Raw genomic sequence first — 49,977 nt, forward strand, 5'->3', positions numbered from 1 at the left:
TCGAGGGCTTCTGCCTGTCCCTCGGCCTCGACCGGTTCGCCCTGTACGTCTTCGACTTCGGCGCCCCCGTCGGCCTGCGGCTGGCCACCCGGAGGCCGGAGTGGATCACCGGCCTGGTGGTCCAGAACGGCAACGCCTACGAAGAGGGACTTTCGGACCTCGCACGGGAGTTCATCGCCAACCGGCACGGCGTCGAGGGCGCCGCCGAGCGGGCCCGCGCCATCCTCACCCTGGAGGTCACCCGCAGCCAGTACGAGGGCGGCACCGAGGACGCCGAACTGGTCGCCCCCGACGGCTGGACCCTCGACCAGCACTTCCTCGACCTGCCCGGCCGCAAGGACATCCAGGTCGAACTCGCCCTGGACTACCACTCGAACCTTGAGCTCTACCCCGCCTGGCAGGAGTGGCTGCGCACCCACCGGCCGCCCACGCTGATCGTCTGGGGGCGCAACGACGCGTTCTTCACCGAGCCCGGCGCCCGCGCCTTCCTGCGCGACCTGCCGGACGCCGAACTGCACGTCCTCGACACCGGGCACTTCGCGCTGGAGGAGAGGCTGCCGGAGATCGCACCGCTGATCGACGACTTCCTGGCCCGTACCCGGAAGCCGTAGGGCGCGGCCCTCGATTCGCGCCCGGCGGGGATCGTCGGACACGGCCGGGCGGTCCGGATCCGGTGTCAGTCGGGACCAGGACGGACCGTCAGTCGGTGCGGCGCAGCAGGAGGGTGACGAAGCCGAACGTTCCCCGGTAGCCGCGCAGCCACTCGGTGCGGTGGCGGTCGGCGGCCGCGCGGGCGTCCGCCGCGTCCGGGTGCTCCGGGTGGTCCAGCGCCCACGCGGCGAGCGAACCCGTCCAGGAGAACTCGTAGTCGTCCCACTCCTGGGGGCTGCTCACATAGCCGTACACCGGCGTCCAGCCGTCCGCGATCACCTGGTCGGTGGTGGTCGCGAGATCCGCGAAGTCCTCCCGGGCGGCGCCCAGTCCGTCCAGGGCGGGCTGGGACGGCTCGCGCTCCCAGAAGCCCTCGCCGACCAGGACCAGCCCGCCGGGCGCCAGGTGCCGGCGGGCCGCGGCCAGGGTCGGCAACAGGCCGCCGAAAGCGTGCGTCGCGCCGACGTTCAGGACGAGGTCGAAGGGCTCGGCGGCCTTGAACTCCCCGGCGTCCGTGTGGTGCAGACCGATCCGCCGCTCGACCCCGAGGGCCTGCGCGGTCTCCCGGGCCCGGGTCAGCGCCGCCGCGTCCAGATCCACCCCGACGGCCTGCCAGTCCGGGCGCGCGGTCAGCAGGCGGACCAGCCAGGCGCCCTCACCGCAGCCGAGGTCCAGCGCCCGGCCCGTCCCGGTGTGGGCGCTCGCCCGGTCGAGCAGCCGGGCCACCGACTCGTCGGTGATCGGCGCGGCGATCGGATGGTGGACATGGGCGAGCCGGGAGATCGTTTGACGGTCCATTCGAACAGTCTGGACCAACCCGGCTCAGTATGTGCGCCCTTTCCAGGCGGCTCCGCGACCGCGCCAGTGCTGGACCGCCGAGTCCACCGTCATCACCAGGTAGAGCGAGGCCGTGAACGGCAGCAGCAACGCGCCCGGGGCGGGCAGGCGGTAGTAGCGGAGCATCGGCAGGAACGTGCCCGCCATCAGCGCCCAGGCCGCGCCGCCGGCCGCCGCCACCGCCCAGTCGGCGGTGGCCAGCCCCGCCACGGTGGCCGCGGGCGGCACCAGGTACACCAGCACCAGGCCGAGGACCGTCCCGGCCAGCAGCAGCGGCGAATGCCTCAGCTGCGCATACGCGCTGCGCGACACCATCCGCCACAGCTGGGCCAGGCGCGGGTACGGGCGCACGCTGTCCACCTGCTCCGCCAGCCCCAGCCAGATCCGGCCTCCGGTCGACTTCACCGCGCGGGCCAGCGAGACGTCGTCGATCACCGCCCCCCGGATCGCCGCCACCCCGCCCGCCCGTTCCAGCGCCTCGCGCCGCACCAGCGAGCAGCCGCCCGCCGCCGCGGCCGTCCGGCTCCCCGGGCGGTTGCTCCGGCGGAACGGGTAGAGCTGGGCGAAGAAGTAGACGAAGGCCGGCACGATCAGCCGCTCCCAGCCGCTCTCGGTCCGCAGCCGGGCCATCTGGGACACCAGGTCGAGGCCGTTGGTCTCGGCGGCCGCGACCAACTCGGCCAGCGAGTCCGGACCGTGCGCGATGTCGGCGTCGGTCAGCAGCAGGTACTCCGGGTCCGGGCCGGCCAGCTCCACGCCGTGCCGCAGCGCCCACAGCTTGCCCGTCCAGCCGGAGGGCAGCGGGGGAGGGGTGATGACGGTCAGCTCCAGGCCCCCGGGGGAGGCCAGTGCGGCGGCGAGTGCGCCGGTGCCGTCGCCGCTGTGGTCGTCCACCAGGATCACCCGGGCCCGCCCGGGGTACTTCTGCGCGAGCAGGGCGGGCAGGCTGACTGGCAGCACCTCGGCCTCGTCGCGGGCCGGCACCACGATCGCGACCTGCGGCCACCGGGCCGGGGGCCGACGCGCCGGGAGACGGATGTCGGTGCGCCAGAAGAGGCCGTGGCAGCACGCCAGCCAGAGCCAGACCAGCAGGGAGAGCAGGGCGATCCACAGCAGGACGGTCACCTGGGCAGTCTGCCGCACAGGGGGCCCGGAGCGGGGCATCGACTAAAGTCTTGCTCTGTGAAGATCGCACTGATGGACTCCGGAATCGGCCTGCTGGCCGCCGCCGCCGCGCTTCGGAAGCTGCGCCCGGACGCCGACCTGGTGCTCTCCTCCGACCCCGCCTCGATGCCGTGGGGGCCGCGCACGCTCGAGGAGGTGACCGCGCTGGCGCTCGGCTGCGCGCGGGCCGCCGCCGCCCTGGAGCCGGACGCGCTGGTGATCGCCTGCAACACCGCCTCCGTCCACACGCTGGCCGCGGTGCGGGCCGAGCTGGAGCCGGGACTGCCGGTCATCGGCACGGTGCCGGCCGTCAAGCCGGCCGCCGCCCTCGGCGGGCGGGTGGCCATCTGGGCGACCCCGTCGACCACCGGCAGCGCGTACCAGCGCGGGCTGATCCGTGACTTCGGCGGGACCGCCGAGATCACCGAGGTCGCCTGCCCGGGGCTCGCGGACGCGGTCGAGCACGCCGACGACGCAGCCATCGACCGGGCCATCGCCGCCGCCACGGCCCGCACGCCCGCGGGGACGGCGGCCATCGTGCTGGGCTGTACCCACTACGAACTGGTGGCCGACCGCATCCGGGCCGCCGTCGCCCCGCTGGCCGCGCCGGGGCTCACGCTGCACGGCTCCGCGGAGGCGGTCGTCGCCCAGGCGCTGCGCAGGGTCACCGGGCCCGCCCGGCTGGGAGGGGGCACGGTGACCGTGCTGCACGCCGGGCGGCCGGTGGCCCTCTCGCCGGCGGCCGCGCGCTATGCGGAGGGGCGCGCCCTGGTGGGTGCGGCGCCTGCGCCGGCTCCTGCGGGCTGACCGTTGGGAGCGCCGTCGTTCTGATCGGTGAGGTCAGGCGACGGCGTGGTCCGCGGCTGTGTGTTCGGCTGTGTGTTCGGCGGTGGGCTTGTCGGTGGGCTTGTCGGTGGTGAGGTGCTCGACGGTGGGGGCCACCGTGCCGAAGAGGTCGGCGATGGTGGTCAGGCTCGCCGTCTGGAGGGTGGCGGCGGGGACGAGGGTGCCGTCGGGCGCCGTCAGGGAACGGGTCGCGGTCGCCTCGGCGACGACGGTCGGCCGGTAGCCGAGGTAGAAGGCGCCCTGGGCGGTGAAGGTGACGCACATGTGGGTCATGAACCCGGCCAGCACCAGATCCGGTCCGGCCCCCAGATCGCGCAGGGTCTGCTCCAGGTCGGTGCCGTGGAAGGCGTTGGGGACCTGCTTGACCACGACCGGCTCGCCCTCGATCGGCGCCACCTCGGGGCTGATGGCGCCGATCTCGGCGCGGACGTCGTAGGGGGTGCCCTCGCCCCCGTCGTTGAGGACGTGGACGACCCGGGTGCCGGCCGCGCGGGCGGCGGCCAGCAGGCGGGCCCCGGCGGCCAGGGCCGCCTCGGCGCCGTCGAGGGCCATGACGCCGGTGCGGTAGGTGTTCTGGAAGTCGATCATCACCAGGGTGGTCCCGTCGAGGCGGGGCAGCGTGTTGTCGAGGCCGATGACATCGCGCAGGGTGGCGGAGGCGTTCATGGGCAGAGGGTCCTTTCGGATCGGAAATCGGCATGGCGAAGCCGCGGGAGCGGGTGCTCGCAGGCCGATGGGGTCGGGACGTCGAGAGGTTGGGACGTCGAGAGGTTGGGACGTCGAGAGGTTGGGACGTCGAGGCTTGGACGTCGAGGCTTGGACGTCGGTGGCTCGGGTGGGTCAGGAAACCGTGCGGAAGCGGCGGCGGTAGGACGCCGGGGTGGTGCTGATCTGCTTGCGGAAGGCGCGGTGAAGGGTCTCCACCGACCCCATGCCGACGGTCGCCGCGATCCGGTCCAGCGGCTGGTCGGTGGTCTCCAGCAGACGGCGGGCCGCCTCGACCCGGGCGGCCTCCACGTAGGCGGCCGGACTGCTGCCGGTCTCCTGGCGGAAGACCCGGGCGAAGTGGCGCTCGCTCAGGCACATGCGTTCGGCCAGTGCGGGCGCCGACAGGTCCTCGTCGAGGTGCTCGGTGATGAACACCCGCAGCTCGTCGATGTCCCTGCGGGCAGGGGCGGGCCGGCTCAGCGGGACGCTGAACTGGCTCTGGCCGCCCTGCCTCCGGAGGTACATCACCAGCTGCCTCGCCACGGCCAGCGCCAGCTCCTCGCCGTGGTCCTCGGCGACCAGGGCGAGTGCCAGATCCATGCAGGTGCTGATGCCCGCGCCGGTCCACACCCGGCCGGAGCGGACGAAGATCGGGTCGGCGTCGACCCGTACCTCCGGATGCTCGGCCGCGAGCTGCGCCGCGGTCGACCAGTGGGTGGTCGCCCGCCGCCCGTCCAGCAGCCCGGCTGCGGCGAGCAGGTGTGCACCCACGCACACCGACGCGATCCGCCGTGCGTGCGGAGCCGTGGCCCTGACCCACTCGACCACGTTGTCGTCGACCCGGGCGACCGGGCCGTCCGGGCGCAGGTCGACCGCGCCGGGCACCAGCAGTGTGTCCACTGCGGCGCCCACGTCGGCGAAGGCCAGGTCCGCCATCAGCCGCACGCCGGCCGAGGTGACGACCAGACCGCCGTCGGGCCCCGCCAGACGGACCTCATAGGCCGCCCGACCGCCGGCCTCCCGGTTGGCCAGGGCGAAGACCTCGGCCGGGCCGGTGACGTCGAGCAGGTCGACATCAGGGAAGACCGCGATGACAACGCGGTGAGGGGTGGGCATGCACCCATCGTGTCGGCATCGCCCGATGACTGCAATGACGGCGATCTGTCACATTCGGCCATCGGGTGCCGGGAGGTGAAACATGTAGACCGGTCTATGGTTTTGCCCGTTGCCCGTTGCCCGTTGCCCGTTGCCCGTTGCTCGCCAGGCTGCCCCGCCGGCCTGCCCGTCTCGCCGAGTCTGCCGGCCCGCGTGGGTGGGGTGGGGACGTGTCGCGGGACTCGTTGCGCAGGAAGTCGGACCGGCCGACTTCCTGCGCGCTGGCCACGGGGGAATGAATATGTAGACCGGTCTACTGAGTTTTGCCCCGGCCCACGTTGGGCCAGAGTGTGGGGGCGGGGGCATGGCCTAGGAAGTCGGGCCGGCCGACTTTACGTGCGCAGCTTCCAGGGCCACGGATATGTAGACCGGTCTACTGAGTTGCGGTGCCGGTGCCATTGCCAGTGCCGGTGCCAGAGCTGGTGCAGGTGCAACTGGAGCGGGCCGCGGGGCCCCCGGCATGGAAAGTCGGGCGGGCCGACTTCCTGTGTGGTCGCGGCCGCGCGGCAGAGGCAATATCGGTAGACCGGTCTACATATTCGGTCGCCGCGAAGCCCTCGGGGGCGGTGAATATGTAGACCGGTCTACCTACTGGACCGCGAACGCAGCGAACGTGCACGTGCGGCCCGCCAGGCCCGGACGGCCGCCGCCCGGCGAAGCCCCGATCCGGTGCTCCCCCCGGGGCGTTGCCGGTGGGTGGCGCTCTACCAGGGGAAGGGGGTGAGGTCAGGCTCGACCCAGCCGGTCTTCGCCGCCTCGCCGGCGAGGGTCTCCGGGCGGTAGAAGCGGGTCGGCAGGTCCTTGTCGAGCAGGGTGGGGTTGCGGTCGGCGAACGCGGTGAAGTCCTCCTCCCCGTGCTCGGCGGCGTGGTGGCCGATCAGCTCGACCCAGGCCTGGGTGAGGGTCGCGTGGTACTTCTCGGGCTTCCCCGCCTTGCGGGCGGTGCGCTGGATGCCCTCGCTGACCAGGTCGGTCGCTGCCGGTACGCCGAAGCGCCGGATGGCCAGCCAGGTCAGTCGGACGTGCTCCCGGTGGCCGAACCCTCCCGCGGTCGCGATCACTTCGGCGATCAGGGCATCGAAATCGGCGGGTCGGGCGGTCATGAGGACACCTCGGTCAGGGCTTGCAGGGCGGCGCGGAGATGGGTGAGCGTCTCGGTCGGCAGGCCGGCGAGTGCGCGGCGCTCCAGGTCGGTGACGGTCTGGCGGATCGTGGTGGCTGCCGCGCGTCCGGAGGCGGTGAGTTCGACGAGTACGGCGCGGCGGTCGCCTGGGCGGGTGCCGCGGGTGATGTGGCCGCGTCGTTCCAGGCGGTCGAGGATGCTGGTCAGCGTCGTGGGGCGGGTGCCGACGGCTGCGCCGAGTTCGGAGACGGTCCGACCCCGGCCGTCGGCGAGGTTGGCGAGCGCGTTGATCTCGGAGGGGGGCAGGTCCAGATCGGCCAGCTCGGCGGCGAGTACCTGCAGGGTGGCGTGGGTGGCTCGCTGTAGTGCGAGCAGGGGCGACCACTCGGGTGGCGCGGATTCGGATGTCACGGTTTCGGACTATACGATTTCGTATTATCTACCGCAAAGCCGAACCCCCGCAAAGCCGAACCCCCGCGGAGCCGAACTCGCGGAGCCTGACCGCTTGCGCTGTCCGTCAGGCCTTCCGACCCGGCCCACCCAAGATTCACTAGACCGGTCTACATATTTCCAGCCGATGCGCCCCCGCCGCGAAGAGCGCATGAGCGAACCGAGCGCCCGGCCGGGAGTGGGAAGTCGGACCCGCCGACTTCCCACTCCCGCGGAGACCCCGACGCAGAGCCGCTCCCGCGCACGGCTCAGGCTCAGGCGACGGCCTGGCCGCGCCAGCGGCGGTAGGCGGGTTCCAGGCCGGAGAGGATGGTGTCGAAGCGGCGGGAGCTGGTCGTCGAGTCGACCTGGAGGCGGCTGATCTGAAGGGGGTGATCGGGCAGTCGGGGGCCGAGTCGGTGGTCGGAGAGGAAGCCGAGCCGGTAGCCCAGCTCCTGCAGGACGGTTTCCGCACGCGGGTCGTGGCCGCCGTCGGGGTACGCGAATGCCACCGGCGGCTCGCCCAGCCAGCGGGTGAGTGCCTCGTGCGCGCCGGTGATCTCCGCGCGGACGGTGACGTCGTCGCACCGGCCGAGGCACGGGTGCCCCTGGGTGTGGTTGCCGATCGCGACCCCGCCCTCGCGCAGGGCGAGCAGGTCGGCGGGGGTGAGCTGTTCCTGGCGGGGCGGCCGCCGGTCGGCGCTGACCCGCAGCTCCTGCAGACTGCGGCGCCGGTCGGGGTCGGGCATGGCCTTCAGTCGGGGCAGCAGCTGCGACGGGTGCCCGCAGTCCAGCGAGCGGGCGCGCCCGCCGTGCCGGGCGAGGAAGTCCGCCTCGTGCCACCAGAACGGTTTCTCCGTCCCGATCAGTTCGGAGATCACGAACGCGGCGGCCGGGATGCCCCGGTCGTTGAGTGCGGGCAGGGCGTGGGTGAGAACGCTGCGGTCGGCATCGTCGAAGGTGATCAGCACGCTGCGCGCCGGCAGCGGGCGTCGTTCCGCGACGGCCTGCTCGACCGCGGCCAGCGAGATGGGGGTGGCGAGTCTTCGTAGCCGGTCCAGCTGGGCGCCGAAGGAGCTCGGATCGGTCACCCCGTGGTAGGCGAGCACCGCCAGCCGCTGCGCCGCGCGGGCCCGGAACAGCGGCTGGACGGGGGCGAAGCGCAGCCATTCGCCCCGACCGTCCGAGCGGCAGGCGGGCGGCTGCGCGGCGTGCCGCCCGGTGGCCCGCTGGTCGAAGGGGGTCGGCTGGTCGAAGGCGGCCGGCTGGTCGACCGTGCCCGGCCGGGGTGCGAGGGCCTCCGGGGCGGACGGGGTCGCGGGGGCGGGCCGGACCGCCGGAGCCACCGGGGCGACCAGCGCGGTCGGTTCCGTCGGGGCCGGTTGCGGTGCCCGGGCCGGTTGCGGTGCGCGGGTCGGCTGAACCTGGGGCAGATGGGACAAGAGGGACTGCGGCGAATGGGGCGGGTGCGCCGGCATGCGCACCGCGGACAGGCCGGCTCCGGCGGAACTGCCCGCGGTGCCGCCGGGGATGGCGGGCATGGCCCTGGAGGCCGATCCCCTGGCGCGGGCCTTGCCGGCCCTGGCCGGGGTGGTGTCGGCCAGGGCGGCCGTGAAGGTCGACGTCGTGGACTGGGACTGCGGCACGGTTCCCCCTCGGTCGCCGATGCGGCGTGGCGGTACCGTCGGAGGACGGAGCCCGGCCTCCGACACCAGGGGGCGGCGGCTCCGCCCCCTGGGCTCTCCGGTCTGCGGCGGGGACTCCCAACCCGCGCCACGGACGGCTCCTGGATCGCTCAATGTAGTGGAGACCCGCACTCCGCGTAGATGGTTGTACCGGACCGTCAAGGATTTTTCATGAACCTGGAACGGACCTGAATCGGCCCGGGTTTGGGAGGCGATCGGGCGCCCCGGAATGCACCGAATGTGCGTCCGGTGCACGAACGACCGCCTCGGTGCCCGACCGCGTCGGTTGCTCAGCGTGACCATGCTGTCCCGTTCCGGGCAGGCTGCCTCCGGCGCTCCCCGGGGGTACCTTGGGACTCATGGCAGACGCGGAACGTGATCATCTCCACCCGCACGGTGCGACCCGGATGGCGCGCGTGTGGAGCGGCGGCGCCCTGGTCACCCACCAGATCCCGCTGGCGGCGGTAGGCCTGGCCTGTCTCGCGGTCGGCATCGTGGTCGCCGTGGAGGTGCCGGACAGTGGCGGTCCGGCCTGGGCGATGGCGGTCGCCGGCTGCCTCGCGGCGGGCGTGTTGCTGCTCGGCCGGATCGCGTTCGCGCTGCTGCGCTATCGGCGCGGCGCCACGCTCTGACCTCCGGCCGTCCGGAGCCGCCGACACGGCGGCAGCCGCGGTCCCGCCGCCGGCAGGCCACCTTCCCAGCCCGCCCGAAGCGTGCGCCGGGGAGCTCTCGCCCGGTGGTAGGAGAGCGCCGGCGCCACCTGAATAGCCGATCGAGCCCAACCGGTCAGATCGGCCGGTTTTCGGCCCATCTGCTTATCCCTTCTCGCTTCTTTCACAATTCCGGGCCATCAGCCCCACAGTTCCCCCTACTGTGAATCCCGTCCACCGCACCAACTGCGGCGGACGCATGGCCACTTGACGGCGCCGGGGAGGGTGCCGCAGAGGCGGACAGCACAGCCCGAGGGGGAGCGATGAGCGGCACCGCCGTGCCCGCGTCGGCAGACACCGGCGGCGACACCCGAACCGCCGACACCACCAAATCCGCCAACACCACCAAATCCACCGAGACCACCGGCACCAACGGCCCTGCCGACACCAGCGGCGGCATCCGCGCCCAGGTCAAGCGCCGGCTGGCCGCCCGGGTCGGGTCCCGCCCGGGCGAGGGCGCCACCGTCCTGATCTACCACCGCGTCGGCGGCGGCAGCCCGGACGAGCTGGACGTCACCACCGCCGCCTTCACCGCCCAGGCCGACCTGCTCGCCGAGCTGCCGCCCGGCCGGGTGGTCTCCCTGGACGAGGCCGTCGACCGGATCGAGGCCGACCGCCGCACCCCCAGCACCGTGCTCACCTTCGACGACGGCTTCGCGGACGTGTACGAGAACGCCTGGCCCCTGCTGCGCGAGCGCTCCCTCCCGTTCACCGTCTACCTCGCCAGCGGGCACGTCGGCGGCGAGATGCGCTGGGAGGGCTCGACCGCCAAGACCGCGGGCGCCCCGGCGCTCAGCTGGGAGCAGCTGCGCGAGATGACCGACTCCGGCCTCTGCACCGTCGCCAACCACACCCGCAGCCACGCCCGCCCCGAACTGCTCTCCACCGCCGAGCTCGACGCCTGCAACGACGACGTCGAACAACACCTCGGCCTGCGCCCGCGCCACTACGCCTACACCTGGGGCGTGCCCGTCCCGCACATGGAGCCGGCCCTGCGAGCCCGCTTCCGCACCGCCGCCACCGGCGAGGTCGGCCGCAACACGCCCGGATTCGACCCGGTGCGGCTGTGCCGGGTACCGGTCCGCCGCACCGACCCGATCGAGTTCTACCGCGCCAAGCTGTACGGGCGGCTGATCCCCGAACGGGCCTACGCCCGGATCGTCGCCACCGCCAAGGCGGTGGGCGCCCGTGCCTGAAGCCCGCACCCCCGAACCGCGGACGCCGCCGCCGCGGCTGCGCGGCCCCGGCGGCCGCCCGCTGCGCGTCGCCCACCTCACCACGGTCGACATGAGCCTGCAGCTCCTCCTCGCCACCGAGCTCAAGGTCGACCTGGAGGCAGGCTTCGAGACCTACGGCATCAGCGCGCCCGGCCCCTACGTCGACCAGCTCACCGCCATCGGCGTCCGCCACGAACCCCTGCACAACCTCACCCGCGCCTGGCAGCCGCGCGCCGACGCCGCCGCCGCCCGCGAGCTGCTGGCCGTCCTCGACCGGCTGCGCCCCGACGTCCTGCACACCCACAACCCCAAGACCGGTGTGCTCGGCCGCGTGCTCGGCCGCCTCGCCCACGTGCCGGTCGTCGTCAACACCTGCCACGGCCTCTGGGCGCAGGCCCACGACCCGCTCGCCAAGCGGGCGTTCGTCCTCGGCGCCGAGGCCTTCGCGGCCCGCTTCTCGCACGCCGAGCTGTACCAGAACGGCGAGGACCGGCGGACCCTAGCCCGCGCCGTCCCGGCCCGCCGCTCACGGGTCGTCGGCAACGGTGTCGACCTCACCCGCTTCGCCACCGACCCCGGCGACCGTGCCCGTACCCGCGCCCGGCTGCGCGCCGAGATCGGTGTCGGCCCGGAGGAGCTGCTGGTCGGCGGCGTCGGACGGCGGGTCGCAGAGAAGGGCATCGGCGAGTACGCCGAGGCGGCCCGGGCGCTGGCCGGCAAGGCCCGGTTCGTCTGGATCGGCCCGGACGACCCCGACAAGCCCGACGCGCACGGCGCCGAGTCCGGCGTCGAGTTCCTCGGCACCCGGGCCGACATGCCCGCCGTGTACGCGGCCCTCGACGTCTTCGTCCTCCCCTCCTACCGGGAGGGCTTCTCCCGCTCCGGCATGGAGGCCGCCGCCGGCGGCCTCCCGATGGTGCTCAGCGACATCCGGGGCTGCCGGGAGATCGGCACCCACGACGAGCACCTCCTCCTCACCCCGCCCGGTGACGCCCGGGCCCTCACCAGCGCGCTGGACCGGCTTCTCACCGAGCCCGGCCTGCGCGAACGGCTCGGCGCCGCGGCCCGGCACCGTGCCACGGCGCACTTCGACCAGCGCGCCGTCGCCCGGGTCTCGCTGGAGACCTACGCGGCCGTCGCCCGCGCCAAGGGACTGCCCTGGACGGTCGACTGAGCCCACCAGCACCCACCACACCGCATCAGGGGGAAGGACCGTCATGAAGCGAGGGGGGGACCTCGCGGTCACCGTCCTGGCCGGAATCGTCGCGATTCCGCTGGGATTGCTGATCGCCCTGCTGATCCGCTGCACCATGGGCGGACCGGTGCTCTTCCGCCAGACCAGAACCGGTTGGCGCGGCAAGGAGTTCGCGATCCTCAAGTTCCGCACCATGCGGGACAGACGCTTCCCCGAGGAGCCGGACGCACCGCGCATCACCTGGCTCGGCGACCTGCTTCGCAAGACCAGCCTGGACGAGCTGCCGCAGCTGTGGAACGTCGTACGCGGCGAGATGGGCGTGATCGGGCCCCGGCCCACCCTGCCCGAGCAGGTCGTCCACTACTCCCGGCGCCAGCGCGGCCGCCTCGACGTCCGGCCCGGCCTCACCGGCTGGGCCCAGGTCCAGGGGCGCAACTCGATCACCTGGCCCCAGCGCATCGAGCTGGACCTCTGGTACGTCCAGCACCGTTCGCTCCCGCTCGACTTACGGATTCTCGCCCTCACCGTCAAGGTGCTGCTGCGCCCCAGCGGTGTCACCGCCGCCGGCGGGGTCAACCCCGGCTTCCCCGCGCCCACCGAACCGGCCGCCACCACGGCCGCGACCTCGGCCGTCACCACGGATACCGCAGGTGCTGCCGCAGCCGCTACCGCTCCCAGGCCGCGGCAGACCATCAGCCTGCCCCGGCAGGCCACCTCCTCCCGCCTCGCACCGCCCGTCCGCACCGCCGTCGAGGAGGCGTCCTGAACCCGTCGGCCGAGGATCCGACCCGCAGGGGTCTCCAAAGAGGCCGCACCGACCCGACCGGGCGGCTGCGACCGGCTGGGGCAGGATGACCGCCATGACCGCCATGACCGCCATGAGCGACGAACAGCGAGAGCTCTGGATCGCCGGCGCCGGGGGCGTCGGCCGCGAGGCGCTGGACACCGCGCTCGCGGCCGGCGTCCCGGTGGCGGGCTTCCTCGACGACCGGCAGCACGGCGCCACCGTCCGCGGCCTGCCCGTCCGCAGGCCCGACACCCTGCCGCCCGGCGCCCACTACCTGGTGGGCATCGCCGACCCGGCCGTCCGACAGCGGCTCACCAGCCTGCTGGACGGCCTCGGCGCGGTGCCGGCCACCCTGGTCCACCCCCGGGCGATCGTCGCGCCCGAGACCGTGCTCGGCCCCGGCTGCCTGGTGATGGGCGGCGCCTACGTGTCCAGCAGCGTGCGGCTCGGCGCGCACAGCCAGGTCCACTACAACGCCACCGTCGGCCACGACAGCGTGCTCGGGGAGCGGGTGACGGTCTATCCGGGCGGCAACGTCTCCGGCGCGGTCCTGCTCGCCGACGGCGCCACCGTCGGCAGCAACGCCGTCGTGCTCCAGGGCCGCAGGATCGGTGCGGGCGCCTTCGTCGGCGCCGCCGCCGTGGTGACCCGGGACGTGCCGCCGGGCGAGGTGGTCGTCGGCTCGCCGGCCAGGCCGCTGCGCACGGGAGTTCCTGGATAGGCTCGGGGCATGGCCATCCCCCCGTTCCTCGCTGAACTCCGGTCCCTTGTCGGTACCCGCCCCCTCTGGCTCAGCTCCGTCGTCGCCGCCGTCTTCGACGACGAGGGCCGGGTCCTGCTCGCCCAGCGCACCGATGACGGCCGCTGGGCGCTGCCCGGGGGCATCCTCGACCCCGCGGAGCAGCCCGCGGACGGCGTGGTGCGCGAGTGCCTGGAGGAGACCGGCGTCATCGCCGTTCCGGAGCTGCTCGCCTCCGTCGACGTCTCGCCCGAGGTGGTCTACCGCAACGGCGACGTGACGCAGTACCTGAACCTCACCTTCCGCTGCCGTGCGGTGGGGGGTGAGGCCAGGGTCAACGACGAGGAGTCGCTCGCGGTGGGCTGGTACGCCCTGGACGCGCTGCCGCCGATGACGGAGTCCGAGCACCAGCGGCTGCGGCAGGCGCTGGAGTGCCGGGGCCCGGCCGCCTTCGAGTGGGAGGGCAAGGAGCGGCCCTGACCGGCCCCCGTCGCGCGATCGGCCGCCGGACGCGCCGAGCGGCGGCCAAAGTGCACCGAGCGGCCGTCAGAGCGTGCCGAACCACTCCGCGGTCCGCTCCAGCCCCTCGCGCAGCGGCACCGGCCTGACGTCCGGAAACAGCTCGCGCAGGCGGGAGTTGTCCGCCTGGGAGTCCCGGACGTCGCCGGGCCGGGCCTCGGTGTGGGCCACCTCGACGGGGTGGCCGAGCACCGACTCCAGCTCGCCGACCAGCTCCAGGAGCGTGGTGCGGGTCCCGAAGGCGAGGTTCACCGGGTCGGCGTGCACCACCCGGCGCAGCACCGCCTCGGTGATCACCTGGGTGACGGTGCCGATGTAGGTGAAGTCCCGGCTCTGGCCGCCGTCCCCGTGCACGGTCAGCGGGCGGCCGGCCAGCGCGGCGTCGAGGAAGGCAGGCACCACGGCCGCGTAGGCGTGCCCGGCGGGCTGCAGCGGGCCGAACACGTTGAAGAACCGCAGCGGCAGCACGCCCAGGCCGTAGCAGTGGTGGTAGGCCGCCAGATACGCCTCGGTGGCCAGCTTGCTGACGGCGTACGGGCTCATCGGGGCGGTGCGCATCGTCTCGCGCTTGGGCAGCTCGCGGTTGGCGCCGTAGACCGAGGACGAGGAGGCGGCGGCCACGTACGGCCCGCCGGCCCGGCGGGCGGCCTCCAGCACCTCCAGCGTGCCGGTGGCGTTGGCGTGGTGGCTGGCCAGCGGGTCGCTCACCGAGCGCGGGACGGAGGGCAGCGCGGCCAGGTGGACCACCGCGTCGGCACCCGTGAACGCCTCGTCCAGCAGGGCGGGTTCGAGGATGCTGCCCTCGTAGAGCACGGCGTCGGTACCGGCCAGATTGGCCTTGCTGCCGGTGGACAGGTTGTCCACGACCCGGACCTGGGCCACCTCGGGGCGGGCCAGCAGGGCCCGGACCAGGTTGGCCCCGATGAATCCGGCTCCGCCGGTGACGACCACGCGCATGGCTGAGGCTCCCCCCTCCGACCATCCGGCCCGCTCGGCCGGCCCTGTGCCGATGGTAGCCGGACGGTCACCCGCCGTGGGGTGGAACGGTGATACCCGGCCGACCGGCCGCATCGGGCCGGTCCTGACCCGCCGGAACGGGGAGCCGGGGGGACGCGACGGCCCAGACCGGGCCCGGTCAGTCCTTGCGCTGCCGGTAGGCCTCCTCGGCGGCGTCCAGCACCGCCGCGAGGTCGCCGCCGGCCGTCGCGGTGGCGACGGCGGCCACCGCGCCCTCCACGAACGGGGCGTCGGCGAACCGGACGGGGAACGGCAGGCCGTGCTCGTCCGCGGCGGCGAGCAGGGCGCGCACGGTGCCCACCGCGCCGCCCAGGTCCGCCAGCACCACCACCCCGTGGCCCTGGTCGACCCGGCGGGTGGCGGCGGCGACCAGTACCGCGCTGATGCCGGGGCCGGACACCAGGTCGCCACCGGTACCGACGACCGGGGCGGGGGAGTCGGAGCCGACCAGTGCCAGGGCCAGGGCGCGGACGGCGGTGGCGAGGTCCCGGCTGTGCGAGACCAGGACGATCCCGACCCGTCCGTGCGTGGGCGGCCGGCCCGGCGCGGTCCGGGGCTGCGGGGCGCGGCCGGGCGGGGTGCGTGGCGCCGGGGGGTGGGCCGAGGGGGCCTCGGAGATGGGGATGACATCGGCGCGGGTGCCGTCCCGGCGGCTCATCGGCTTCTCCTGGGGGCGATGGGTGGGGGCCTTCCACACTCTGGCAGCTGTCCGCCGCCCAGCGGCGCGGGACACGGCCGGCCCGGCCTCGCTTTGGGACCTGTCCGGCACCGCCGGGCGGCCGACGGGGTCGCAGGACGGGGTCGGAGAGCGGGGCGGACGGCGGGGACCGGTCCCCGGTCGGGGGAGTCCTCGGCAACCCGCTGAACTCGGCGGCGGCGGTGGCTAGGCTGGCGTCCGACAAGCCGTCGGGAGGAGACCGGATAGTGGCAGCCAACATCGGGACTGACGTGGAGACGGCCGGCGCGGCGCAGGAGCTCGCGCCGAGCGGGAAGCCGAGGGTGGACTTCACCGGAGCGACCTGGTTGTGCAGCAGCCAGGGCGTCGGGGACGTCCAGATCGCCTTCGTGGACGGCTACATCGGGATGCGGGACGGTCGCCAGGAGGACGGCCCGGTTCTGGTGTTCACGCCCGGCGAGTGGCGGGCCTTCGTGCTCGGCGCACGGGACGGCGAGTTCGACCTCACCTGAGGCGGGATTCGAGCGGGCCCCTTCGCCGGGGCCCGCTTCCGCACGTCCTGCCCCGTCCGCGCGTCCTGCCTGGGCCCGTGCAGCCCGGGCTCGGGCTGCACGGGCCCCAAGACCTACCCGGTCCTCAAGGCCTGCCCGATCCGGAGGGACCGCCTCCGGACGGGCTTGACGCGCGAATCCCCGACGCCCGGGTTCTTGACGGCTCGGTCCTTGACAGGCAGGTCCTTGACGCGGCCGAGCGGTCTCCCGCACGGCCGCTCCGGCCAGCGCCTTGGGGCAGCGAAGCGACTCCGGTCCTGCCCGTTGGTGCAGACCTGGCGGGCCGCAGAACCCCCGCCAAACCCCCGAACAACGCCCGGCAGGTCACGTTTCCCTACCCGCCAGGTCACAGATCATCGCTTGAGCGTGCCCCGTCATAATTTCTGTTGACTGTTAGACAAACGCAGCTCAGAGTATGAGCACAGGCAGACGCCGTGCCCACCGCCCCCACGCGGCCAGACACGGCGCCTGCTGTGTGGCCCGGCAGCGCTAGCCAGGCCTGCCTCCCAGTCATCCCCTGCGCACCGGGGTGCGTCGGCCGGTCCCGGCCCACAAGGGGCCGGCAGTCGCCGGGAGGCTGGCACCGACGCCGAGAGCGACTCGACGGCGGAACCGGGTGCTCGGGACCCGCACGCCCCCACGCGGCGGCGTCCCGAGCAGATCCGCGGGAGCGACGGGCCGGGGCCCCGCGGACCTTGCTTGTGTGACATGGAACTGTTGGCTTGTGTGCTGTGCTGTGTGCGACGACGAAGCTGGGTGCTCGGCGGATCGGCACGACAATGTGCACAGTGAGGGATACGCGTGTAGGGCCGCGTTGCGACATGCCGTCCCCCCGGAGGGTGAAACCCAGAACGGCTGTCGTGCTGAACCGAACGTAGCCCGGACGGTTGCTCAGAGTCAACATTGGTCTCTGAGCGTCGATCTCCGTCCGGTGCCCCACCCACCCCGCGAACGCGGTGTGCCGGGCACGTACGATGTTCCCATGTCTTTTCTCCGCCGTCGCTCCGGACAGCCCGCCGGCCCGGACTTCGACGTGCTCGCGATGGACCCGGGCGACTGGCCCGGCGACTTCGGTGCGGCCATGATGACCGGCCCGGACGGCTCCTGCCAGGGTATTTTCCTGCGCTACGACCTGTTCGGGGGCAGAGGCCCGGCGATGTTCATCGGCAACCTCCCCGAGGGCTCGCCCGCCAGGGAGACCGGGGACGAGGTGCCCTTCGAGGTCCGGCAGCTGCTCGCGGCGCTGGAGAACGAGGAACCGGTCGAGTTCGTCTCGGTCGAGGACTTCCCCGTGATGCTCGGCGACGACCTGCTGATCGTGAAGAAGGTCAAGGTCAGCGAGGGTCGGGTGTTCTGCTCCCAGTTCGGGCGCAGCGACGGCGTCCAGGTCACCATCGCCTCCTGGGACCGGCCGATTTCGGACGACCTCTACCAGTTGCTCAAGCCGCTCCCGGCGGACATGTTCCAGCAGGGCTGAACCCGGCGGGCCGGTGCGTCGGCCCGGCCGGGCCGGGGCCCGCTCCCCGGGCGCTGCTTGACGGTTTCGATCACCGCTTCGTACAGTCGCGAACATGTCGTGCCGTCTCCCGCTGCTGACCCGCCGCAGCTATCTGGACCTGCGGCGCACCGCCAGCGCGGCGTGTCCGGGCCACTGAGGGGGATTCGTCCCCGAGGCGGTGGGTGGTCGGCCGAGCGGCCGGCGCCGATCCGGGGGCGGATGTTGCGCTGACCTCCGGGGCCGCCAACCGGTACCGCACGCCCGTCCGGCGTGCCGCCCGCAGTTGCCGAGCCCACGCTGCCGCCCGGAGGCACCAGCACCATGACCAGCACCGCGACCACCACCACCGGCGACGAGTCGCCGCTCGCCGCCGCGCTCGCCGGACTGCCCCGGGTCGTCGACCTGCTCGCCGCCCGCGCGGAGGAGCACGACCGCGACGCGACCTTCCCGTACCAGGGCATCGAGGCCGTGCACGAGGCCGGGCTGCTCACCCTGACGGTCGCCCAGCGGTACGGCGGACCGGGTGGCACGCTCGCCGACGTCGTCCGGGTGCTCGCCCAACTCGGGCGCGGGGACGCCTCGGTGGCCGTGGTCACCGCGTTCACCCTGCTTCAGCACGCCGAGCAGGCCCGGACGGCGCCCTGGCCGACGGCCGGCTACCGGCGGCTGCTCACCGAGTCCCGGCGCGGCCCGGCGCTGGTCAACACCCTGCGCGCGGAGCCCGGCGGTCAGGGCGGCGGCGCGCACGGGGCCGGTGGCCCGCCGGCCACGGTGGCCCGGTGGGAGGGCGACGGCTGGCTGCTCAGCGGCCGCAAGACCTACTGTGCCGGTGCCGAGGCGCTGGCCTGGATGGCCGTCACCGCGCGGACCGACGAGCCGGTGCCGCGGATCGGCACCTTCCTGGTGCGGGGCGAGAGCGAGGGCATCGAGGTCGACCCGACCTGGGACCAGCTCGGTCTGCGGGCCAGCGCCTGCCACGACGTGGTGCTGGACGACGTCCGGGTGCCGGCCGACCTCGCGCTCGGCCTGACCGCGCCGAGGGCCTCCGCCTCGCAGAAGGCCGCACCGAACGCCCCGCTGAAGGCCGCGCCGAAGACCTCCGCCGCACCCGGCTCCGGCCCCGGTCGGGCCGCCGCCGCCGAACTCACCCGCGCCTGGCACGACCTGGCGCTCTCCGCCGTCGCCCTCGGGGTCGCCCGCTCCGCCCAGGACTGGCTGGTCCGCTTCCTCAACCAGCGCACTCCGGCCAATCTGACCGAGCCGCTCGGCAGCCTGCCCCGCTACCGCTGCGCCCTGGGTGAGATCGAGGCCCAGTTGATCGGCGCCGAGGAACTGGTCAACGGCCTGGCCCCCCGGGTCGATCTGGCCGAGCCGGACGCCGTGGCCAGGACCGGCCCCGCCCACCTGCTGGCCACCCGCGCCGCGATAGCCGCCGTGCAGCAGGCGGTGTCGCTGACCGGCAACCCGGGGCTGAGCCGGCGTCACCCGTTGGAGCGCTACCTGCGCGACGTGCTCAGCAGCCGGGTGCACCTCGCCCCGGACGAGGCCGTCCTGGACGCCGCCGGGCGGGCCGCCCTGGAACGCGGCGGCCCCCGACCGTAGCCCGGCCCCGGACGCGCGCTCAGCGGCCGCCCCGCGCGCCGGTGTTGTACGCCGGTCTCGCGCGCCGGCGCGCAACACCGGACCGGGCTCGGGGCCTGGTGTCAGGCCCCGGCCTCAGCGGGCGCGGACCTCAGCGGGTGCCGACCGCGGCCCGGACGGCCCGGCGGGCCAGCGCGGCGTCGTCGTACAGCCGGCGGATCATGATCCGCTGCTCCTCGCCGGCGCCCGGCACGTCGTACAGCCGGATCTCCCGCATCAGCACCAGCACCAGGTTGACCAGGAACGCGTCCCGGGCCAGCGTGCCGCCGCTCTGGGCGAGTTGGCTGATCTGGCGGCGGGCCGCGGTGTCCCCGGAGAGCACGCTCCACAGCACCGCGAGGTCGTAGCCCGGCAGGTACCAGCCGGCCTGTTCCCAGTCCACCAGCACCGGCCCGGAGGGCGCCAGCAGCATGTTGCTGAGCAGCGCGTCGCCGTGGCAGAGCTGGAGCGGGGTGTGGCTCAGGCCGTGCAGCAGACCGCGCAGGTCGCCGGCGTCCCGGTCGGTGAGCTGGCCCACCGAGTGGTACCGGGCCACCTCCAACTGGTAGTCCAGCCGTGGCTGGAACACGTCGGTCGGCGGCCGCCACAGGTTGAGCGTGCGGACGGCGGTGAGCAGCGCCCGGACCTCGCCCGGGGTGGGCGAGTTGACGGGGTGGCGCTCGCGGGCGGCGGGCCGGCCGGGCACCCGCTCCATGACGAGTACGCAGCGGTCGTGGTCGGCCGCGACCAGCCGGGGCAGCCGGACCGGCGGACGGTGCCGGACGAAGGCCCGGTAGACCGCGACCTCGTGGTGGAAGTCCGCCACCAGCTGTTCGAAGTGCTCACCTCGGACCGCCTGTGGGGAAAGGCACTTGGCGACCACCGGGGCACGCCCGATGGTGCCCGCCACCAGGATGTGGCGGCTCCCCTCCCGCAGCACCTGGCGCGGGGTGAACGCGGGACATATCCGCGCGACGCTCGCGAGGGCGGCCCGCACCGTCGGGGTCTGCAGGGCGGCCGGGTCGATCCGCTCGGGACCGCCGGGCTGGCCCGGGCGGTGCGGCGGACGCAGCGCCCGGCCGTCGCCGGGACGGGCGAAGGGGGGCCGGGGAGCGGTGGCCGGGGAGGCCTCGGGGGTGCGCAGTCCCAGCGCCGCACGGCCGGCCTGGCCCCGCGCGTCCGTGGACCGGCCGTCGGCACCGCGCGGGGCCGCGGGGCGGCTCGGCGGCACCTGCTTCGGGCCGGGACGGCCGGTGGCTGCGGTGGGGGGGCGCAGCGCGGTGCGGGTCGCGGTCGGCGTGGGGGTGGTCGCTGAGGAGTACATGGGGTGAGGGTGGTCCCTTCCTGTCCGTCGGCGGGTGGGCCCCGCGGTGCGGGGAGGCCGGTGCCTTGTGCTTCCTGGCGTGGCGGCGGCCCTTGCCCGGTGCGATGGGTGGAGCGCGGGCGCCGGGCACGGACGCGGGGCCGAAGCCCCTGCGGCAGTGGACCGGCCGCCCGCACCCTGGGGAATGCGGTCGACCGGTGCTGCCGTGGCCGTGCCCGGCGCCCCCGCGCCACCCGGCCGCGCCACCCCCTCGGGTGAGGACCGGGGACGCCCTGTGACACGGACGGGGGAGGACCCCGGACCCGGCCTTGGGCGCCTCCGACCCGAGGGGCGAGGTGGCGCACCTCTACATGACACCCGGACGGCACTGGTTGGTAATGTGGCGGACCCTGGCGAAGCCTGGCGAATGCTCGCCTGGCACATGACGGAGCCTCTAGCCTCGAACCAGCCGAGGAACCTGGGGGCTTCACGTGAGCAGGGGACCCAACACCCGACTCGCCGATCTGTTCGTCCTGGCCGGATGGTCCAAGGGCGAGCTCGCGCGGCTGGTCAACCGTCGGGGTGCCGCGATGGGACAGCAGCAGCTGTCCACCGACACCTCGAGGGTGCGACGTTGGATCGAGCAGGGGGAGATCCCGCGCGATCCGGTGCCGAGGGTGTTGGCAGCCGTGTTCACGGAGCGGCTCGGCCGTGTCGTCACCACTGAGGACCTCGGTCTGGAACGACACCGGCCCACCAGGTCCGGAGCGGCGCAGTCCGCAGCAGTGCCATGGGAGCCGGATCGAACGGCCGCGGTCCTCACCGAGTTCACGGGAATGGACCTCATGCTCAACCGACGTGGATTGGTGGGCGCGGGCGCCGCGCTCACGGCCGGGGCGGTCATCGCCGACTCCCTGAAGGGCTGGTTGGGAGGGGACGCGGTCGCGTACGCGGCCGAGGTCCCCGGCCCCCGGCAGGTCGTCACCCAGGGCGGTGCGCGGCCGGTGGTGGATGTGTACGACGCGGGCCCGGTCGGGCTCGACGAGGTGGAGGCGCTGGAGCGCTCCGTCCAGGTCTTCCGGGCCTGGGACGCGGCGCGCGGCGGCGGACTGCAGCGCAAGGCGGTGGTCGGTCAGCTCAACGAGGTGGGCGGGTTGTTGACGCACCGCCACAACCAGGTGGTGGAGCAGAGGTTGTGGCTGGTCGCCGCCAACCTGGCGGTGCTGGCCGGCTGGATGTCGCACGACGTGGGCCTGGAGTCGACGGCGCAGAAGTACTTCATGATCGCCGCGGAGTCGGCCAAGGAGGCCGGCGACCGACCGCGGGCCGGCGAGGCGATCTCCCGGGCCGCCCGGCAGATGGTCCACCTCGGCCGGGCCGACGACGCGCTCGACCTGATGTCCGCGGCCAGGGCCGGCGGCGGCCGGGTGCTGCCCAGGACGCGGGCGATGCTGAACACCGTGGAGGCCTGGGCGCACGCCTCGATCGGGCACTCGCAGGACACCTACCGGCTGCTCGGCGAGGCCGAGGACCTCTTCGCCGAGGACGTGACCGAGCCGCCGCCGTCCTGGATGCAGCTGTTCGACGAGGCCGAGCTGCGCGGGATGCAGGCGCTGGTGCTGCGCACGCTCTCCGAGCACGACCCGTCGGCGGCCCCGCAGGCCCGTCGGCACGCCGAGCGGGTGATCAAGCTGCGCGAGGGCACGGGGCAGCTGCGTTCGGCGCTGTTCGACCGGCTCACGCTGGCCTCGCTGCACTGGATCACCGGTGAGCCGGACGCGGCGGAGTTCCAGGCCAAGATGGTGATGAACCTGATCGGGCAGAACTCCTCGCACCGCACGTGGGACCGGTTGCGGGAGATGTACCGGTTGACCGCCCGCTACCGCGGCCTGCCGGTGGTGGACGAGCTCCGGGCCGAGCTGGGCCGGGAGCTGCGGACGGCGGACGCCAAGAACCGGCCGAAGCCGGCCTGATCCCCGGCCGGGGTTCGGGCCGGTGGTGTTCGGGCAGGGGCTGGGCCGCGTTCGGGTCGGGCTTCGGCGGGCCTTCGGCGGGTCGGGCGTCGAGTCGGCGTTGAGCCGGGATCGAGCGGGCCCGGCCTCGGGCGGGCCGGCTTCGGTCAGGCCGGGCGGAGCATCATCCGCAGGGCGGTGACGGTGCCGTCCACGCCGATCACCGGCTCGCCCGCGCACTCGACCGCGCCGTGCCCGCCGCCGGGCCGGCGGACCAGGACGGTGCCGACCGCGCAGCGTCCGTGCACCAGGGCGTCGGTCATCATCCGGCGCAGCAGCGGCCGGTCGGCCTCGTCGAGCCGGTCGGGCAGCCGGTCGAGGCTGAGCGGGGCCTGCCCGGGGTCGCACCCGAGCAGTCGGAACGTCTCCGCCGACCACCGGATGTCGTCGGTCAGGAGGTTCCACTCGGCCGAGCCGACGCCGGGCCCGGGCGGCGTCTGTGCGGTGCCGTCCATCGTGCTGCCCACGCTGCCGTCCGTCGCGTCGTCCGCCGGTCCCGTCGCCGAGGCGGTCGGACCGCCTGCCGCTTCGTCCGCGGGGCTGTCCGCCGGGCCTTCCGCCATGGCGGTGCCCGGCGGACGGGCGGCGGGGCTGGAGGGGCTCATAGCAGATCCATCGGGCCGGGGGCAGGGCGGGGTGGTGGAACGACTGTCGCACAGCCGCGTCCCCCCGGTGAGGGATTTGCCGAGATCCCGGCAAAATTCCTGCGGCATATGCCAGTGCGGTGCAAGGGTCCATCGCCCTGTGTGCGGCGGGGCGTCCCAGGCGGTAACCTTCGGTGATTCCGGCGCCCGGGCGCCCACCGCAGTACCGACCAGAGCCCCCGGCGACGGAAATCCCGTTGCCACTACGACCGCCGCAACGGATGCTGACCTCATGTTCGAGCCAGTGATAGCACCTAGTGCCAGCCTCCTCGGCCTCCTTCAGCGAGGCCGCGGTGACGGGCAGCTCCATGCGCTGGCCGCCGACCGCACCGAAGCCATTGCCGCGCTGCAGGAGTGCGTCACCAGGGATCCGCGAGCCGACTGGCAGGTCGAGAACCGCTCCCTCTACTACGCACGCCTCTACATGGAGCTGGAGGCGCCGCTCGGCGGCATCGAGGACCACCTGCACGACCCGGAGGACCTCCTCGACGACGACGAGGGCCGGACGGGCCTCGCGCTGTCGGTCCTGGGCCACCTCGCCGCGTACGGCCGGCGCGACGCGCTGCTGATGCTGCGCGAGTACGCCGCCACCGGCACCAACTGGGCCTGGGCCCTGGACGAGCTGGCGCTGCGCGACGACGACCGCGGCCTGCTGCTGCTCGGCACCGCGGTGCTGGACCGGTTCGCGCCCGGCCCCGAGGGCGACGCCGAGCTGCGCGAGGTCATCCGCGGCGCGTACGAGCCGAGGCCCTGGCGGCTCTGGGCCGCCTACCACCCGAGGGTCGCCGCCGCGAGCGAGCAGTCCCCCTTCGACGTCTGGCAGCGCCAGCTGAACCGCAGCGGTGCCACCCCCGGCTGGTCCACCGCCGACGTGCTGGTCTGGGCCGACCAGGGCGACCTCGGCGGACTGACCGCCGGCGCCTTCACCCGGCAGCCCGACCGCCCCGAGTCGGCCCGGGGGTCCGACGGCGATCCGTCCGGCCCCGACGCCGGCGACCGCCGGGCGGCCGCGGCCGCCCGCTGCCTGGCCGCCGTGGTGCGCCCCGAGGACCGTCCCGCCGTGCTGGAGGCCGCCAGTGGCGGTCTGCCCGGCGCCCGGCGGGCCGCCCTGCGCTACCTGGTCGACCAACAGGACCCGGCCGCCGCCATCCTGATCGAGGCCGCCGCCGCCGATGTCGACGACCGGATCGTGCGCACCGCCCTGGAACTGCTCGGCCGGATGCGCGGCCCGGAGGCCCTCGCCCACGCCCGCCGCTGGGCCGACCCGGCCACCGGCGGCGCCGACAGCGCCCTCGGGGAGGCCGCCGTCCAGCTGCTGGCCGATGCCGGCGAGGCCTGTGACGCGCCCCTGGTGGTCGACGGGCTGCGCCGCTGGGTCTCGGTGCGCGGGGTCTCCGGTACCGGGCTCGGGTCGCTGGTCGACGGCGCGGGGCGGCTGGCCGCCGCCGGAGCCGTCCCCGTCCTGCGCCACATCTACGGCGAGGCCGCCTCGTCCGAGCTGCGCGGCCGTGCGGCCCGCGCGCTCGCCGTGACCGACGTGCACTTCCCCGAGGGCCCGGCCGTCGAGTGCCTCTGGGACTGCGAGGAGGCCACCCGGGAGCTCGCCGCCCGGCATGTCGCCACCACCGGCGACGCCCGCGTGCTGGAGCGCCTGCGCCGCCTCGCCGCCGACCCTGCCGAGGAGGCCGAGGTGCACGCCGCCGTCCGCGGCCGCCTGACCGCCGCCCGGGAGCGCGGGCGCTAGATTCCCCTTGGGCCGGTGGCCGGATACGACGAACGGCCCGGGGGCTTCTGCTCCCGGGCCGTTCGCTTGCCGTGCCGTGCCGTGCCGTGCTGTGCTGTGCGGTGCCGTGTCCTGCCGGCCGCTTCCGCTTCCGCTTCCGCTTCCGCTTCCGCCTCCGTCGCGGCGCCGGACCGGCGCCGCCGTGCTGCGGATCGGGGCCGGCGTTCTGCAATGCCGTTCTAGTTCTTGCGCTACTTGACCACGCCGGCGTCGGGGCTGAGCGTGCCGACGCTCACCAGGACGATGATCAGAATGCCGAGCAGCACGCGGTAGACCACGAACGGCATGAAGCTGTTGTTCGAGATGTACTTCAGGAACCAGGCGATCGCGGCGTAGCCGACCACGAAGGCGATCAGGGTGGCCAGGATGGTCGGACCCCAGGCGGGCGCCGGGCCCTCGCCGATCTTGAAGAGCTCCAGCAGGCCCGAGGCCAGCACCGCCGGGATGGCGAGCAGGAACGAGTAGCGGGCCGCCGCCTCGCGGCTGTAGCCGAGCAGCAGGCCCGCGCTGATGGTGCCGCCGGAGCGCGAAACGCCGGGGATGAGCGCCAGTGCCTGGGCGAGGCCGTATCCGGCCGCGTGCGGCAGGGTCAGGTCGCTGATCGGCTTGGCGTGCCGGACGGCCCGGGTGCGGTCGGCCACCGCGAGGATCAGGCCGAAGACGATCAGGGTGGTGCCGATGATCCGCAGGTCGCGGAGGTTGGTCTCGATGGTGTCCTGGAACAGCTTGCCCAGGATGCCGATCGGCAGGGTGCCGATGATCACGAACCAGCCCATCCGGGCGTCCTGGTGCGAGCGCAGCGCCGGACGGAACAGCGAGAGCGTCCAGGTCTTCACGATCGAGGCGATGTCGCGGCGGAAGTAGATCAGCACCGCGGACTCGGTGCCGAGCTGGGTCACGGCGGTGAACGCCGCGCCCGGGTCGTCCCAGCCCAGCAGGGCCGAGAAGACCCGCAGGTGGGCGCTGGAGGAGATCGGCAGGAACTCGGTGAGACCCTGGATCAGGCCGAGGACGGCCCCGTGGAACCAGTCGATCACCGGACACCCGCCCAGGGTATCCGTCGCTCGATGCGCATCAGTGGTCCTTGCTGGTCGGTGCGGGAGCATGCCGACGGCATGCCTGTGTCACATGCCGATGGCATGCGAACCGCCGGTCCCGCCCGGCGCTCGGGCCGCGCGCAGGCCCGGCGCGCGCGCCATGGTACGCGGTGAAGGTGACGACTCTCCGCGCCGCCCCCACCGCCCCGCAGTGCGGCCGCCCGGTGGTCAGCCCGTCGCGAGTGCGCGGACCCAGGTGCGGTCCTCCGTCAGATACGCGTCCACGGCCAGCCCGGCATCCGCCAGGGCCTGCTCGAACTGGGCCGTGTCGAGCGGCCGGGAGCGGAAGGTGTGGGTCCAGCGCGCGTCCGGGAACTCGTACTCGATCAGGACAGCGCGCAGGCCCGGCTCCACCGGGGTGTCCGACACCACGCGGGCCACGCCGTCCGGGCTGAGCCGGCGCTCGCGTGGCACGTTGTCGTGGTAGTCCGCGCCCTCGCGCTGGATCAGCACACAGCCGCCGTCGGCGAGGTGTCGGCGGCAGGTGTCCAGGAGGCCCTGGCGGACGGCCGGGTCGCCCGCGTGCACCAGGAAGGACCCGAGCAGGACGACGTCGAAGCGCTCGCCGAGGTCCAGGTGTTCGATCGGGCTGCGGACCGTCCGGGTGCCGCGGACCCGGGCCAGCATCTCGGCCGACTCGTCCACCGCCGTGACCTGGAACCCGCGCTCCGTCAGGGGGTGGGTCACCCGGCCCACCCCGCAGCCGAGTTCGAGGATGCGCGCGCCGGCGGGCACCGCCCGGGCGATCACCTCCGGTTCGTCGCCGACCAGCAGTCGTTCCCAGAGCTCGACGGCGCAGCCGTCCGGGGTGATCGCCCCCGGGCCGGTCCCGTCGTAGCCCTTGCGTCGCTCAAGGCTCATGCGGTCCATCGGAACACGGACGGGCGTCTTCGGGAAGAGGGCCCGGGGGCGGGGAGGCCGGGCTCGGGAGGGGGCGCGGCGGGCGGGGTGTGATTCGGGGGCGGCCAAAGGTGGCCTGGATACCCCCAGGGGGTATATGGTGGGCATCGAAGCACCGAGGGAACCGGCGCCGGAGAGCACGCGGAGGACGACATGGCACAGCCCGCGCACCACGAGCACCTGCAGCACGAGAACCACCCGGGCGAGCACGCCGGGCATGCCGGGCACGGTGGCCACCACGGTCACGGCGACCACGGTCACGGCGTTCAGCGCGGTCACGGCCGCCACGGTCACGGCGACCGCCAGGGGAGCGCGGCCGCGGCGAGCTGGCGGACCGCCGCGCAGGCCACCCTGCACTGCCTCACCGGCTGCGCCATCGGTGAGATCCTCGGGATGGTCCTCGGTACCGCCTTCGGCCTGCACAACGGTGCGACCGTGGCGCTCTCGGTCCTGCTGGCCTTCGTCTTCGGCTACGCGCTGACGATGCGCGGCGTCCTGCGGGCAGGCCTGGACGTCCGCGCGGCGGTCAAGGTGGCGCTGGCCGCGGACACCGTCTCGATCCTGGTCATGGAACTGATCGACAACACCGTGATGGTCACCGTCCCGGGCGCGATGGACGCCGGTCTCGGCGACGTGCTGTTCTGGTTCGCGCTGGCGGGTTCGCTCGCCCTCGCCTTCCTCCTGACCGTCCCGGTCAACCGGTGGATGATCGCCCGCGGTCGCGGCCACGCGGTCGTCCACGCCCACCACCAGCACTGAGCGCCCTGCGCCGGGTGCGCCTCCTCGCGGCCGCGGCCCGTGCCGACCGGATCAACGGTCGGCACGGGCCGCGGCTGTTTTCGGATTGGGTGGGGCGGCTGCCGGGCGTCGCGGCCTACTGCTGCGGGGTCTCCAGGTCGGCCAGGGTCTCGCGCAGCCAGGCCAGTTCGGTGTCGGTGGTCGCCCGGGCGATCAACAGCATGCCGCGGCGGAACGGGTCCGCGAACTCCTCCGCGCCGACCGGCCGGTCGCCGTCGTAGAAGAAGCTGGCCGGCTCGGCGAGGAAGGCGAGCCGGCGGCGCAGGACGGCGGCCTGCTCGGCGGGGTCGGACAGGTGGCGCAGGAAGCTGAGCACGGTGAACCAGCGGTTCTCGTCGCTGATGTCCAGGGGTTCCGGTGCGCGCAGGCGGTCGAGGAGTGCCGCCTGGCCCGCCTCGGTGAGGTGGAGGGTGTGCCGCGGTGCCGCCGCCGTCCCCGGTTCGGTCTCGCGCACCAGCAGGCCCGCGGCCTCGAGTCGCTTGATCGCCGGGTAGAGCGTGCCGTCGCTGATCGGTCGGACGTGGCCGGTGAGCGCGGCGAGGTGTCGGCGCAGCTCGTAGCCGTGCAGCGGCCGGTCGTGGAGGAACCCGAGGATCGCGAGTTTCAGCATGGGGCCACTCTCTCAGACGTGCTTCGGTATATCGATACCGCTATACCTCGACACCGATGTATGGTCTCACTCGAACGCCCCGGGTTCACCGAGGGGCGTTCGTCGTCGAGCGTTTCCCCACCGCGTTCCCGCGTTCCCGCGTCCCAGCAAGGAGCAATGCCATGCGAGAAGCCCCCGTCACCCCGAACGGCGACCGGATCCGCTGGGTGGAGATCCCCGGGTCCGGTCCGGCCCGGCTCTACCTGCACGGCCTCGGTGCCAGCTCGCCCGTCTACTTCGCCGCCGCCGCCGTCCACCCGCTGCTCGCCGGTCGCCGCTCGCTCCTGCTCGACCTGCTGGGCTTCGGCATCAGCGACCGGCCTGCCGACTTCTCGTACACCCTGGAGGCCCATGCCGATGCGGTGGCGACCGCCCTGGACGCCGCCGGTGTGACGGGCGCCGAGGTGGTCGCGCACAGCATGGGCGGCGCGGTCGCGATCGTGCTGGCCTACCGGCATCCGCACCTGGTCTCGCGGCTCGTCCTGGTGGACTCCAACCTCGACCCGATCACCCCCACCCGCCGTCCGGGCAGCAGCGGGATCGCCACCTTCACCGAGGAGGCGTTCCTGAACGGGGGACTGCAGGAGGTACAGCAGTGGGTCGGACCGTTCTGGTGGTCCACCATGCGGCTGGCCGGCCCCGAGGCGCTCCACCGCACCGCCGTCCACGGGACCCGTGGCACCGTCCCGACGATGCGCGAGATACTGCTCGAGCTGGACATCCCGCGTGCGTTCCTCTATCCCGAGGCCGACGGCGAACTCCTCGGTGAGGAGCGCCTACGAGAGGCCGGCGTGGTCGTGACGGCGATTCCGGACTCCGGCCACAACATCATGTTCGACAACCCGGACGACTTTGCAAAGGCTGCCGCCGAGACGCTGGGCGGCCGCTGACACGACGTGCCGCAGTGGCGTGTCGTGCTGGAGCGGCGCTCTGTGCCGGTCCGGCGTGGCGTGCCACTCGGGCGCGATGTGCCACCCCCGGCGCGCCCCGGGTGGGCGGCGTCGATCCGGCACGTCGTGCCAGGGTGGCATGGTGTGGCACGGCAGGCGCGGCCGGCACGTTGTGCAGGTGACCGCCGCGCAGGTGGCAGGTCGTGCCACCTCGGCGCACCGTGCCCAACCGGCACGGACTGCCATTCGTCTGGGCCCGCCCGTCGGCACGTCGTGCCACCCTGGCGCGACGTGCCGCATCCGCGGGCCCGGCTCGTACCCGCACGACGTGCCGCCCTCTCCGAGGCACCCGTCGAGCCCCGCCCCACCAGCAGGAGCCACCCGCCCATGACGAACGCCGCCTCCGCCGCCGTCCCCGGCCGCGCAGCGATGCCCGCCCGCGCCGCGACTCCTGAAGGAGCCTCCGGGCAGACCCTCGCGCCGCCCCCGGTCCCGAAAGCCCTGGCGGCTTCGCTGGCGGACTCCCGCGGCGAGGCCGGCCGGGCCTGGGTGGCCGGCCTCCCGCTGCTCGCCGAGGAGCTGATGGAGCGCTGGGCACTGCGCCCGGACGGTCCGCCCGCCCACGGCATGGTCGCGCTGGTACTCCCCGTGCTGCGCACGGACGGCACGCCCGCCGTCCTCAAGCTCCAGCCGGTGGACGGGGAGACGGTGGGGGAGCCCGCCGCCCTGCGAGTCTGGGCCGGCCGGAGCGCCGTTCGACTGCTGGACCAGGACCAGGCCTCCGGTGCGATGCTGCTCGAACGCCTGGACCAGGGCCGCTCGCTGCTCGCCGTGCCGGACGACACCGCCGCGCTGCGCACCCTCGCCGAACTGCTGGCCGACCTGACCACCCACCCGGCGCCGCCCGGGCTGCGCCGGCTGTCCGATGTCGCCGACGCACTGCTGGCCGATACCCCGGAGGGGCTTACGGGGCTCGTCGACCCGGCCGACCGCCGCCTGCTCGCCGACTGCGCGGCCGCCCTGCGCGAGGTGCGGGGCGAGCCCGGCGACCGCCTCCTGCACTGGGACCTGCACTACGGCAACGTGCTCGCCGCGCTCGGCCCCGACCCCCGCGCCCCCTGGCTCGCCATCGACCCGAAGCCGCTCGCCGGGGATCCGGCCTTCGAGCTCCTCCCGGCCCTCCGAAACCGCTGGAGCGACCTCGCCGCCGGCGGCGACGTCCCGCGGGCGCTGCACCGCCGCTTCGACCTGATGACCGACGTCCTCGCCCTCGACCGTTCCCGCGCCGCCGCCTGGACCCTCGCCCGGATCCTGCAGAACGCCCTGTGGGACATCGAGGACGGCTCACCCGCCATCGAACCGGCCCAACGCATCCTCGCCGAGGCCCTGTTGACCCGCTGAGCCGGCCGTCCCCCGCGCCCCGGTACCCGCCCGCCAGGCGCCCGCGACCGGACCCGTCCGCCGTAAAATCCGCCCCATCGGGTGTCGAGGCAAAGGGGCGGGAAATGGCCGACGAGCGGTGCGAGCGCTGCGACATGTTCTGGTGCGACTGCCCGGCCGACGGTTCCGTCCCCCGGGCCGACCACCGCCGGAACGCCCTCGGCGCGTCCTGGGCGGGCTGGCCGGAGGGGGCGGCGGTCATCATCTCGAACACCGGCTTCGCCCACCGCCGGGGCTGCTTCCACCTCACGGCGAGCACGTTGACGGCGCCTCAGTTCGGCTGGGTGGCCGTGCCGGTCTCCGGTCACCACATCACGGACGAGCAGCCGCTGCGCGCCACCGCGGGCAACACCGCCCGGGTGGCGACCAAGCCCTGTCCGACCTGCTTCGAGTAGCGGCGTGCCCTCGGCCCGCCGAACGGCGAGGCCCGGGTCGGCCCAGAACCCCTGAGTGCCGGTCCGCCCCGGAAGCCCCCGGAGCGCCAGGCGCTCACCCCGGGAGCAGGACGAACCGGACCGGGGTGCCCGGGCGGGCCTGGGCGGCGCCGGCCAGGTCGGCCGGGGGGACGACGCCGACCACGGGGTAGCCGCCGGTGGTGGGGTGGTCGGCGAGGAAGACCACCGGCCGACCGTCCGGGGGGATCTGGACGGCGCCCAGCACCATGCCCTCGCTCGGGAGTTCGCCGCCCCGGGCCCGGGTGACGGCCGGGCCGTCCGTCCTGAGCGCGATCCGGTTGCTGGCCGGGGCGACCCGGTAGTGCTCGCGGGCCAGCCAGGCGACCGACCGCGGTTCGAACCAGTCCGCGCGCGGGCCGAGCCTCAGGCGCAGCACCAGTTCGGCCGGGGGAGCGGGCAGCGGCACCTGGTCGGGCAGCGGCCGGTACGAGGGGGGCGGTCCGACCGGCAGCCGGTCGCCGGCGGCCAGCGGGACGGGCCCGAGTCCGGAGAGCAGGTCGGCCGAGCGGCTGCCGAGCACCGGCGGGACGGCGATCCCGCCCGCCACCGCCAGGTAGCCGCGCACTCCGTGGGTGGCGGCCCCGACCTCGACCACCGCGCCGGCCGGGACGGCGACGGCCGCGCCCCAGGCCGCGGGGCGACCGTCCACCAGGACCGGGGCCGGCGCGCCGGTGACGGCGACCAGGACCGGGCCGAGCGCGTGCAGGGCGACCCCGCCGAGGGTGGTCTCCAGCCCGGCCGCGTCCGCGTCGTTGCCCACCAGCCGGTTGGCGGCGCGCATCGCGGGCTCGTCGAGCGCGCCCGCCCGGGGCACCCCGAGGTGGGCGACACCGCGTCGGCCGAGGTCCTGAACGGTCGTCAACGGGCCTGGCCGGACGACCTCCAGTTCGGTCACCACCCTCACCGGCCTCCCTCGCCGCGCCTGCTCGACGAGCCCCCGGCTCGGCCGCGGTCGCCACCCTCGGCCGTGGCGCGCACGGCCGTGAACCGTACCCGCACGCCCGGCGCGAGCAGCGCGGCCGGGTCGCGCCCGGCGTCCCAGAGCGCCAGCGGCGTCCTCCCGAGCAGCTGCCAGCCACCGGGTGAGGAGCGCGGGTACACCCCGGTGTACGGGCCGGCCAGCGCGACCGAGCCGGTCGGGACGGAGCTGCGCGGGGTGTCCCGGCGCGGCACCCAGTACCGCTCGGGGAGACCGGTGAGGTAGCCGAAACCGGGGGCGAAGCCGCAGAACGCGACCTCGTATGCGGCCTCGGTGTGGATCCGGACCGCCGCCTCGGCGGAGACGCCCCACCGGGCCGCCACCTCGGCGAGGTCGGCGCCGTCGTAGACGGTGGGGACCTCGAGCAGTGGCCCTTGGGCACTGGTCGACGCGGTGGGCCGGGGGGCTCGCAACAGGGCGGTCAGCGCGGGGAGGTCGGCGACGCCGTCCAGCAGCACGCTCCGCGCGGCGGGGACGATCTCCTCGACCTCCGGCAGGGCGCCCGCCGCCTGCTGCTCCCGGAGCCAGCCGTACAGGGCGCTCACCTCGGCCGTGCCGCCGACCTCGACCAGCAGCGCCCGACCGCCGACGCGCCGGATCCCGGGGGGCTCCGGCTGCTCCGGCACCTGCGGCCGGCCGCCCGATGCCCCGCCAAGACCGCCAACAGCAGCCGCCCCGCCCGGACCTGCCCCGTCCGGTGCCGCCCCGCCCGGACCTGCCCCGTCCGGTGCTGCCCCGTCCGGTGCTGCCCCGCCCGGTGCTGCCCCGCCCGTTGCTGCCCCGCCCGTTGCTGCCCCGTCCGGTGCCGCCCCGCCCGACGCCGCCCCGCCCGGAGCCGTCACGTGAAGGCCTCCACCCGCACCCCCGCCGAGGCGAGCGCGCCGCGCACCCGCCAGGCGAGCTGGGCGGCGCCGGGGGTGTCGCCGTGCACGCACAGGGACCGCGCCTCGACGGCGATCGACTCGCCGCCGACGGCCTCCACCACGCCGTCCCGGGCGATGCCGACCGCGCGGGTGATCACCGCCTCCGGGTCCTGCACCACCGCGCCCGGTTCACGGCGGGGCACCAGGGTGCCGGCCCAGGTGTAGGCACGGTCGGCGAAGGCCTCGGCGACCACCGGCAGCCCGACGCCGTCGGCGACGGCCAGCAGGCGCGAGCCGGGCAGGCCGAGCACCGGCAGCGGGCCGTCGCAGACCGCCCCGGCCCGCAGCACGCCCGCGACCACCGCCTCGGCCTGGTCGGAGTCGGCCACCACGCGGTTGTAGAGGGCGCCGTGCGGTTTGACGTAGGAGACCCGGGAGCCGGCCGCGCGGGCGAAGACCTGGAGGGCGCCGATCTGGTAGGCGATCTCGTCGGCCAGCTCATCCGGCGGGACGTCCATCGCGCGCCGGCCGAAGCCGGCCAGGTCGCGGTAGGAGACCTGGGCGCCGATCCGGACCCCGCGCTCGGCGGCGAGTGCGCAGACCCGGCGCATCGTCGAAGGGTCCCCGGCGTGGAAGCCGCAGGCGACGTTGGCGCTGGTCACCACGGAGAGCAGGGCCTCGTCGTCGGTCAGCGTCCACCGCCCGAACCCCTCGCCGAGGTCCGCATTGAGATCGATCACCGCATCGGCCACGCCCGTCCGCCTCCCAGCAGCTGTTGAGCCAGATGGTAGGGCCTGCGTGTGAAGGCCGGTGTTCGTGACCCGGGCCCTGGGCGCCCCGGCGCCGGTACGGCCGCAGACGCTCCCCCGCTCGGCCCAGCCGTGCCGCCGCGCGACGCGATCGGCAGTGGTACCGCGCCGGCGACCTCGAACGACATGTCGACGAATCGCCAGTACGACAGGGGAGGCCCTGGCGCAGTCCGCAGACCAGGTCCATCCTGCGGGCTCCGGGCCGGGCCGGGGAGGAGAAACGGCGGTGGCCGGACACCAGAGGTGTCCGGCCGCCGCCGTTCGCGGTACGGGCCCCGTGGGCGCCCGCTACGAGGTGTACGTGTACCGGTCGGCCGTGCTCGTCGCGCTGGTCCCGCCGGCCGTGGCCACGGTCACGTCGACCACGCCGGTGCCCGCCGGGGCGGTCGCCGAGCAGAGCGACGCCCCGCAGGAGTAGCGGGTGGCGGGGACCCCGCCGAAGAACACCGCGCCGTTGGCCAGGTTGCCGCCCTGAACGTAGATCTGGGTGCCGCCGGCCGCCGGGCCGGTGCTGGTGGTCAGGCCGGTGACCGCAGGTGCGGGCGGCGCCGGGGGAGCCGCACCGGTGTAGTCGAACGGGGTGGACGAGGTCGCCGAGCCGCCGGGGGTGACCACGGTGACCGGCGTGCTGCCCGCACCGCCGGGGGTGGTCACGGTGCAGGCGGTGGCGGTGCAGCCGCCGACCGCGACCGAGTCGCCGAACAGCACGAAGCCGTTGTCCAGGTTGGTACCGGTCACGGTGACGGCGGTACCGCCGGTGCCCGCGCCGGACGTCGTGCCGATCCCGGTCACCGTGGGGGCGGCCTGGGCGGCGGGCGCCTGCGGGCCGCTGCCGAGCAGGTAGGTCGACACGTTGTCGGACGGGTCCGCGTCGTTCCGGTTCGCGGCCGTCACCTTGATCGTCCCGGCCGGTCTGGTGCCATGGGAGGCCACGAAGACCTTCATGAACTCGCTGCGCCCCGGGGCGCGGTTGCCGGTGAAGAAGGCGTCCAGGCGGCGGCCGTCGGGCGAGATCGCCTGGGTGAACGTGTAGTCCTGGAAGGAGGTGATCATGGCGCCGCTGGTGGTCAGGCCGGGCGGCAGCTCGACGGTGAGGTGGGTGACCCCGGTCAGGTCGGCGGTGCCCGAGGACTTCCAGGTCACCGAGAAGTTGGTGTAGTCGGTCGGGAAGATCGGATAGTTCCCGGCCTGGGTGACGGCCACGTTCTGGCCGGTGACGGCCGCCGTGGCGACGGCCTTGGCGGCGCCGGAGGCGGTCCCGGAGGTGGCCCCGGCGGTGGTCGCGGCAGTGGAGACGGCGGTGCCGGCGGCGAGGGCGGCCACGGCGAGGGCGGCGGCGAGGCCGCCTCGTACCAGTCGGATGATCATATGAGGAATCATGGCGGCGGAGGCCGAGTCGCGGGGGCATTTTCTCGAAAGCCAGTTCTATCGCCCACGCCTCGACCCCGGCGGTCCGGCCCCCGTCCGGCCCCCCGCCCGCCCTTTCACCCACCGCGCCCCACCCCCGCTCCCGCCCGCCCATAAGGTCCGTTTCGGTCGTTGTCGGTGCGTACCTCTAATCTTGTCCACCGTGACCGCCATCGCTGACCCGCCCATCGAGCACGGGCCCCGGCCGCCCGCCGGGCCCGCCGCAGCCGCCGTGCGGCCCGCGCCCGGCCCCGCCGCCGACGAGGGCCTCGCCCGCCGGCTCAAGGCGCTGGCCTGCACCGCCCCGCTGCACGACCTGGACAGCCGCAAGGTGATGCTGGCCGGCGAGTACGGCGGCTACGCGATGGCCGAGGTCGGTCTCGCCGCGATCGACCTGGTCACCCTGCACATGGACTTCGACACCGGGGCCGACCGCGACATAGTGCTGGCCCGGCTGTTGCCCCGGGTCGCCGCCCAGGCCGCCACCCGGCCCACCGCCGAGCACGAGCGGGTCGCCCGCTGGGTGCTGGAGTCGCTGATCAACGTCGGCAGCGTCGACCGCGGCTTCCGCGCCGTCTACGGCACCTTCGGCCAGGACGGCGCGTACGTCCGCCGCGACTACGACTTCAAGCTGATCGAGGAGGTGCCGGGCCCCGACGGCGGCGTCTACCTGCGCACCACCGACGAGGCCGTCAACGTCCTGGTCGGCGCGCTCGACACCGATGTCACCTCCGCCCAGATCGCCGCCGAGGTCAAGCTCGAGGTGCTGATCCGCCGCGGCCGCCTCGCCGACGCCCAGCTCGCCGCCGAGCAGGCCCGCTACCGCACCGTCCAGTACGCCGAGACGCTGCGCCGCGCCCTCGACGCGACCAGGCGCAACGTGCGCGCCGTCGACTGGATGCAGGCCATCCCCGATCTGATCGACGAGGCCCTCGACCACATCGCGGACCGCTACCGGCACGAGAACGCGATTCTCACCAACATCCGCAAGGCCCGCGACGAGGCCGAGGAGCCCGAGCACAAGCGCCGCGCCGCGGAGCTGGTCGACATCGTCAAGGACTGCATCCGCCGCCACACCCAGCTGCAGACCCGCCTGCTGGAGGCCGGCCCGCTGTTCCGCGCCGAGCAGGACCGGCAGGCATTCGCCGCGCCCGCCGCCCGCAGCGGCATCGACCTCTACGGGCAGCTCCTCGCGCCCGTCCTGCGGCTGCCGGTGGAGCAGGCCGTCCGGCCCACCGGAGCGTTCTTCGCCCGCGGCGCCGGCCTGCGGACGCCCGTCTCCGTCCGGGTCGCCGACCTGGTCGACCTGCTGCTCACCCCGCCGGTCGAGCGCGAGCACCTGGGCGCCGAGCTGCCCGACCCGGACCTCGTCGCCACCCCGGACGACAGCCGCTTCTCCGAGGACCAGCTGGAGGCGGCCCTGCTCCTGCTCGACCTGCTCCCCGACGCCCCGCGCCGGCTCTCCGGACTGCTCGCCGAGGCGCGCGGGCAGGACCGGGACCTGCCCTACCTGGTCGCCCTGCTGGCGGTCCACGCGGCCAGCCCGCCGGTCGGCACCGCCTACCGCCAGGGCGAGGAGCGGCTGCTCTTCGCCGTCGACGACGGCACCCCGCTGCAGGACCCGGAGTTCGGCGGCGCCGACCTCATCGTCGGCAGCGCCCTGCTCGACGCGGCCGGTATGGCCGCCGACCGCAAGGACGCCAGTTGACGGCCCGCCACCCCGCCCCGGCCCGCGAGCCGCGCCGACCGCATCAGCGCCGACCGCATCAGCGCGGACCCCGCGACGGCGCCGCCCGGCCCGCCCGCACCACAGCCACCACCACCCTCACCAGCACGACCGGCACCACCGGCACCGCCCGCATCAGCCCCGAGGAGCACCGCCCGTGACGACCCACCACGACACGTCCTGGGCGCCCGAGACCGAGCCCGCGGCCCCCGCCGCGATCACCCCGGCCGACGTCGCCGACGCCGCCCGGCTGGTCTCCTTCGGCCTCCAGGCCAAGCTGCTCCCCGCCCGCGACGCCGAGTACGCCGAACTCGTCCGCCGCCACCGCGAGGACCCGGCCTTCGCCCGCCTCGCCGACGCCGTCGCCACCGGCATGGGCCTGATCGTCCTGGAGGTCTCGCCGCGCGCCGGCATGGCAGTCTCCGCCGCCGAGGACTCCGTCTTCGCCGTCCGGATGGGCGACTACTCCCGCCGCGCCGCCTCCGAGTCCACCGACCGCTTCCTGCACGGCCTGGCCCACCTCGCCGTCGCCGCGATGGCCTTCCCCCGCCCCGAGGACCTCGCCGACGACGGCTACCTCGGCCGGATCACCGTCAACGGCGTCGACGCCTTCGTCCGCCAGGCCTGCCGCCGCCTGGAGGAGCAGGCCGACGCCGAGGGCGCCAACACCGACCCGCAGAGCGACGCCCCCGGCCTGGAGGCCGCCTGGCGGGTCTGGGCCCGGCGCACCGCCACCGGAGCCACCAAGGACGCCCGCCGGCTCTCCGGCTCCACCATCGGCATCGTCGCCAAGGCCGTGATGTTCCTGGTCGACTCCGGCTTCCTGCAGAAGACCTCGGACGACGCCGGCGGCACCTACCGCACCACCGCCCGCTACCAGCTCCAGGTCCGTGACCTGGCCGGCAGCGCCGCCATGGCCGAACTGCTCGACCTCGGCATCGTCCCGGTCTCCGACGGCACCGCCAGCCTGCTGCCCCCGGACACCGGGGACGAACTGGTCGCCGACGCGGGCCTCCCCTTCCACTCGCTCTGAGCCCGCACCAACCGCACCACCCAGAGCAGCCCAGTCCGCGCCCCCACCCACGCCCCAACCCGAGCCCCACCCCAGATCCAGACCCCTGCACATCCTGGAGAACCGCCGCACATGTACGAGCTCAACCGGGTCCGCCTCTACTCGATCGGACCGGCCGGCGCGCGCTACGCCGACACGGTGCTCGACCTGCGCGGCGTCGGCGAGCCCGTCTCCGATCCGGCCCCCCAGCAGATCGGCCTCTTCGGCGAGGACCTCGACGGACCGGTCCGCCGCCCGGCACCGGCCGGCGTGCTCTTCCTGGAGAACGGCGGCGGCAAGTCCGTCCTGCTCAAGCTGATCTTCTCGGTGATGCTCCCCGGCCACCGCAACACCCTCGGCGGCGCCAGCTCCGGCGTGCTGCGCAAGTTCCTGCTCGCCGACGACTGCGGCCACGTCGCCCTGGAGTGGCAGCACACCGTCACCGGTGAGCTGATCGTGGTCGGCAAGGTCAGCGAGTGGCGCGGCCGCCAGGTCTCCTCCGACCCGCGCAAGTTCGCCGAGACCTGGTACTCCTTCCGCCCCGGCGCCGGCCTCACCCTCGACTCGCTGCCCGTCGCCGAGCGGGTCAGCCTGGCCGGTGACCAGAAGGCCCGCGGCCGCCGCCGCACCATGAAGGGCTTCCGCGACGCCCTCACCGAGGCCGGCAAGGCCCACTCCCACCTCGACCTGGTCTTCGAGGACGGCCACGACCGCTGGACGGAGCACCTCGGCGAGCTCGGCCTCGACCCCGAACTCTTCCGCTACCAGCGCGAGATGAACGCCGACGAGGGCGAGGCCGCCGGCCTCTTCGCGGTCAAGCACGACAGCGACTTCACCGACCTCCTGCTGCGCGCCGTCACCGACACCCGGGACACCGACGGCCTCGCCGACCTGGTCCACGGCTTCGCCGCCAAGCTCGGCCGACGCGCCGAGCTCACCGCCGAACGGGACTTCACCGCCGGCTCGCTCGACCTGCTGGAGCGCATCGCCGAGTCCACCCTCGCCCGCGAGGGCGTCCGCGAGGCCCACCGCACCGCCGAGCGCCGCACCCGCCGCCTCGCCCACGCCCTCACCTCCCGCGCCGCCGCCGAGCGCGACCGCGCCCAGGACCTCGCCATCGAGGTCGCCGCCGCGGCGAGCGCCGTCACCGCCGCCGAGGCCGACCGCACCCGGCACACCCTGATCACCGCCGAGCTCACCCACCGCCACGCCACCCTGGGCCTGGCCGCCGCGACCGCCGAGGCCGCCGCACTGCGCCGCGAGCTCATCGAGGCCCGCACCCTGCACTCCGCCTGGCAGGCCGCCGAGGCCGTGCTGCGCCAGCGCGCCGCCGCCGACCGGGTCACCCGGGTCGCCGCCGCGATCCGCGAGGCCGAGCTCGACGCCGCCCCCGCCCTGGCCGCCCGCGCCCGCGCCGCCACCGCCCTCGCCCGCGCCCTGGAGAGCGCCGCCGCGGCCGCCGAGACCCGCGCCGACACCGAGGAGGAGCGCGCCGGAGAGCTCCAGTCCGACGGCTCCAAGGCCCAGTCCGACGCCACCGAGGCCGCCACCGCCGCCCAGAAGGCCCGCAGCGAGGCCGACCACCTGCGCCAGCGCCTCGCCGAGGTCGAGCAGGAGACCGCGGCCGCCGTCGAGTCCGGCTGGATCGACGCCGACTCCGACGAACCGGACCCGGCCCGCGCCGCCCTGCACGCCGCCGACGTCGAGAAGGCCGCCAGCGCCGCGCTCGCCAGGGCCCGCACGGCCGCCGAGGGCGCCGCCGCCCGGCTGCGTGAGGCCGCCGCCGCCGCGGGCCGCGCCGAACTCGCCGCCGCCCGCGCCCACGACGCCCGCAAGTCCGCCGCCCAGGCCCTCGCCGCCGAGCAGCGCACCGCCGCCCTGCTCGCCACCGAGCCGCGCCTCGCCGACCTGCTCTCCCTGACGCCCTACCAGGACAGCGCCGACGAGGACGCCGGCTTCCTCACCCCCGCCGTCCTGGACCGCTCCGCCGAGGCGCTGCGCGAACTGCTCGACGAGGCCATCGCCACCGCCGAGCGCACCCTGTTCGACCTGCGCACCGCCGCCGCCGACGACTCCCGCATCCTCGCCGCGCTCGGTGACGGCGGCCTGCTGCCGCCCGGCCCCGACGTGCTCGCCACCGTCGAGTACCTCGCCGAGCACGGCATCCCCGCCCTGCCCGGCTGGCGCTACCTCGCCCAGTCCGTCGACCCGACCGACCACGAGGCGATCCTCGCCGCCCGCCCCGAACTGGTCGACGGCGTGGTGATCACCGACCCCAACTCGCTCGACCGGGCCCGCGAGGTGCTGCAGTCCGCCGCCCTGCTGCCCCGCTCCACCGTCGCCGTCGGCGCCGCCGCCGCGCTGATCGCCCCGATCACCGACGAGCCCGCCTTCTTCCTCGTCCCGCCGAACCCGGCCATGCACGACGAGAGCGCCGCCGACGGCGAGCGCCGCGAACTGCGCGCCCGTGCCACCGCCCGCGAGGAGCACATCCGCGAACTGGCCGCCCGCCTCGGCGGCGACCGGGCGCTCGCCGCCCGCCTCGCCTCCTGGCACGCCAGCTGCCCGCCCGGCACCCTCGCCGAGCTGGCGGCCGCCGCCGAGGCCGCCCGCGAGCACGCCGAGCAGGCCGCCGCCGGCCTCGGCACCCTGCGCGCCGACCACGACGAGGCCGAGGTCGACCACGCCACCGCGGCCGCGGCCCACGAGGAGCACCGCGAGGCCGCCCAGCAGGCCCGCCGCCGCGCCGACGCCCTCTCCGGCCTTGCCTTCCGCCTGCGCGAGCGCGCCGGCTGGGTCCGCTCGCTGCGCGAACTCGCCGAGGACGCCGTCGAGTGCGACCGCCGCCAGGCCCAGTGCGCCGAACGGGCCCGCACCTGCGACGAGGACCGCCGCGCCGCCCAGCGCGCCGCCGACGACGCCCGCCGCACCGCGCGCACCCTGCGCGCCGAGCGCGCCGAGATCCCCGCCGCCGAGCAGACCGACGACCCGGCCGACACCGCCCCCGCCGCGCTGCCCGCCCTGCGCGAGGCCTACCGCGCCGCCTCCCAGCTCTACGAGAAGGTCGGCGTCGGCGCCGACCTGCGCGCCGAACAGGCCCGCGCCGAGGGCGACGAGGCCGCCGCCGCGACCGAACTCGACCGCCTCACCAACAAGGTCCGCACCCGCGCCGAGGAGCTGCTCGGCAGCCCCGACGGCGCCGACGGTCCCGCCCGCCAGGCCGCCGCCGCCCGCGCCGAGGAGCTGGTCGCCACCATCGAGGCCCGCTCCGCCGTCGCCAGCGAGCAGCTCGGCCGCCTGCGCGGCGAGGCCGAACGCTCCGCCCCCGCCGACGGCGAGGCCCACACCGAGCTGCCCGAGGACCTCGTCCCCACCGACCCCGAGCACGCCCAGGCGCTGCTGCGCACCGCCACCACCCGGCTCGCCGAGCGCCGCGAGAGCGTCGACGCGGCCCGCACCGCCCACGCCGACCTGCAGCGCACCTTCGACGCCGCCCAGGCCGCCGCCGCCGACTTCGACGAGCACGCGGGGCAGCTGCGCGACGGCTTGCGCGAGCACCAGGACGAGGACGGCCAGCCGGTCGAGCCCTACCTCGGCGCACTCGCCGAAGCCCGCGCGGCCGCGGCCGACGCCCGCCGGGCGCTGCGCACCGCCGCCGGTGAGCTGTCCTCCGCCGAACTGGCTGTCCGGGACGCCTCCGACGCGCTCGTCCGGCACGCCAACGCGGCCCGCTACGAGGCCGTCCGCACCCCGGCCCGCCAGCAGATCCGCGAACTGCCCGCGGCCGCGCTGCCCGACCACGCGGCCGCCTGGGCCACCGCCTTCGCACCCCGGCTGCGCGTGCTCACCGACGAACTCGCCCAGCTGGAGCGCAACCGCGGCTCGATCGTCGACCGGCTGCGCGGACTGGTCGAGTCCTCGCTCACCACCCTGCGCGCCGCCCAGCGCCTCTCCCGCCTCCCCGAGGGCCTGGGGGAGTGGTCCGGCCAGGAGTTCCTGCGGATCCGCTTCGAGGACCCGGACCACGCCACCCTGGTCGAGCGCCTCGGCGAGGTCATCGACGAGGCCACCCGCGCCGCCGTCCGGAAGAACAGCGACCTGCGCCGCGACGGCATGTCCCTGCTGCTGCGCGGCGTCGCCGCCGCGATCGGCCCGCGCGGCGTCAGCGTCGAGATCCTCAAGCCTGACGCCGTACTGCGCGCCGAGCGGGTCGGTGTCGGCCAGATGTCCGACGTCTTCTCCGGCGGCCAGCTGCTCACCGCGGCCATCGCGCTCTACTGCACGATGGCCGCCCTGCGGGCCAACGACCGCGGCCAGTCCCAGCTGCGGCACGCCGGCACGCTCTTCCTGGACAACCCGATCGGCCGCGCCAACGCCACCTACCTGCTGGAGCTCCAGCGGGCCGTGGCCGACGCGCTCGGCGTCCAGCTGATCTACACCACCGGCCTGTTCGACACCACCGCGCTCGCCGAGTTCCCGCTCGTCATCCGGCTGCGCAACGACGCCGACCTGCGGGCCGGCCTCAAGTACATCTCGGTGGAGGAGCACCTGCGCCCCGGCCTGCCCGCCCCGCAGGACCCGGACGGCCCGGCCGTCCACGGCGAGATCACCGCCACCCGGATGTTCAAGCGGCCCGCGGAGGTACCCGCCGCGCCCTGACCGGGCTAGCGTGACGGCCATGCTGACGATCGCCCACTTCAGTGACATCCACATCGGCCAGGACCACCGCGGGGACGGCGGCGCCCGGGCGTACCGGCGCGCCGGGCAGGTGATGGCGTACCTCAACGCCCTGCCCGGCCCGCTGGACGCCGTGCTGGTGACGGGGGACATCGCCGACCACGGCCTGCCCGCCGAGTACGAGCAGGCCGCCAAGGTGCTGACCTCCCGTCACCCGCTGTTCGACTGCCCCGGCAACCACGACCGGCGCGCGCCCTACCGCGAGGGCCTGCTCGGCGAGGCACCCGCCGACGGCCCGGTCAACCGCCTGCACCGGCTGCCCGGTGCGGACGTGCTGATGATCGACTCGTCGATACCGGGCCGCGACGACGGCCTGCTGGACGAGGAGACCCTCGGCTGGCTGGACGCCCGGCTCGCCGACGGCCGCCAGGACGTACCGGCGCTGGTGGCCTTCCACCACCCGCCGGTGGAGCTCCACCTGCCGTACGTCGACCCGATCCGGCAGTTCGGCGAGCAGCGGCTCGCCGAGGTGCTGGCCCGCCACCCCCGGGTGGCGGCCCTGCTCTGCGGCCACTCGCACACCGGCGCCGCCACCACCTTCGCCGGGCTGCCGGTCCGGGTGGCGCCCGGCGTGGTCTCCACCGTCACGCTGCCCTGCGAGGGCGCTCCCGACATCACCTTCGACCAGCCGCCGATGCTCGTCTTCCACGTCCTGGACGACGAGGGCCGGCTGACCTCCCACTACCGGGCCGTCACCCCGGAATGACCCACCGCCCCCTGCGAGGAGCCGCCATGAGCGCCCTGTTCGAGCCGATCACCCTGAGGTCGCTGACCGCCCGCAACCGGGTCTGGATGGCACCGATGTGCACGTACTCGGCGGCCTCGCAGGGGGACGCGGCCGGGGTGGCCACCGACTTCCACCTCGCCCACTACGGCTCCCGGGCGGCCGGCGGCGCCGGCGCGGTGGTCCTGGAGGCCACCGCGGTCAGTCCCGAGGGCCGGATCTCCCCGTTCGACCTGGGCCTGTGGAACGACCGCCAGCGCGACCGGCTGGCCCGGGTGGCCGCGCTGATCGCCGCGCACGGCGCGATACCCGCGGTCCAGCTGGCCCACGCCGGGCGCAAGGGGTCCGGCAACCGCCCCTGGCAGGGCGGCGGTTCGGCCCCCGAGGGGCTCGACTGGCCGACGGTCGGGCCGTCCGCCGTCGCGTTCGGCACCCGGCCGGCGCCGTCCGAGCTGACGGTCGGGCAGATCGGCGAGATCGTCGAGGACTTCGCCCAGGCCGCCCGTCGGGCACTGGCGGCCGGCTTCCGGACGGTCGAGATCCACGGCGCGCACGGCTACCTGGTGCACGCCTTCCTCTCCCCGGCCGCCAACCACCGCACCGACGCCTACGGCGGGGACTTCGCCGGGCGCAGCCGCTTCGCCCTGGAGGTCGCCGCGGCGGTGCGCGCCGTCTGGCCGGACACCCTGCCGCTGCTCTTCCGCGTCTCGGCCACCGACTGGCTGGACGGGCGGCCCGGCTGGACCGTCGAGGAGACGGTGCTGCTCGCGAAGGAGCTGCGGACCATCGGCATCGACCTGGTCGACGTCTCCAGCGGCGGCACCTCGCCGGACGCGGTGATCCCGGTCGGCCCGGGCTACCAGGTGCCGTTCGCCGAGGAGATCCGTACCGCCTCCGGGCTGGCCACCGGCGCGGTCGGTCTGATCACCGAGCCCGCGCAGGCCGAGCGGATCGTCGCGGACGGGCGGGCGGACGTCGTGCTGCTCGGCCGCGAGCTGCTCCGGGACCCGTACTGGCCGCTGCACGCGGCCCGTGAGCTCGGCGCCGGGCGGGACTGGCCCGAGCAGTACGGCTACGCGGTCGGCACCCGCGGCTGACGCGGCACCGGGCCGGCCGGCGGCGGCGCCGGCTGGGGGAACGGCCGGGGCCTGCCCGGCTCCCGGCTGCCCGCCATCGGCGTGGCCTGGCCCGGCCCGCGCATCCGCTGGGCGGCGACCTGGCGCGAGATCATGATCTCCAGCAGGCACCACATGGTGCCGAACACCCCGAGGCCCATCGCCATCAGGGCCGGTGTCATCAGCCAGCTGTCCGCGTACGAGGCCAGCGTCGCGAGCAGTAGGCCGACCAGCGTGAAGGCCAGGCAGAGCACCGCCCGGACGACGGCGGCCCGCACCTCGTCCGGCAGACGGCGGCGACGGCGTGCGGATGACATCGGGCGACCCCCAGGCGCGGTCACGGCGGCGGGACGGGCGCACCCGAGCGCGCCCCTGCGCAACACTCTGCCCCGTCGTACCCGGACTATGCGTCCGAATCCACTGAACTGCCGTCAAATCGTGTGATCTGCCCAGGAAAGCGCCGCAAACCCCCGCGCCGCCCGGTCCGACCGCACGCCCGGCCGGGGCGGCTCACCCGAGCTGCTGGTCGAGCTCCTCCAGCGCGCCCGTCACGATCGTCCGCATCGCCTGCTCCGCCTGTGCGGCGTCCCCCGCGCAGATCGCCTCCGCGACCTCGCGGTGCAGCCGGATCGCGTAGGGCTCCGGCTGATGGGGCATCAGATGGTACTCGGTGCGGCCGGTCAGCACCGCCCCGACGGTGTCCCCGAGGTGGGCGAACATCTCGTTGCCGGACGCCTTCAGGACGGTCGCATGGAAGGCGATGTCGTGCCGGAGGAAGGTCTCCAGGTCGGCGGCCCGCGCCGTCATCGTCAACTCCACGGCCAGCGCGCTCAGTTCGCGGCGCTCGTCGTCGGTGGCGTGCCGCGCCGCGAGCGCGGCCGCGGCCGGCTCCACCGCCACCCGCAGCGAGCCGAGCGAGCGCAGCTGCGCCGGCCGGTCGGCACCGGCCAGCCGCCAGCGGATCACCAGCGGGTCGAAGACGTCCCAGGCGGACTTCGGCTGCACGGTGCTGCCGACCCGCCGCCGGGACGCGACCAGGCCCATCCCCTCCAGGATCCGGACCGCCTCGCGGACCACCGTCCGCGACACCCCGTACCGCTGTTCCAGCTCCTCGGCGCGCAGCACCGCCCCCTCGGGGACCTCCCCGGAGGCGATGGCCGGACCGAGGTCGGCAAGCAGTCGGCCGGGCAGCCCCTGGATCTCCATCCGCCCAGCCTATGGCCTCTCTCCGGCCGGCCCACACGGGCCGATAAAGTATGACGATTTGGTTTCCGTCACTTGAATACGTCATATCTTTGGAGCGATAGTGGCGGCCTGGCAACGAAGGAGCACCACCCATGGCTCTCAGCGTCGAGAACCACGACACCCCCGCGTCGCCCCTCACCCTCGTGGTGATGGGCGTCTCCGGTGTCGGCAAGACCACCGTGGCCCGCCTCCTGGCCGACCGCCTCGGCCTCCCCTACGCGGAGGCGGACGACTTCCACCCGCCCGCCAACATCGCCAAGATGTCGGCCGGCACCCCGCTGGACGACGCGGACCGCGCCCCCTGGCTGCGCGCCCTCGGCGGCTGGCTGGGGGAGCGGGCCGAGGCCGGCACCGGCGGCGTGGTCACCTGCTCGGCGCTGAAGCACCGCTACCGCGACATCCTGCGCGCGGCCTGCCCGGGTGCCTTCTTCCTGCACCTCAGCGGTGGCCCCGAGCTGGTCGAGGACCGGCTCGCAAACCGCACCGGCCACTTCATGCCGCCGTCGCTGCTCGACTCGCAGTACGCCGCCCTGGAACCCCTGGCGGCGGACGAGCGCGGCGCCGTCCTGGACGTCGGACCGTCCCCCGAAGAACTCGTCGAGATGGCCGTATCCCTGCTGCGGCCCGTCAATGGAGACCTCGCGTGATCCCCTCCCTGCTCGCGGCGGCCGCCCCACCGGCCCTGCCGCACACCGACAGCGACGCCCGGCTGCTGCTCGCGGTGCTGCTCAGCATCGGCGCCATCGTGGTGCTGATCACCCGGCTGAAGCTGCACCCGTTCCTCGCCCTCACCCTCGGGTCGGGCCTGCTGGCCGCCGTCGCCGGCGCCCCCTTCGACAAGCTGCTGGGCAGCTTCTCCACGGGTTTCGGCGCGACCGTCGCGGGCGTCGGCCTGCTGATCGGGCTCGGCGCGATGCTCGGCAAGCTGCTCGCCGACTCCGGCGGGGCGAACATCATCGCGGACACCGTGCTGTCGCGCTCCGGGCCCCGGGCCCTTCCCTGGGCGATGGCGCTGATCGCGGCCGTCCTCGGCCTGCCGCTGTTCTTCGAGGTCGGGGTCGTCCTGCTGATCCCGATCGTGCTGCTGGTGGCCCGCCGCGGGAACGTCCCGCTGATGCGGATCGGCATCCCCGCGCTGGCCGGGCTCTCCGTGCTGCACGGCCTCGTCCCGCCGCACCCGGGCCCGCTGGTGGCCGTGGACGCGCTGAAGGCGGACCTCGGCATCACCCTGGCGCTCGGTCTGCTGATCGCCGTGCCGACGCTGGTCATCGCCGGCCCGCTGTTCGCCCGGCTGGCCGAGCGCTGGGTCGGCCCGCTGGAGATCCCGCAGGCCACCGCGCCCGTGGAGACGGAGAAGCCCGAGCACACCCCGGGCTTCGGCGCGGTCCTGGCCACCATCCTGCTGCCCGTCGTGCTGATGCTCGGCAAGGCGCTGGCCGACGTCGTCATCGACGACCCCAAGGCGCTGCCGCAGCGGGTGTTCGACTTCATCGGCTCCCCGCTGATCGCCCTGCTGGCCGCGACCCTGCTCGGCATGCTGACCCTCGGCCGGGCGGCGGGCTTCACCAAGGAGCGGATCTCCGACACCGTCGGCCGCTCGCTCGGCCCGATCGCGGGCATCGTCTTCATCGTCGGCGCGGGCGGCGGCTTCAAGCAGACGCTGATCGACGTCGGCGTGGGCAACGCCGTCAGCGAGTGGTCGAGCCGGTGGCACATCTCCGCGCTGCTGCTCGGTTGGCTGATCGCCGTGCTCATCCGGCTGGCCACCGGCTCCGCGACGGTCGCCACCATCACCGCCGCCGGCATCGTGGCTCCGCTGGCCGCGGACATGTCCTCGACGCACGCGGCCCTGTTGGTGCTGGCCATCGGCGCGGGTTCGCTGTTCTTCTCGCACGTCAACGACGCCGGTTTCTGGCTGGTGAAGGAGTACTTCGGGATGAGCGTCGGCCAGACCATCAAGTCCTGGTCGGTGATGGAGACGGTGATATCGGTGGTCGCGATCGCCCTGATCATGCCGCTCAGCCTGATCGTCTAGCCTTCCCGGCCCGTCCGGCCCGGACAGGGCCCAGCAGTACCGAGACGCCGAACGGGCGGGCGCTCCCCATGGAGCGCCCGCCCGTTCGGCGTTCACGTTCACCGTGCGGCGGCGTGCTCGTGACGCCCAGCCCGCGCACGACCGCGGCGCTGCCGTCCGACCGTGCCGCCGTCCGACCGTGCCACCGTCCGACCGTGCCGCCGTCCGGACGTGCCGGAGGGCGGACGCCCCCAGCCCTGGGGTGCCCGCCCTCCGGAGTCCCGCGCCTCGCGAGGCGGTGCCGTTACCCGGCTCCACGCCTCGCGAGGCGGTGTCCTACGTGCCTACTTGTTTCCGCGCTTCGCGAGGCTGTGCTCCTACTTGTTTCCGCGCTTCGCGAGGAAGGCCTCGACCTCGGCCCGGATCTCCGGCGTGTCCAGCCCGCGCACCGTCATCGTGGTGCGGCGGCGCAGCACGTCGTCCGCGGTGTACGCCCACTCGCTGTCGGCGGCGTACGCGACCTGCGCCCACACGTCCGGCCCGTCGGCGTGGATCGGCGCGCCGAGCTCGGGGTTCTCGTCGATCATGCGGGCGATCTCGAAGGAGAGCGTGCCGTAGTGGCTGGCCAGGTGCTTGGCGACCAGCGGCTCCATCCGGGAGCCGGGCTCGCGGTCGATCAGCAGGCGGTGCGCCACGGCGTTCGGCGCGCCGACGCCCGGCAGCGGAACGGTCCTGGCGATCGTCGACATGTCCTCGCCGAGGCTGGTGCCGGGCACGTGGGCCAGCTTCTCCAGCACGGTGCGGCCGATGTGCCGGTAGGTGGTCCACTTGCCGCCGGCGACCGACAGCATGCCGCCCTTGCCCTCGGTGACGACCGTCTCGCGCTTGGCGGCGGCGGTGTCGCCGGGGCCGCCGGGCAGCACCCGCAGGCCGGCGAAGGCGTAGGTGATCAGGTCGCGGTCGAGGTGCTCGTCGCGGATCGCGTGGCCGGCCTCGCCCATGATCTGGTCGATGTCGGCGTCGGTGGCCCGGACGTCCTTCGGGTCGCCGGTGTACTCCTCGTCCGTGGTGCCGAGCAGGACGTGGTCCTCCCACGGGATGGCGAAGGACACGCGGTACTTGTCGATCGGGATGGTCAGGGCCGCACGCCACGGGGCGCGGCGCTTGACGACGACGTGCGCGCCCTTGGAGAGGCGGATCGACGGCGCGGCGCCGGCGTCCTCCATCGCGCGCAGGTGGTCGACCCAGGGGCCGGTGGCGTTGAGCACCAGGCGGGCGTTGACGCCGAACTCGGTGCCGTCCAGGCGGTCCTTGAGCTCGGCACCGGTGACCCGGCTGCCGGTGAAGCGCAGGCCGGTGACCTCGGCGTGGTTGAGCACCACGGCGCCGGCCTCGACGGCGGCGCGTACCGTCATCACGGCGACGCGCGAGTCGTTCATCTGGTGGTCGCCGTACACGGCCACCGAGCGCAGGCCCTCGGTGCGCAGCGCGGGCACCTGCTGGGCGGCGTGCGCGGCGGTGGAGACCCGGCCCATGCCGTCGCGGAAGGCGGAGAGCGCAGAGTAGAGGAAGACGCCGGCGCCGAGCTTGGGCGCGCTGTGCGGGCCGCCCTTGTAGACCGGCACGAAGAAGGTCAGCGGGTTGACCAGGTGCGGGGCGACGTCGGTGGCGAGCGCGCGGCGCTCCTTGTGGTTCTCGGCGACCAGCTTGACCGCGCCGGTCTGCAGGTAGCGCAGACCGCCGTGGACGAGCTTGGAGGAGGCGCTGGAGGTGGCACCGGCGAAGTCGCCGCCGTCGACCATCGCGACCTTGAGGCCGGCCTGGGAGGCGGTCCAGGCGACGGCCGTGCCGAGGATGCCGCCCCCGATCACCAGCAGGTCGTAGGTGGCCTTGCCCAGCAGCTCGCGGGTCTCGGCGCGGGAGGCGGTGTGGCCGGCGGTGCGCTCGGCGCCCAGGGTCGGGATGGTTGCCATGGTGTGTGTTACGGCGACGCGGGTCGGGCGGCGCCGTTACTCCTCTCGGTGTGCGGTGCGGCCCCTGCTGAGAGGCCGGTCGGCCCGGTGCGGCGGGCCGGTGGAACGGGAGCGAGCCGGGGGGGGGCGGGGGGCCCCCCCCCGGGGGCGGGGGGGGGGGGGGGGGCGCCCCCCCCCCCCCCCCCCGGCCCCCCCCCGCCCGGGGCCCCCCCCCGTGCACGCCCCCCCCGCGGGGC

46 protein-coding genes (1 of these 46 only partly in view) are annotated in these 49,977 nt (G+C 74.7%); 25 read left to right on the top strand and 21 right to left on the bottom strand.

The features are described from left to right. Positions 1-611, top strand: the 3' portion of a protein-coding gene (locus ACIGZJ_RS28845) for an alpha/beta fold hydrolase (RefSeq protein WP_396459996.1). Its footprint begins 268 nt before the window's first position; the window shows 611 of its 879 coding nt (coding positions 269-879); the start codon falls outside the window, past its left edge; the stop codon is at positions 609-611. A gap of 88 nt (positions 612-699) precedes the next feature. Here the strand turns inward: ACIGZJ_RS28845 and ACIGZJ_RS28850 are convergent, their stop codons facing one another. Together ACIGZJ_RS28850 and ACIGZJ_RS28855 are read right to left on the bottom strand one after the other, a co-directional pair. After that, a complete protein-coding gene (locus ACIGZJ_RS28850) occupies positions 700-1,449 on the bottom strand; it encodes an SAM-dependent methyltransferase (RefSeq protein ID WP_396459997.1) in 750 nt (249 codons plus the stop codon). 24 nt (positions 1,450-1,473) lie between these two features. Further along, positions 1,474-2,652 carry a glycosyltransferase gene (locus ACIGZJ_RS28855; RefSeq protein ID WP_396459998.1) on the bottom strand — a complete coding sequence of 393 codons (1,179 nt, stop codon included), beginning with the start codon at positions 2,650-2,652 and terminating at the stop codon, positions 1,474-1,476. 18 nt (positions 2,653-2,670) lie between these two features. On the opposite strand from ACIGZJ_RS28855, the gene ACIGZJ_RS28860 reads away from it, so the two are divergent. Then, positions 2,671-3,459, top strand: a complete 789-nt coding sequence (locus ACIGZJ_RS28860) for a glutamate racemase (protein WP_396459999.1) — start codon at positions 2,671-2,673, stop codon at positions 3,457-3,459. 33 nt (positions 3,460-3,492) lie between these two features. On the opposite strand, the gene ACIGZJ_RS28865 is transcribed toward ACIGZJ_RS28860, so the two are convergent. From ACIGZJ_RS28865 to ACIGZJ_RS28885, 5 genes are all read right to left on the bottom strand, one after another. Next, a complete protein-coding gene (locus tag ACIGZJ_RS28865) occupies positions 3,493-4,164 on the bottom strand; it encodes an isochorismatase family protein (RefSeq protein ID WP_396460000.1) in 672 nt (223 codons plus the stop codon). Between the two features lie 174 nt (positions 4,165-4,338). Continuing rightward, positions 4,339-5,322: a GlxA family transcriptional regulator gene (locus ACIGZJ_RS28870; RefSeq protein WP_396460001.1), complete on the bottom strand. Its 984-nt coding sequence runs from the start codon at positions 5,320-5,322 to the stop codon at positions 4,339-4,341. A gap of 743 nt (positions 5,323-6,065) precedes the next feature. Next, a complete protein-coding gene (locus ACIGZJ_RS28875) occupies positions 6,066-6,464 on the bottom strand; it encodes a hypothetical protein (RefSeq protein WP_396460002.1) in 399 nt (132 codons plus the stop codon). After that, positions 6,461-6,895, bottom strand: a complete 435-nt coding sequence (locus ACIGZJ_RS28880) for a MarR family winged helix-turn-helix transcriptional regulator (RefSeq protein WP_396460003.1) — start codon at positions 6,893-6,895, stop codon at positions 6,461-6,463. Before ACIGZJ_RS28880 ends, ACIGZJ_RS28875 begins: the two co-directional genes overlap by 4 nt. Positions 6,896-7,188: 293 nt before the next feature. Next, complete coding sequence (locus ACIGZJ_RS28885) at positions 7,189-8,559, bottom strand: polysaccharide deacetylase family protein (protein WP_396460004.1); 1,371 nt, start codon at positions 8,557-8,559, stop codon at positions 7,189-7,191. A gap of 398 nt (positions 8,560-8,957) precedes the next feature. On the opposite strand from ACIGZJ_RS28885, the gene ACIGZJ_RS28890 reads away from it, so the two are divergent. From ACIGZJ_RS28890 to ACIGZJ_RS28915, 6 genes are all read left to right on the top strand, one after another. Continuing rightward, a complete protein-coding gene (locus tag ACIGZJ_RS28890; protein WP_396460005.1) occupies positions 8,958-9,230 on the top strand; it encodes a hypothetical protein in 273 nt (90 codons plus the stop codon). A gap of 341 nt (positions 9,231-9,571) precedes the next feature. Beyond that, positions 9,572-10,504 (top strand): polysaccharide deacetylase family protein, encoded by a 933-nt coding sequence (locus ACIGZJ_RS28895; RefSeq protein WP_396460006.1) that lies wholly within the window; start codon positions 9,572-9,574, stop codon positions 10,502-10,504. Further along, positions 10,497-11,699 (top strand): glycosyltransferase, encoded by a 1,203-nt coding sequence (locus tag ACIGZJ_RS28900; protein ID WP_396460007.1) that lies wholly within the window; start codon positions 10,497-10,499, stop codon positions 11,697-11,699. Before ACIGZJ_RS28895 ends, ACIGZJ_RS28900 begins: the two co-directional genes overlap by 8 nt. Before the next feature lie 43 nt (positions 11,700-11,742). Further along, positions 11,743-12,486 (top strand): sugar transferase, encoded by a 744-nt coding sequence (locus ACIGZJ_RS28905; RefSeq protein WP_396460008.1) that lies wholly within the window; start codon positions 11,743-11,745, stop codon positions 12,484-12,486. Positions 12,487-12,580: 94 nt separating this feature from the next. Then, positions 12,581-13,228, top strand: a complete 648-nt coding sequence (locus ACIGZJ_RS28910; protein ID WP_396460009.1) for a NeuD/PglB/VioB family sugar acetyltransferase — start codon at positions 12,581-12,583, stop codon at positions 13,226-13,228. A gap of 9 nt (positions 13,229-13,237) precedes the next feature. Beyond that, complete coding sequence (locus ACIGZJ_RS28915; protein ID WP_396460010.1) at positions 13,238-13,726, top strand: NUDIX hydrolase; 489 nt, start codon at positions 13,238-13,240, stop codon at positions 13,724-13,726. Between the two features lie 66 nt (positions 13,727-13,792). On the opposite strand, the gene ACIGZJ_RS28920 is transcribed toward ACIGZJ_RS28915, so the two are convergent. Continuing rightward, entirely contained in the window at positions 13,793-14,722 is a 930-nt protein-coding gene (locus tag ACIGZJ_RS28920; protein WP_396460011.1) for an NAD-dependent epimerase/dehydratase family protein, read from the bottom strand. 178 nt (positions 14,723-14,900) lie between these two features. Then, entirely contained in the window at positions 14,901-15,440 is a 540-nt protein-coding gene (locus tag ACIGZJ_RS28925) for a PTS-dependent dihydroxyacetone kinase phosphotransferase subunit DhaM (RefSeq protein WP_396460012.1), read from the bottom strand. Positions 15,441-15,730: 290 nt separating this feature from the next. Here ACIGZJ_RS28925 and ACIGZJ_RS28930 point away from each other — a divergent pair, with 290 nt between their 5' ends. The 3 genes from ACIGZJ_RS28930 to ACIGZJ_RS28940 all read left to right on the top strand — a co-directional run bounded on the left by ACIGZJ_RS28930 (position 15,731) and on the right by ACIGZJ_RS28940 (position 19,109). Beyond that, a complete protein-coding gene (locus ACIGZJ_RS28930; RefSeq protein ID WP_392941302.1) occupies positions 15,731-15,970 on the top strand; it encodes a DUF397 domain-containing protein in 240 nt (79 codons plus the stop codon). A gap of 1,021 nt (positions 15,971-16,991) precedes the next feature. Beyond that, on the top strand, positions 16,992-17,486 hold the full coding sequence (locus tag ACIGZJ_RS28935) for a hypothetical protein (protein ID WP_387951031.1): 495 nt from the start codon (positions 16,992-16,994) through the stop codon (positions 17,484-17,486). Positions 17,487-17,828: 342 nt separating this feature from the next. Further along, complete coding sequence (locus ACIGZJ_RS28940) at positions 17,829-19,109, top strand: acyl-CoA dehydrogenase family protein (RefSeq protein ID WP_396460013.1); 1,281 nt, start codon at positions 17,829-17,831, stop codon at positions 19,107-19,109. A gap of 130 nt (positions 19,110-19,239) precedes the next feature. On the opposite strand, the gene ACIGZJ_RS28945 is transcribed toward ACIGZJ_RS28940, so the two are convergent. After that, positions 19,240-20,451: a phosphotransferase gene (locus tag ACIGZJ_RS28945; protein ID WP_392941903.1), complete on the bottom strand. Its 1,212-nt coding sequence runs from the start codon at positions 20,449-20,451 to the stop codon at positions 19,240-19,242. A gap of 470 nt (positions 20,452-20,921) precedes the next feature. Here ACIGZJ_RS28945 and ACIGZJ_RS28950 point away from each other — a divergent pair, with 470 nt between their 5' ends. Beyond that, positions 20,922-22,403, top strand: a complete 1,482-nt coding sequence (locus tag ACIGZJ_RS28950; RefSeq protein WP_396460014.1) for a hypothetical protein — start codon at positions 20,922-20,924, stop codon at positions 22,401-22,403. 146 nt (positions 22,404-22,549) lie between these two features. On the opposite strand, the gene ACIGZJ_RS28955 is transcribed toward ACIGZJ_RS28950, so the two are convergent. After that, on the bottom strand, positions 22,550-23,047 hold the full coding sequence (locus ACIGZJ_RS28955; protein ID WP_396460015.1) for a hypothetical protein: 498 nt from the start codon (positions 23,045-23,047) through the stop codon (positions 22,550-22,552). Positions 23,048-23,318: 271 nt separating this feature from the next. Here ACIGZJ_RS28955 and ACIGZJ_RS28960 point away from each other — a divergent pair, with 271 nt between their 5' ends. Further along, complete coding sequence (locus ACIGZJ_RS28960; RefSeq protein WP_396460016.1) at positions 23,319-24,830, top strand: HEAT repeat domain-containing protein; 1,512 nt, start codon at positions 23,319-23,321, stop codon at positions 24,828-24,830. Positions 24,831-25,060: 230 nt separating this feature from the next. Here ACIGZJ_RS28960 and ACIGZJ_RS28965 read toward each other — a convergent pair whose 3' ends face one another. Next, entirely contained in the window at positions 25,061-25,903 is an 843-nt protein-coding gene (locus ACIGZJ_RS28965; RefSeq protein WP_392941916.1) for an undecaprenyl-diphosphate phosphatase, read from the bottom strand. Positions 25,904-26,134: 231 nt separating this feature from the next. Next, entirely contained in the window at positions 26,135-26,827 is a 693-nt protein-coding gene (locus ACIGZJ_RS28970) for a class I SAM-dependent methyltransferase (RefSeq protein WP_396460017.1), read from the bottom strand. A gap of 219 nt (positions 26,828-27,046) precedes the next feature. Between ACIGZJ_RS28970 and ACIGZJ_RS28975 the strand changes: the two genes are divergently transcribed. After that, positions 27,047-27,625, top strand: coding sequence for a DUF4396 domain-containing protein (locus ACIGZJ_RS28975; protein WP_396460039.1), 579 nt, complete (start codon positions 27,047-27,049; stop codon positions 27,623-27,625). 115 nt (positions 27,626-27,740) lie between these two features. On the opposite strand, the gene ACIGZJ_RS28980 is transcribed toward ACIGZJ_RS28975, so the two are convergent. Continuing rightward, the gene (locus ACIGZJ_RS28980; RefSeq protein WP_396460018.1) at positions 27,741-28,274 is read right to left on the bottom strand and encodes a PadR family transcriptional regulator; all 534 of its coding nucleotides are present in this window, start codon (positions 28,272-28,274) and stop codon (positions 27,741-27,743) included. Positions 28,275-28,435: 161 nt separating this feature from the next. On the opposite strand from ACIGZJ_RS28980, the gene ACIGZJ_RS28985 reads away from it, so the two are divergent. From ACIGZJ_RS28985 to ACIGZJ_RS28995, 3 genes are all read left to right on the top strand, one after another. Then, positions 28,436-29,203, top strand: a complete 768-nt coding sequence (locus ACIGZJ_RS28985) for an alpha/beta fold hydrolase (RefSeq protein WP_396460019.1) — start codon at positions 28,436-28,438, stop codon at positions 29,201-29,203. 429 nt (positions 29,204-29,632) lie between these two features. Then, the gene (locus ACIGZJ_RS28990; RefSeq protein WP_396460040.1) at positions 29,633-30,604 is read left to right on the top strand and encodes an aminoglycoside phosphotransferase family protein; all 972 of its coding nucleotides are present in this window, start codon (positions 29,633-29,635) and stop codon (positions 30,602-30,604) included. Between the two features lie 104 nt (positions 30,605-30,708). Then, the gene (locus tag ACIGZJ_RS28995) at positions 30,709-31,038 is read left to right on the top strand and encodes a hypothetical protein (protein ID WP_396460020.1); all 330 of its coding nucleotides are present in this window, start codon (positions 30,709-30,711) and stop codon (positions 31,036-31,038) included. Positions 31,039-31,132: 94 nt separating this feature from the next. Here ACIGZJ_RS28995 and ACIGZJ_RS29000 read toward each other — a convergent pair whose 3' ends face one another. The 4 genes from ACIGZJ_RS29000 to ACIGZJ_RS29015 all read right to left on the bottom strand — a co-directional run bounded on the left by ACIGZJ_RS29000 (position 31,133) and on the right by ACIGZJ_RS29015 (position 35,117). Next, positions 31,133-31,996, bottom strand: coding sequence for a biotin-dependent carboxyltransferase family protein (locus ACIGZJ_RS29000; protein ID WP_396460021.1), 864 nt, complete (start codon positions 31,994-31,996; stop codon positions 31,133-31,135). A 2-nt stretch (positions 31,997-31,998) separates the two neighbouring features. Beyond that, positions 31,999-32,703, bottom strand: a complete 705-nt coding sequence (locus ACIGZJ_RS29005) for an allophanate hydrolase subunit 1 (RefSeq protein ID WP_396460022.1) — start codon at positions 32,701-32,703, stop codon at positions 31,999-32,001. 212 nt (positions 32,704-32,915) lie between these two features. Beyond that, complete coding sequence (locus ACIGZJ_RS29010; RefSeq protein ID WP_396460023.1) at positions 32,916-33,692, bottom strand: LamB/YcsF family protein; 777 nt, start codon at positions 33,690-33,692, stop codon at positions 32,916-32,918. Positions 33,693-34,037: 345 nt separating this feature from the next. Further along, the gene (locus ACIGZJ_RS29015) at positions 34,038-35,117 is read right to left on the bottom strand and encodes an IPT/TIG domain-containing protein (protein WP_396460024.1); all 1,080 of its coding nucleotides are present in this window, start codon (positions 35,115-35,117) and stop codon (positions 34,038-34,040) included. A gap of 211 nt (positions 35,118-35,328) precedes the next feature. Between ACIGZJ_RS29015 and ACIGZJ_RS29020 the strand changes: the two genes are divergently transcribed. The 6 genes from ACIGZJ_RS29020 (at position 35,329) to ACIGZJ_RS29045 (ending at position 44,491) form a co-directional block, all read left to right on the top strand. Next, on the top strand, positions 35,329-36,864 hold the full coding sequence (locus tag ACIGZJ_RS29020; RefSeq protein ID WP_396460041.1) for a hypothetical protein: 1,536 nt from the start codon (positions 35,329-35,331) through the stop codon (positions 36,862-36,864). Then, a complete protein-coding gene (locus ACIGZJ_RS29025) occupies positions 36,861-37,043 on the top strand; it encodes a hypothetical protein (RefSeq protein WP_396460025.1) in 183 nt (60 codons plus the stop codon). Before ACIGZJ_RS29020 ends, ACIGZJ_RS29025 begins: the two co-directional genes overlap by 4 nt. After that, positions 37,040-37,915, top strand: coding sequence for a hypothetical protein (locus tag ACIGZJ_RS29030; RefSeq protein WP_392941865.1), 876 nt, complete (start codon positions 37,040-37,042; stop codon positions 37,913-37,915). The genes ACIGZJ_RS29025 and ACIGZJ_RS29030 overlap by 4 nt, the downstream gene beginning before the upstream one ends. Positions 37,916-38,026: 111 nt before the next feature. Beyond that, positions 38,027-42,592 carry a hypothetical protein gene (locus ACIGZJ_RS29035; RefSeq protein WP_396460026.1) on the top strand — a complete coding sequence of 1,522 codons (4,566 nt, stop codon included), beginning with the start codon at positions 38,027-38,029 and terminating at the stop codon, positions 42,590-42,592. Positions 42,593-42,611: 19 nt separating this feature from the next. Further along, entirely contained in the window at positions 42,612-43,376 is a 765-nt protein-coding gene (locus ACIGZJ_RS29040; protein WP_396460027.1) for a metallophosphoesterase, read from the top strand. Positions 43,377-43,402: 26 nt separating this feature from the next. After that, a complete protein-coding gene (locus ACIGZJ_RS29045; RefSeq protein WP_396460028.1) occupies positions 43,403-44,491 on the top strand; it encodes an NADH:flavin oxidoreductase/NADH oxidase in 1,089 nt (362 codons plus the stop codon). Here ACIGZJ_RS29045 and ACIGZJ_RS29050 read toward each other — a convergent pair. Both ACIGZJ_RS29050 and ACIGZJ_RS29055 read right to left on the bottom strand, forming a co-directional pair. Further along, a complete protein-coding gene (locus ACIGZJ_RS29050) occupies positions 44,467-44,826 on the bottom strand; it encodes a hypothetical protein (protein WP_396460029.1) in 360 nt (119 codons plus the stop codon). The genes ACIGZJ_RS29045 and ACIGZJ_RS29050 overlap by 25 nt on opposite strands. Positions 44,827-45,019: 193 nt before the next feature. Beyond that, complete coding sequence (locus ACIGZJ_RS29055) at positions 45,020-45,715, bottom strand: FadR/GntR family transcriptional regulator (protein ID WP_396460030.1); 696 nt, start codon at positions 45,713-45,715, stop codon at positions 45,020-45,022. A gap of 131 nt (positions 45,716-45,846) precedes the next feature. Here ACIGZJ_RS29055 and ACIGZJ_RS29060 point away from each other — a divergent pair, with 131 nt between their 5' ends. Both ACIGZJ_RS29060 and ACIGZJ_RS29065 read left to right on the top strand, forming a co-directional pair. After that, on the top strand, positions 45,847-46,401 hold the full coding sequence (locus tag ACIGZJ_RS29060) for a gluconokinase (RefSeq protein WP_396460031.1): 555 nt from the start codon (positions 45,847-45,849) through the stop codon (positions 46,399-46,401). After that, positions 46,398-47,789 (top strand): GntP family permease, encoded by a 1,392-nt coding sequence (locus tag ACIGZJ_RS29065; RefSeq protein WP_396460032.1) that lies wholly within the window; start codon positions 46,398-46,400, stop codon positions 47,787-47,789. The genes ACIGZJ_RS29060 and ACIGZJ_RS29065 overlap by 4 nt, the downstream gene beginning before the upstream one ends. A 356-nt stretch (positions 47,790-48,145) precedes the next feature. Here ACIGZJ_RS29065 and ACIGZJ_RS29070 read toward each other — a convergent pair whose 3' ends face one another. Further along, the gene (locus ACIGZJ_RS29070) at positions 48,146-49,741 is read right to left on the bottom strand and encodes an FAD-dependent oxidoreductase (protein WP_392941844.1); all 1,596 of its coding nucleotides are present in this window, start codon (positions 49,739-49,741) and stop codon (positions 48,146-48,148) included. Between the last annotated feature and the right edge of the window lie 236 nt (positions 49,742-49,977).

It is taken from the genome of Kitasatospora sp. NPDC052868 (genome assembly GCF_044547105.1).
Classification (GTDB): Bacteria; Actinomycetota; Actinomycetes; order Streptomycetales; family Streptomycetaceae; genus Kitasatospora.

Bases quoted from the DNA above. Each gene is read 5' to 3' on its own strand.
- ACIGZJ_RS28850 (WP_396459997.1), bottom strand. From the start codon at position 1,449: ATGGACCGTCAAACGATCTCCCGGCTCGCCCATGTCCACCATCCGATC.
- ACIGZJ_RS28855 (WP_396459998.1), bottom strand. From the start codon at position 2,652: ATGCCCCGCTCCGGGCCCCCTGTGCGGCAGACTGCCCAGGTGACCGTC.
- ACIGZJ_RS28865 (WP_396460000.1), bottom strand. From the start codon at position 4,164: ATGAACGCCTCCGCCACCCTGCGCGATGTCATCGGCCTCGACAACACG.
- ACIGZJ_RS28870 (WP_396460001.1), bottom strand. From the start codon at position 5,322: ATGCCCACCCCTCACCGCGTTGTCATCGCGGTCTTCCCTGATGTCGAC.
- ACIGZJ_RS28875 (WP_396460002.1), bottom strand. From the start codon at position 6,464: ATGACCGCCCGACCCGCCGATTTCGATGCCCTGATCGCCGAAGTGATC.
- ACIGZJ_RS28890 (WP_396460005.1), top strand. From the start codon at position 8,958: ATGGCAGACGCGGAACGTGATCATCTCCACCCGCACGGTGCGACCCGG.
- ACIGZJ_RS28895 (WP_396460006.1), top strand. From the start codon at position 9,572: ATGAGCGGCACCGCCGTGCCCGCGTCGGCAGACACCGGCGGCGACACC.
- ACIGZJ_RS28905 (WP_396460008.1), top strand. From the start codon at position 11,743: ATGAAGCGAGGGGGGGACCTCGCGGTCACCGTCCTGGCCGGAATCGTC.
- ACIGZJ_RS28910 (WP_396460009.1), top strand. From the start codon at position 12,581: ATGACCGCCATGACCGCCATGAGCGACGAACAGCGAGAGCTCTGGATC.
- ACIGZJ_RS28915 (WP_396460010.1), top strand. From the start codon at position 13,238: ATGGCCATCCCCCCGTTCCTCGCTGAACTCCGGTCCCTTGTCGGTACC.
- ACIGZJ_RS28920 (WP_396460011.1), bottom strand. From the start codon at position 14,722: ATGCGCGTGGTCGTCACCGGCGGAGCCGGATTCATCGGGGCCAACCTG.
- ACIGZJ_RS28925 (WP_396460012.1), bottom strand. From the start codon at position 15,440: ATGAGCCGCCGGGACGGCACCCGCGCCGATGTCATCCCCATCTCCGAG.
- ACIGZJ_RS28935 (WP_387951031.1), top strand. From the start codon at position 16,992: ATGTCTTTTCTCCGCCGTCGCTCCGGACAGCCCGCCGGCCCGGACTTC.
- ACIGZJ_RS28940 (WP_396460013.1), top strand. From the start codon at position 17,829: ATGACCAGCACCGCGACCACCACCACCGGCGACGAGTCGCCGCTCGCC.
- ACIGZJ_RS28945 (WP_392941903.1), bottom strand. From the start codon at position 20,451: ATGTACTCCTCAGCGACCACCCCCACGCCGACCGCGACCCGCACCGCG.
- ACIGZJ_RS28955 (WP_396460015.1), bottom strand. From the start codon at position 23,047: ATGAGCCCCTCCAGCCCCGCCGCCCGTCCGCCGGGCACCGCCATGGCG.
- ACIGZJ_RS28960 (WP_396460016.1), top strand. From the start codon at position 23,319: ATGTTCGAGCCAGTGATAGCACCTAGTGCCAGCCTCCTCGGCCTCCTT.
- ACIGZJ_RS28970 (WP_396460017.1), bottom strand. From the start codon at position 26,827: ATGAGCCTTGAGCGACGCAAGGGCTACGACGGGACCGGCCCGGGGGCG.
- ACIGZJ_RS28980 (WP_396460018.1), bottom strand. From the start codon at position 28,274: ATGCTGAAACTCGCGATCCTCGGGTTCCTCCACGACCGGCCGCTGCAC.
- ACIGZJ_RS28985 (WP_396460019.1), top strand. From the start codon at position 28,436: ATGCGAGAAGCCCCCGTCACCCCGAACGGCGACCGGATCCGCTGGGTG.
- ACIGZJ_RS28990 (WP_396460040.1), top strand. From the start codon at position 29,633: ATGCCCGCCCGCGCCGCGACTCCTGAAGGAGCCTCCGGGCAGACCCTC.
- ACIGZJ_RS28995 (WP_396460020.1), top strand. From the start codon at position 30,709: ATGGCCGACGAGCGGTGCGAGCGCTGCGACATGTTCTGGTGCGACTGC.
- ACIGZJ_RS29015 (WP_396460024.1), bottom strand. From the start codon at position 35,117: ATGATCATCCGACTGGTACGAGGCGGCCTCGCCGCCGCCCTCGCCGTG.
- ACIGZJ_RS29035 (WP_396460026.1), top strand. From the start codon at position 38,027: ATGTACGAGCTCAACCGGGTCCGCCTCTACTCGATCGGACCGGCCGGC.
- ACIGZJ_RS29040 (WP_396460027.1), top strand. From the start codon at position 42,612: ATGCTGACGATCGCCCACTTCAGTGACATCCACATCGGCCAGGACCAC.
- ACIGZJ_RS29045 (WP_396460028.1), top strand. From the start codon at position 43,403: ATGAGCGCCCTGTTCGAGCCGATCACCCTGAGGTCGCTGACCGCCCGC.
- ACIGZJ_RS29050 (WP_396460029.1), bottom strand. From the start codon at position 44,826: ATGTCATCCGCACGCCGTCGCCGCCGTCTGCCGGACGAGGTGCGGGCC.
- ACIGZJ_RS29055 (WP_396460030.1), bottom strand. From the start codon at position 45,715: ATGGAGATCCAGGGGCTGCCCGGCCGACTGCTTGCCGACCTCGGTCCG.
- ACIGZJ_RS29060 (WP_396460031.1), top strand. From the start codon at position 45,847: ATGGCTCTCAGCGTCGAGAACCACGACACCCCCGCGTCGCCCCTCACC.
- ACIGZJ_RS29070 (WP_392941844.1), bottom strand. From the start codon at position 49,741: ATGGCAACCATCCCGACCCTGGGCGCCGAGCGCACCGCCGGCCACACC.